This is a genomic window from Pseudoalteromonas sp. 1181_04 (assembly GCF_052850545.1).
In genome coordinates, this window is the sequence record NZ_VXCS01000010.1 from 1 (window position 1) to 57,671 (window position 57,671).

Here is a 57,671-nt window from a genome sequence, read left to right on the forward strand (position 1 = left end):
CATCATAACGTTATGATATAACAAATAAAAACAATGTAACTTTTAATTTTTATGTAACATAAAGTCACTTTTTAAGTAACAAAACCTACCTAATATTATGCTCTCATTACTACAGACATTCTTGACCAAATCGTATCAATGGAACTTAAAAATGAAAATTAATAAAATTGCGACTGCAATTGGTTTAACACTGGCGTTGTCAGCGGGTGCTAATGCAGGTGTGTTACCTGATAACCAAATGAAAAGTGATTGGTATAGCGCTGCACAGGCTAAATTAACCTCTAAAGAAACGATGGCTAATGCAACACCAGCCACTAAAGCAAAGAACGTAATTCTATTTGTTGGTGATGGCATGGGTATATCAACCCTCACCGCAGCACGTATCCTTGCAGGCCAAAAACAAGGCGCTTTAGGAGAAGAGGGCTTTTTGAGCTTTGAAGAATTTCCGTATTCGGCACAAATAAAAACGTATAACGTCGATGCGCAAACACCGGATTCAGCAGGCACCATGACGGCTATTATCTCAGGTGTTAAAACGGATGTTGGTGTTATTGGTGTTAACGAAGACATTGAACGTGGCAAATGTGCAACTGTAGCAGGTAATGAATTAATTACAGCTACAGAGCTTGCAGAAATTAAAGGCCTAGCCACAGGTATTATTTCTACTGCACGGATCACCCACGCAACGCCAGCTGCAACGTATGCAAAATCAGCTGATCGTAATTGGGAAGACATTTCCGACATGCCTGCAGATGCAGTCACTGCAGGTTGTGAAGATATTGCGTCGCAATTAGTTAATTTCGAAAAAAATCTTGAAGCGCGCTTTGCGGGTGTTGATGTTGATGGTCTAGAAGTGGTGATGGGTGGCGGCCGTCGTCATTTCTTACCAAAAGATGCTGCATTTAACTCTAATGATGCTATGAGTGCAGTCGAAGGTGATCGTACTGATGAACGTGATTTAACAGCGCAATGGCAGCAAATGTATAGCGATGGTAAATACATTACTGATCAGGCCGGCTTTGACGCAATAAATGGCGATACCAAACGCGTATTTGGATTATTTAATGAATCGCATATGCAATATGAAGCGGATCGCAGTAATGATATTGCAGGTGAGCCTTCATTAACGCAAATGACGACTAAAGCGATTGATATATTAAAGAATAATGAAAAAGGGTTTTTCCTAACGGTTGAATCGGGTCGTATCGATCACGCCCACCATGCCGGTAATGCTTACAACGCATTAAATGACACAATTGAATTTGCCAATGCGGTAAAAGCAGCAGTAGAAAATACCGATCCGAATGAAACACTTATTTTAGTCACTGCGGATCACAGCCATGTATTTACCATTGCTGGCTATCCAAAACGCGGTAACCCAATTTTGGGTCAAGTTGTAGCAGTAGGTCGCGATACTCCAACCCTTGCAGCTGACGGTATGCCTTATACCACAGTCGGTTACGCAAATGGCTTGGGCTTTAGAGATTTAGGTGATGAAACAGATGCAGACGCTTCATATTTAGCCGCAGCCGTTGCTGGGCGTGTTGAATTAAGTGGTGTTGATACCTTAACACCGGGCTTTCATCAAGAAGCAGCAGTCCCACTTAGCTCGGAAACTCATGCAGGTGAGGATATTTCATTGCATGCTAAGGGCCCTGGGGCACAGTTGGCACAAGGCGTTGTGGAGCAAAATGTTATTTTCCACATTATCAGTCAAGCGCTCGAACTAATAGAAGAATAATGGTGATTACAATGAAAAAACTTAACTTAATATCTCTTGCTGTGGTTGTTGCGTTAGCGGGTTGCTCTGATGATGACGATAAAATTGAGTCAATGACGGTTAAAAATACGCTTGCAGTTGGCTCTGAGCAATGTATCAATGGTGGCATTGAGACCCTAACAGGTGACGACAGCAATCAAAATGGTGAGCTGGATGCAGATGAAGTAACTACAACCACTGTAGTGTGTAACGATGCTGAAACTTCATTGAATCCACAACAGTTAGCGCCGCTTACTACCAATACTTGGTATAAAGAAGCACACACTAAATTAGCTAGTAGCCAAGATAATATTGCTAATATTGTTAAAGAGTCTGGCAAAGCGAAAAACGTCATTTTGTTTGTTGGCGACGGTATGGGGATTTCAACAGTAACAGCTGCGCGTATTTTAGCGGGTCAGTTACAGGGCAAAATGGGTGAAGAACATCAGTTAAGCTTTGAAACACTACCGTTTTCAGGGTTTGCTAAAACTTATAATGTTGATGCACAAACACCTGATTCTGCCGGTACGATGACAGCAATGGCATCAGGCGTAAAAACTGATGTCGGTGTTATTGGTATTGATGAAGCAGTGGTTAATGGTAATTGTTTGTCAGGTAAAGGCCATGAATTAGTAACGTCATTAGAGCTTGCGGAAATTGCAGGTAAATCAACGGGACTTATTTCAACGGCACGTATTACCCATGCCACACCAGCTGCAACGTATGCAAAAGCGGCAAACCGCAATTGGGAAGATGTTTCAGATATGCCTGAGTCGGAAGCGGCTAATTGTGAAGATATTGCATCGCAACTGGTTAACTTTGAAAAGAACTTAGAAGCGCGTTTTGCTGGGATCAATGTTGATGGTCTTGAAGTGGTAATGGGTGGCGGTCGTCGTCATTTCTTACCAAAAGACGCAGCATATAATTCAGCTGATGCAGTAAGCTCGGTAGAAGGCGATCGTACTGATGGCCGTGATTTAACTGCTGAATGGCAAGCTCAGTATCCAAATGGTCAATACGTAATGGATCAAGCAGGTTTTAATGCGATTGATGTGACTAACACTAAACAAATTTTTGGCTTGTTTAATGAATCTCACATGCAATACGAAGCTGACCGTGGCAATGATATTGCAGGTGAACCATCGTTATCAGAGATGACAGCAAAAGCACTGGATGTATTGGATAATAACGAGAAAGGCTTTTTCTTAACGGTTGAAGCTGGACGAATTGACCATGCACACCATGCGGGCAATGCCTATAACGCTTTAAACGATACCATTGAGTTATCAAAAGCGGTGCAAGTGGCGCTTGATAAAACCAGCATTGAAGATACGCTGATTATTGTCACTGCCGATCACAGCCATGTATTTACTATCGCAGGCTACCCAAAACGCGGTAATCCAATTTTAGGTAAAGTGGTTGCCGTGGGTGAAACCGAGCCAACACTTGCTGCCGATAATATGCCATACACCACCGTAGGTTATGCTAATGGTGGCGGCTTTAGAGATTTAGGTCAGGAAACGGATGCTGAAGTAGGTTACGACTTTGCCCCAGTAACCGGCCGTGTTGATTTAACCGATGTGGATACGCAAAGTCCAGGTTTCCACCAAGAAGCACTTGTGCCACTGTCATCTGAAACTCATGCGGGTGAAGATGTTGGTGTTTATGCAATTGGCCCTGGTGCGCATTTAGTAACAGGTACTAACGAGCAGAGCTTTATTTTTCACGTGATGGATTATGCAGCTGACTTAGTAAAACAAGCGGATGCTAAAGTTACAAATTAAGTAATTGTCATGTAATACGCTTTACTAAAGAGCAACTCAAAACTGAGTTGCTCTTTGTCATTAATCTGCAAAATAAACACATTACAGTGACCCACGGTATTAAATCGAAAAGAGAATCCAGTGAAAAAAATTATCCTATCTTTAGCGTTAATAAGTCCATTGGCCAGTGCCACGCAGTGCGCGTTGGACAGTCAATATGTGCAAGCAAGCTATCAGGTTAGTAAGCAAGTTGCGGGCAAAGCTGTGGCTGAATCTCAACAGTTTACATTATGGCGAACACCCCATCAGGTTGCAGAGCAAGGCCTTGAATTAGTTGAAGTGTGGCAACAGTTGAGTAATCAGCAAATTCGGCCAATTCGTTACTTTCAAACACCGCAGCGTGGTATTGAATATCAACCTTCAGAGGTGCAAGGTCAGCAAGATTGGAGTACTAAATATCAATTAGTTAGTGATGATTTTATTGCCAAGATGACTTTAACCGATGAGCAAGGTGATGGCTGCGAGAAAATACAGCATTATCAATTAGTGCAAGGTGATACTACGATTGAGCTTGCATGGTTGGTAAATCAAAAGCTGGTAAGCGCAATGAGTATTGGTAAACCGCAACTTACTCAAACATTAACGTTGGGCACTGTGGACTTTAAAAAAGCTCCGATACAGCAGCAATTTGCCCTATGGGATGCTTATCAAACGACTGACTATGCGGATATCGGTGATAACGAAGGCGACCCATTTTTAGCCAAAATGATTAACTTAGGATTTATCGAGCATGGTGCGTCTGGCTTTTATGATGCTAATGGTAAAGCGCTTGGTGGTGGGCACAGCCACTAAAAAGAGCCAAGTGTTAAACGGCCAAGTTCCAGTTTCAAGATTAATAGCCAGATGGAAAGGTTTGTGTACCATCAACCGATATTCCCGAGGTGGGCCGCTTTAGTGTGATCACCGATCCACAAGGCGCAGTGTTTTCAATTATGACCTCCGCTATGAATGATGTGAAATGTAACTAGTTATGCTTAATTTAATTAACTAAAAAAGCACTTAGGTGCTTTTTTTATTTTTGTTTGCCCCAAGCTCTCAGTTATAGAGTGTATATAGAATGGGAGTAAAAGTATGACAAAGCATGTGGTAATTACAGGCGCTAATCGTGGCATCGGCCTTAATTTATGTCAGCAATATTTAGCAAAGGGTTACCAGGTTACGGCCGTGGTGCGTACTCCAAGCGATGAACTTAAAGAATTAGATGTGACAGTGATCAGCAATATCGATGTTGCCAATGCAGCAGATATCGAAACACTTGAAAACCAGTTACATGGGCATAAGATAGATCTGCTTATTAACAATGCCGGTATTTTCCATAATGAAAGTATGGCAGAGATGGATTTTGATACCATTAATCAACAGATAGCCATCAATGCTGTAGCACCAATTCGAGTTACCCATGCGTTAATACATTGCTTAGGTATTGACGCTAAAGTTGCCATGATCAGCAGTCGCTTAGGGTCGATTGCTGATAATGACTCAGGTGGTTATATTGGTTATCGTATGTCAAAGGCTGCACTTAACGCGGCATCAGTCAGTTTAGCTCATGAGCTAAAAAGCAAAAAAATTGCGGTTGGTTTATTTCATCCGGGCTTTGTGCAAACACAAATGGTTAATTATGCCGGAGACATTTCGCCTGAATTATCTGCAGAGCTTTTAGCACAACGTATTGATGAACTAAACCTAAGCAATAGTGGTGGTTTTTGGCATTCAAATGGTGAAACCCTACCTTGGTAAATAATATTTAATGTAGGTTATCTTTAATAGCTAAACAGGCTGTAAATCAGCAGTCAGTTTAGCTAAATTTAATTAATTTTTGCTATAATGCTGTCATATTAACGATTTTAGTATTTGAGAGCAGCACATGGAATTAGAGCAAGATAGTAGTTTAACACTTCCGTTATTTCTTTTTGATGAGACCTTAAATGAGCGAGATTTATCGACCCCTGATCTCTCAATAAGCGTACTTTTAGATGACGACTTACTGACCCAGCTTTGTCAAAATCCAGCACTGGATAGCAGCATTGCTATTACTATTTCAGATTATATTGTAGAAGCCCATAACCCGGCGTTTGCAGACTTAGCAAGCAATGCACATCAAGCACAGCTAACTTTAACGCGTGGACCATTATTGAGCGCAGTACTCGATACCCAATCAGAGCAAACATTTGTGTCCCCACAAATGGATATGATGCCGACGTTTGACTTGGGCGATGAGGACGAATAATTCGATGAGAAAGTCTTTTTTGTTGAGTGCACTAATTGTTGTGCTCAGTGGCTGCGCTTATTTAGGTGCCGCTCATTACAATGAGCTATTCGGGCCAGAGCAAACACAGCAGCGTATGGTTGAACATAACTCAGGTAGCGGTGCTGAGTTTTTACAGCATGTACAACCTGTGCTCGAGAGTCGTTGTGTGGTTTGTCATGGCTGCTATGATGCACCATGCCAACTGAAACTTTCATCTCCAGAAGGAATTGACCGCGGCCTAAGTAAGGAACGTGTTTACAATGGTACTCGTTTATTAGCATCGACTCCCAGCCGCTTACTTTTTGATGCAACGAATACTAGCCAGTGGCGTGATAAAGACTTTACCCCAGTATTGAATGAACGAGCGCAAACAGAGCAAGCAAATCTTGCCGGTAGCGTGTTGTACAACAGTTTAGTGTTAAAAATGAGCTCACCGCTACCAAATGATGAGATCTTAGGTGATGAGTTTGATTTTTCTTTAGATCGCTCGCAAAGCTGCGCCACTATAGGAGAATTTGACAGCCTTGCCAACAGCCAACCTCATTCCGGGATGCCATATGGATTACCTGGTATTTCGCGTACTGAATTTAAGCACCTTGAAAAGTGGCTTAAAGAGGGCGGTAAAATGGCGCATATTAAACCGCCAAGCAAAGCTGCTTTAGCTCAAGCACAACGCTGGGAGAGCTTTTTAAATCAAGACGATTTAAAGTATCAATTAACAGCACGTTATGTGTTTGAACATTGGTATTTAGCACATATTTATTTTGTTCAAGATGATGAAAAAAGCTTTTTTAAATTGGTGCGTTCGAGTACCCCACCAGGGCAGGACATTGAGTTAATAAATACCCGCCGCCCTTACGATGACCCTAAAGTGGAGCGGGTGTATTATCGCTTAATGCATGATCGTTCGACTATTTTGGCAAAAACGCATTTACCACTGGCACTGAATGACAGTAAATTAGCGCGCTTGTACAGCCAGTTTATTGCGCCAGATTATCACGTTGACAGCATGCCAAGTTACTTGCCAGAAATAGCATCCAACCCATTTAAAGTGTTTGCCGCCATGCCGGTTAAATCTAAATATCAATTTATGTTAGATGAAGCTGAATTAATCATTATGGGCTTTATTAAAGGGCCTGTTTGTCGTGGTCAAATAGCGTTAAATGTTATTAATGATCATTTTTGGGTGGCATTTGCTGATCCAGCTAAAGCGGCAACGCCAGAAGTGGGTGAAATGCTGCTACAACATGAAGATGCCTTGGCATTGCCAGCGGCTGAAGAAAGCAACGCTTTACCTATTTCTAGCTGGGTCAAATATGCCAAACGTCAGAATACTTACCTTAAAGCCAAGGCAACGTTGGCAAATAGCATGTTCAAAAATGGTGAAAATCTAACCACCGACCTATTATGGCGTGGTGACGAGGTGAATGATAATGCTGCTCTGACTATTTTCCGCCATTTTGATAGTGCGACTGTGGTTAAAGGTTTTATTGGCCAAGAGCCAAAAACCATGTGGGTATTAGATTACGCACTGTTTGAGCGGATACATTATTTATTAGTTGCCGGGTTTGATGTCTACGGTAATGTTGGCCATCAGTTGATCACTCGTTTATACATGGATTTTTTGCGTCTAGAAGGCGAGCAAAACTTTTTAGCACTGTTACCTAAGCCTCAGCGTAAAGAGTTAAAAGCAAACTGGTATCGTAAAGCACCACCGAGTTTAACTAATTTCTTTGAAAGTGGTGATGAGTTTAGTCAGCCAACTGGTATTGACTACAAAACACAGGATCAACAACACGAGTTATATGGCTTAATTAAACAAACGCTAAAACCGGTGTTAAGTCCGCGCTTTGATTACACACAAGTACCAGAGCCGTTACAGCAGTTAAATAATATGCCTGCAAAAGCAATTAATTTACTGCCGCAAATCTCGTTTATATTAGTGAAAGACGGTGCTGCAGAGCATCAAGCGTATACCATGATCCATCACAATGCCCATTATAATATTTCTAGTTTATTGAACGAGGAAGGGCAGCGCGCTTATGCAGAAGATACCGTCACCATTGTGCCTGGTTTCATTGGTGATTACCCTGAAACAATTTGGTATTTGAATAATCCACAACAACTTGCATCATTTGCCGAGCAACTACCATTGATGCAAATAGAAGCCGATTACAGAGCATTAAAGAGTCAGTTTGCAATTCGCCGAACACATCCGCAATTTTGGCAATACAGTGATATTTTGCACAAAGTTGCCAAACAATACCGTGGTGTTGAATACGGTTTGTTTGATTATAATCGTTTAGAAAATCGGTAATTATTAAACCAAAACTGATAAACCCCGCATTTAAGCGGGGTTTATTTTTTTAATAATATCATTGCGTAAAGTGTCACTTTATCCCCTTTGGTCTACACTTATTAAAAAATAATAGGGCCTATTATGATTCAAATTATTGCTAATATTCGGTCGCGCTATCGTTGGGCGTTATTAGCGATAGCGATTCTCTCGAGCGCGAGTGCTTTGCTTATTCAGTTTATGTTTTTTGTGCAAAAAGACGATGCTCATATTATCAATGTTGCAGGTAAGCAGCGGATGTTGTCACAAAAAATCGCTTGGCATAGTAATGCCATGGTTACTGAGATTGGTAGCAATATTAAATTACATCGTAATGTATTAGCTAAAGCGAGCGCAGAGTTTAGAGCAGGGCATGAATTTTTAGTGCAACAGCATTCTAATGGCGATTATTTATATTTAGACGACGAGTTGGTTGCTTATTATTTTTCGTCACCGATTAATCTTGCGCAAACGTCGCTAGCGTATTTGGCTAAAGTGCAGCAACTGTTAAATGATCCTAGTGTAAGCAAAGTAGAAAAGCGATTTACAGTTGCAGAGGTTGAACGCTTGCTCAAGGAGCTTGATGGTGCAGTCTCGCTATTTGAACAACAAGCAAAGTTCAAAACCCGAGTGCTGTCCAACCTAGAGCTGGCTTTTTGGCTATTAACTTTAGTGTTGCTATTCATTGAGCTGAAATTTATATTTCAGCCTATGGAGCTGCAAATTATCGCTGCGATTAATAAATACCAACAACAAAAGTTGCGAGCAGAGCAGATAAGCACTTATAAAGAGCGCTTTATCGCACGGGCAAGTCATGAATTTAGAACACCGCTACAAGGGCTGATAGACTCGATTGAGCAACTTCAGCTATCAGAATCTCAGCAAGCATTGCAAAAACAAGCAAAATATTGTGCCAGCAGGATTGTAAGTATGCTGGATGAGTTACATGAACTACAGCAGTTTAATACTGGGCAATGGCAGTTAAAATTTATCAAGCGTAATTTAATAACCACGCTTGAGTCGGCTATTACACCTTTTCAGTTTGCCTGTGATAACAAACAGTTAAAGTTTGAAGTAAAACTCAGTCCTGAGTTAGATCGCTATACAGAGTTTGATCATTTACGATTGCAGCAAATCATTACCGAGCTACTTAGTAATGCCATTAAATTTACTAGCACTGGGCAGGTTTCAATATCCGTTAGTTACCAAGATGGTCATATTAAAATAGTGGTCGCTGATAGCGGCGTTGGTTTTGCTCAATGCTATCCATATTTAAATCATCATAGTATAGAACAGAGCAATGACTTTCAGGGCTTACAAACCGGTTTGGCACGTGTGCAACATATTGTCAGTGCTATGCAAGGCGGCGTTGAGTTTAAAGATGTCATACCGCATGGTGCACAGATTAAGATCCGTTTGCCATTATCTAAAGCTGCACTACTAACGAATCAAGGCAACTTACCCGCACAACTGCATTGCTTAATTGTGGAAGACAATTTATTAAACGCAACAATTTTATCACGAATTTTAACCGAGCTTAATTACACCGTTGAAGTGGCTGAAAACGGTTTAATAGCAACACAAAAAATTGCTGAAAGTGAGTTTAATGTGATTTTTATGGATTTGAACATGCCGGTTATGGATGGCTTTCAAGCGATAGATATCATTCGCAAAGAATTAAATTCAACGGTTCCGATCATTGTGATCACCGCCAACACTGCGCCAAGTGATTTAGAGCGAACTTATGAACTTGGCTCTAATGTACATGTTTATAAACCATTTTCGGTTGCGGATATTAAAAAAGCCCTCATGAATGTATTTAACGAGGGCTGATAATTTTTAGTGGCTGATTTTAATATCGCCTACACCGACTTCAACGTTAATGCGGTATTGGCCGCCACCGTTATATTTACTAGTTGAGGTGACCAGCTTACGGCTATGTTTAGCATCATTTTTCATGCCTGCTATTTTGGTGTCGCCAACACCACTATCTAGGGTGATCGTTTGATAGTCAGCTAACGCGCTGCTGATCCGTACTGCGCCCACACCGACATCGATGCTGGCAGTATTAGCAAAATTATTTACTTCAATATCGCCAACACCTAGCTCTAAATCTATCGCCATGGTTGTTGGTATACTTACCAGCCAGCTTTGTTGCACATCGTCATTATCAATCGAGAGGCTCAGCTTATCGCTACTTTGTTGATGTTTTAAAGTGATATCTTCAAGTGCAACATCATCACTAAACCAATTATCATTTTTCGCTTTTAGCTCAATCGACACGGTTACTTGGTTGCCTTGATGGGTGCTAAGTTCAAGGCTGCCAACGGGCACGTTGATCGCCAATGCCTGCTTGGCAGTGACATCAAAGATCTGTTCAATTTTTTGCTCAGCATGAGCAGCTAAACTACTGGTTAATAAGATTACGGCTAAACTAGAGATACTAAGTGTATTCATTATTTTTACTCGTTGTTAATGGCTTTATAGATTAGACGTTAGCAGATTTAAAAAGGTTTAAACCGCGTGAATTTTATTCTATAGCCATGCTAATAAAAGTCATGTATTTTCAAACTAATTAATTTAAGAGCTAAAAAGGATCGCTGTGCAGTCAATTAAACTCAATAATGTGACGGCTAACCTTGGTACCAATGAACGCGAAAGTTTTCTCGTAAGTAAGCTAACTTGGCAGGTTGAGAGCGCTCAGCATTGGGTGCTACTTGGCGGTAACGGAGCAGGAAAATCAGCCATAACAGCAGTATTACTCGATCAAGCTAATATTGTCAGTGGTACACGACGTTGTGATTTTAAGCGTACAGAAATAGTCTCTTCAGATCTGCAAAAGCAATTGATTACCGCTGAGTTATTAGCTGATCAAGACGACATCACCGATGGTAAAACCAGCCCTAAATTGGTGTCAGAGCTGATTTATCAGCAATCAGGCCCATATTTTGATCAACAGCTATGTCAGCAGTTAATTACAGGGTTTGCTTTTGAGGCATTGCTTAAGCAACGTTTGCGCGCACTCTCAACCGGGGAAACACGTAAACTAATGTTAATTAAAGCACTGAGTAATCGCCCCGAACTGATTGTGCTTGATGAACCGTTTGATGGTTTGGATGTACAAAGCGTTGAGCTATTACGTAGCGTATTAATCGAACTAAGTGCCAGCATGACCATGGTCTTTGTGGTTAATCGGTTAGATGAAATCCCCGTATTTATTACGCATTATGGTTATGTGAAAAATGGCGAATTACAACAGCAACTAGCAACTCCTGACCTTAAGCAGCGCGATGATTTATTTAAATTATTACACCTACAACAAACTGATTTAACGATTCCTAGCAAAGACGTGGCACACAGTGCCCCAGAGTTTAATGAGCCTGAGTTAGTACGATTGCAAAATGCTATGGTCAGTTACAGTGGTAAGGTTATTTTTAGCCACTTAAATTGGACAATCAAAGCACGACAGCATTGGCAGCTCAGTGGTAAAAATGGCTCTGGCAAAACCTGCCTACTTAATTTAATCACTGGCGATAATCCGCAGTGTTATAACAATGATATTAAAGTGTTTGGCTATCAACGCGGCAGTGGTGAGAGTATTTGGCAAATTAAGCAGCATATTGGCTATATTTCGAATGCTTTGCATATGGAATATCGGGTTAGTATTTCGGCGCTTAATACCATAGTGTCAGGCTTTTACGACAGCATTGGCTTGTATCAAAAGCCAACTCAAATTCAGCTTGATATCGCCATACAATGGTTAGCATTATTAGGTTTGAGTGAGTTAAAAAACACGCCATTTACACAACTGTCTTTTGGTGACCAACGCATGCTATTGATTGCCCGCGCTATGGTAAAACACCCCACATTACTGATTTTAGACGAGCCATGTTTGGGGCTTGATGAAGCCAATCGGCAGCGTGTTTTACTATTAATCGAAAAAATATGCGCTGCAGGCAGTAGCACAGTAATTTATGTAAACCACCATGCGAAAGATAAAATTACCGGGATAGAGCACTATTTAGATATGGCAGATTTTAGGTAAGGAAAAGGTTCTAGGTTTTAGGGGCCAGGCGCTAGGAAAAACCAGAGCAGCTCGGCGTTAAATTTATCGCCGTAGGTTGGGTTGAGTGCAACGAAACCCAACAGCCATTCTTGCAAAGTAACTCTAAACCCCCTATGAAGCGCTGAATTCTGCATCTAGAGGTGGTTTGGGTATATGGATAGCAAACAGTTACATAATTTGTTATTAATGAGTAATGTAAATAAGAGAACGCGCCTTTTGTATAAAAGAGGAACGTGCTCTTTGATTAAATTTTTATATGACAAGGATAGCTCAATGGAAGTAGCAGCTCAGGTTACATTTATCAAAATTGATAGACCATCTCATGCATTCATGCATTCATGCATTCAGGTATTTTGGTGATAATTGCTGGCCAAGAATATAATATTCACCTGATTTAGATGCTAGTAGTAGAATAATTTTGTGGAAGAACGTCACAAAACTGCTTGTTGTAAGTGTTATGTGTTACTACAAACTAAGGAGTATGAATGAGCTTCAAATCTTGGTTAAGCTATTCTGACTTTTCTAAAAAAGCGTGCTCTAAGTTGCACTACACTTTAGATCATGAGTCGAGTGAATTTCTAAATTCAATTAATGACACTTGTAATGACAGGATTAAAACCTTGAAATCTGGTTCTGTGGTATGGCGTGCACAAACTGGATGCGATAAGGAAAAGGCTACTGATAGTGCAGAACAAGAGTTCCATGTTGATAAGCGTATTCCTTATTCATTCAAGCGAATGAAACCCTTGAGCAATAGCCCCTCAGAGGGGAGAGCGAACTTAAAAGGGAACCCTTGTTTATATGTAGCAGCAGATGCAGAAACTGCGGTACACGAAGTGAGGCCTTGGCCTGGATTACCCGTAACAATCGCTAAATTGCATTTGACAAAGGATATGAAGTTGATAGATTTTTCGGAGACTGCTGAGGCCGAGCAGTACCCATATTTTTACATCGACGAACCTTCTATTGAGCAGAAAATTGACGCTGTGTGGGCTGCGATGGATATTGCTTTTTCTTGGCCTGTAACGGAATCTGATTCCAAATCAGAATATGCGCCGACGCAAATAATATCAGAGTTTATTAAATCGAAAGGGTATGACGGGATTATTTATAAAAGCTCTTTAACTAAAGGGCATAATTATGTCCTTTTTAATTTAAATGATGCGGCAGTTGTTCAGTGTGACTTGTTTGTCGTATCTAAGGTTAAATATGACTTCGAGAGGTTGGATGAAAGCTCATCTTTGACAGCGGAGCGTGGCAACACATAACACATATGAGCCTTAACTCTGGCAATAGTGTTCTTTTTGACTGTTTTTATATAGTGATGGTCAATTCTAAATCAATAAACAAATTCGTTTACTTCCTCTAAAGTGCAGGCCTCTTAACCTTATTGTGAATAATTCACTAATTTTTTTGCACAAAGAGTAATGAATGAGCAGTAAATGAGGGGGGAGCAAAATAGCTACTCGGTTATGGTTGAACCATCAATAACAATAAATTAAAAACGAGTGATTCTACAGCTCGCCTCCATTAAAAATGGGGGAATTACCGTTTGTCTGTTAAAAACACCGATCTATAGGGAAATTATTTTTGTATAATAGCGCCTCTAAAATAAGCCATATCAGTCTTCGGGATATTATATAAAATATAGACCCCCAGTTCACTTAGCGCACAGTGAATATGTTATATACAAAGGATAGAGTACGTAACCATGGCACGAAAAAGAAAAACACTTCCCAAGAATTTTGATGAGCTGATCAAAAAAGAAAATCTCTCGACTCTTATCACTATTTTTGACAAATGCGAGCTGGATGCTTACAGCGGCTACGGTAAGGTATCGGCACTAGGGTTTAGTCATTGTCCCGATGAGTTGTCAAAGTGGCTTGTTGATAATGGCGCGGATTTGCATTATTTAAATACTTATGGCAATACGCCGCTACACCTTAGAGCAGGCGCTATACACTCGAACTTGGACGTTCTTATTCAAATGGGAGCGGACGTAAACTTTCAAAGTAAAGCGGGCAATACGCCACTGCATAGCGCAGTAACCTTTCATAACGTCCACAATGCGGCAGTATTGCTTGCGGCCGGTGCGGATATTAACGTTAAAAATGAGTATGACTTAACACCATTAGAATACAGCTTGCAGCGCTGCGGCAATTTGGATATTCCCAGTATGGTTGATATGACAGAGCTATTCGTTCGTTATGGCGTAGAAATTACGCCTAAAATGCAAGAATTGGTGACCGCTATTGGCGATAAGTTCGAGTTTATGCGAGAAGACTTTAATAAAGATAGTGTAGATGAGTACAGTCACGCCTTAAATAATTTGTATCGTTTATATGGAGTAACGCCTGTGGCAACGCGTTTGCTTCACGACGGACAGTCAGCTATTGAGTTAGTTGGCGATACTTGGGAGCAAACATACGATAACCTTTGGGATTATTTAGTCCCGCCTAAAGGCGCAGCATTAACCGTACAAGGTGAAGTTATTCGTATCGCAGGGCGAGTGACTGATGAGCTGTATGGTAATGGTGGTGTTAATTGGGATCGCGCATACCGGCAAATGTGCAATGCTTACCTTAAGCATATTGCTTCACACAATTCATTGGAAGAAAAAGAAATTGCTGCATTAAGTAATCTAGTTTCCGATATTGAGATGTTAATGGATGAGACCACTCAGCTGCAACAATATGCTGTTAAGTGGATTTCAAAAAACACTCATCCAATTAAATTAGAAACCCCCAGCTATAAACGTTAAAGTATTTATTACTGAGGCCATCTGCTATGTGCTTTTTATGTGCTCAAATGCCGTTTTAAATGCTCTATGCAAGGTATTTTAATTACTTGTGTCATCAGTTATTGATGAGACTCCATCTGTATTATTTAAATAGGAAAATTAAGTGAACGAAGAACAATTACTCGAAATTATTACTAATCCGATCCCCGATAACTATTTTCCAGTCCAGTTTCTTGAAGAATGCAAAGCGTTTAAAGAGTTGGACTATATTTCACCGGTTGTACTAAAAGAGGAAGTAGTGTCTCGATGTAAAACGATTATTTCACCGCAATGGCATTCTTGGATTGAAGCCTATTTCCAGCTTGTTTCGAGCGGCAAGTTTCCGTTTTTATGGCCTTTTAGACAGGATATGATTGGTTTTAACTTCAGAGAAGAGTTGGACGACTTTGAACGTGACGATGAGTTATTTTCATTAGGCTCTGACCCAGTTGGTGATTGGTTTGTGATGACCAACAGTAGCGGATCACAAGTGTTTTTATCAGATCATCATATTTATGATTTATATGACGGTTGGAAAAACCCCAATCATCTAGTGGCTTGGGCGTTACGCTCTGCATTGGCTGATGAACATGGGTTGGCTGTTGCAGATATTATGAGTGCTTGGGAACAACGAAATGATAAAGTTGAACTCGATGCTCTCAAACGGATCATATCGGATCTTAACTAAACCGAACATGTCGTCGGTTGAATATGGGGGAAACGCTTTATTCTGACGTTACCCCATACATCTTTAACGTTATGGTTTTTAACTATTCTTATGTACAGGAGTAGCCAGTACGTTAGGCAAATAAACTCAAAAAAGAGTAAGTTAATGTCCAAATGGCAGTTATTTAAAAGCGGTATATGAGAAGAGATTAAGACCCCATTTCAATATCAGAATGTTTTTTATTTAATGAGTAAAGTCAATCGCTTGAGTATCGCATAGGCTTGTTAGCAAAGAGTTTAATTGCAACTGATAATCTACACTGGGGCATGGTGCTGTAGCACAGCCAGTATCACATGAGGCTGATTGTGAACATTTAAATGGCAAACGACAGGCAAATGTCAGTAATTCGAAAAATACGAATTTTCGGTCATTCATATTTTGAAATTAATTATGATAGTAGCGATCAAAGTAGAAAATCCCCAAACGATTGAATCAAAATAGCAACTCGGCTATGGTTGAGAAATAAATAAAAATAAAATTGCGTTATTCTACAAGTTCGTTAACTACTTGAAATAGGGTTATCCTGAATGAAAACTAGTGTCGAAAATACAGAACAGCTGGCTACTGTAAATCAGAAAGTAGTTAAGGACGGGGAGGTTTTACCTTCAGTTCATTTAAAAGATGGGAGTCGGGTTCAGACAGGAACCGTGGCAACAATGTTATATAACATTAATCTTTATAATGCTGGCGAGCGAGAGCTAGTAGAGAAAGAGCTAGAACTTGCTGTGCCAACGCTTGTGAAAGTCGGCCTATTTGATCTTTTTCCCATTGAGGACTGGATTGCTGGCACTAATCCTGGCCGGCGTTTCGTCGGTGAATGTGCAAGAAACTATTTATCTCGATTAGGTAGCTAATAAGTGATTATTTGACACTGACTGCGTGACGTGGGCATGAAGATAATTACAATGAAAAATTTCGAACTGTTTATTAAAAGCTTCGCGTTAAGAGCCTATGAGCAATAAATTACGAAAATATAAAATGTCAGGATTTTTGCGGGCATCGGTATTACCAGACTACGACATCGATCCTAATGGGTATGCTGCATATAAAAATGCACAACTCATATTAGACTCATTCTGTGAGTTAAAAGATGAATCTGTATTTCTACCTTTTGGGGTATTTAGTCGAGTTTACAATTTTTTGGGCCAAGAACTAACGCTTGATCACGATTCGGATGCAGGCGATGTAACGTTTATCCCAAAAACTGATGTGCAATTAGAGGGCTTACTATCACTACTGATAACCGAACATGGCTACGAAGTCAGCCCTTAACAAGTTTAGGCTGTATATTTGAAATTTAAGTTTGCATGCCTGTTTGCTTTAATATTCAGCAGTAATGCGGTTTTGCATGCTGATGAATTAGATTTTTCTCAGTATAAAGGAAAAAGCTATGAAGTAGTTAAACGTGAGTTTTTAAACAGTGGTTGGCAGCTAGTGCCAAACCAAGAAGGTGAAACTTCCATCAGCGAACAATATCCTGAAGTGACATGTGGCTTAGGTAGTATGGCTATTTGTTCTGTTGGTTTCACAAGTAAGCAAAACTCGGTTGCTTTCATAGTCGTAAAATCGCAAAGTGAATTAATTATTTCTGGTGAATATTGAGTTAGCCACTAATACATATGAGCTCAGCTATGGTTGATACATCAATGGCAATAAATTTAAAACGAGCAATTTTACAGGCTTGTTATATTTAGGGAAAATTAGGGAGAGGTTATGGATACTCAAGCAATTAAAAAAGAAAGCGAAACTATTGTTTCAAGTTTTGATGGGGAAATTTGTGATTGGCTTCCTGTCTATGATATCTCACAGATGAGATCAGATAGTGAGATCATAAATAGAGCACTGATTATGAATGCAATGATCAATATTGCATTCAACGCCCCAATTGACTTCATAAAAAACTATATCGATGAAAACCAACTAGCTGAACACTTGTCAGACGTTGAGAAAACTATTCTTACACAATCCCAAGAAAACATAAGTGAGCAAGATAAAATCAATTTACATTGGTATCTTGAGTCACTCTGGGCGTTGATTTGGGTTATGAATAAATTCGATGACCTCAGTTTTCCATACCCAATACCGGACGATATGATCGACTACTGCCCGGATCTACAGCAAGAAGAAGGCCCAGAAAAGTTTACGAAAGATATTAAAATCCGCTCGTTTGAAGAAATATATAAAATGAGAGATGTATATTATCGAGCTATGTGGAGTTGTAGGCATTACCAACTTAATAATGACCCCCATGATAATTTTAATATGAGCATAATCATGGAGCGCCGTCGAGCGCTAAGCTGGTGTCTTGATAAACAATTAGATTGGGATGATGTCCCTCAAGACACATAAAAAATATAGCAGGGTGATCACCCGAGGTCAGCTAATTGGCGGGTGATGGCGCTATTGGAGATAAATATGAGATACATTGATGTCGAGTGGATACATGACCTTGAAGATGAGCCGTTTCGTCTCGTATCCGAAATTGGTGATGATAATTTTGAACTCCGCAAGCTTGAGTTTTGTCGTAATGGAAAGCTTGGATTTGCTTCAGGTGAAACCCACACCGAAAATACGATGCTCGGTATTGTTGAAGTGCCGCAACTAGAGGAGATAAACTCCGATGTTGAATTTCAGGGAATAAGTATCTCAAAACAAGAATTTGAGCAGCTATGGCAGAAATATGTACCATAGCTGCTTGAGGCATCAATAATATGCAAGAATATAAAGTGTCTCATAAACAGGGAAGCTCAAAGAAGCATATCGAGTTTTTTTCACCGCCAGAGTCTGCTGATTTTAGAGCTGCATGTGAATCTGCTTTTTCTAAGCATAGCTTCACTATCGAATTTGATGGAAATTATTTATGTGTAACACATTCAGATAAATCGTCACGGTTGTCAGATATAAGTATTGAGTCTGATGAGTGGGGAGTTATTTGGGGTGAGGCATCTCAATGGGGATCGGATGAAGAGAACCATAGTGCAATAGAATTATTTGAAAAAATACTTGCAGAAAGTGGTGAGTTTATTGCTAAATAAATGCCATAACAGCGTTTTAAGTAAGAGTTTTTTTGCAAAAGCTTGTCAAAAATTATAGCCGCTTTTGCATTGATACCTATAACCGCTTGGCTATTACTAGCCAAGCAGGTGAGTTGTCTTTTCGTGAGTAATTACAGGCGAGTTACTGTAAAACCTTGATCTTTAAACTGCTTTAATAAACCGTGTTGTTCTGGCAAATGCAGGGCGCCTACGGCGATAAATAGTTTTTCTTTACCGATGCGAGGTGTGAGCTCTTTTATCCAGTTATTGTTACGTTCAATCAGCATAACTTGTTCGCTGATCTCACCGTAGTTGCTGTCGTCAAAGCTTTCATTGTAGTACTTAGTTAAGGTGGCCATATCGCCATTTTTCCATGCATTAACTAAGGTTATAAAGTAGGTTTCAACATCGGCAAGCTGTTCAAACGTTTCTTCAATCATTTCGTTACTTAACAACGATAGATTATTAAACATCTCCATTTGATATTCGAGCGTTTCTAATTCGCCAACCGGTATATTGTTCGCTTTTGTATAGGCAAGCACTTGTTTATCAATGCCATATTGATCAGAAAAACCAATATTTTGAAATTCCATTTGCAGCATAGTAACCATTACGGCCCATGGGGCTAGGTTATTAAACATCGCTATATCAATTGATTTGTTGCTGAAGTATTGCTGAAGCTTTTTATAGTTTTGCTCAGATAATTCGCTTTGTAGAGTATTACCGTTTTTTAGCATCATAAATGGCATAGAGCGGCGCTGCATTTCCATCGGGCTGATTGCACTAACATCGACTTCAACAATTACTTGATCGCTGGCATCAAGCGCGTCGGTTACTTTTTTAGGTAGCCCTTTCATAGTGGCATCACCGACATGCACAGTGCCAAACAAATATGATTTAACGCCATTTTTTTCTATTTGCCACAACCCAGGTTCACTGTGGCTAGCAAAACTAAGACACAGTAAAAGGGATAAAATAAAGTAACTGCTAATACGCTGAGTGAGGTTCATAATTGTCCTTATTGGTTGGGTATATATCCATATTAAACCAATACGCTTAATTGGGTAACGTTAAAATTAATGCTAAGCGAGAGTTTGGCTTGTTTTTTGCGCTGATGGTAAAGTTGTTGAGATTACATAAACTGCTAACTATCGCTAGCCCCAAGCCGTGGCGTTGGTTATTCGTTCGTGAGCTATCAAGCTGGTAAAGGGGATCAAAAATAGCCTCAAGTTGTTGTTCACTTAAAGGCTTAGCTAAAGCGTTGCATAGTGTGATTGTGGTGTGATATTTAGTTTGTTTGACCTGTAAGTTGATAGGTTGGGTGCTAAGCCCATAAAACAATGCGTTATCGAGCAAGTTAGATAAAATGGTATGCAGGCAAAATCGGTCAGCAGTGATCATCAGCTCAGTTGCAACATCTAGCTGTAAGCGCTGCTCAATATCGGCATGTTTAAACTGCAGTTCATTGCTTAATTGCGTAATAAAGTCACTTAAATTAACGCTTTCTAAATTGAGCTCTACAGCGCTACTACCAGCGCGTTGTAATAGCAGTAAGTTATTGACGATGGTTTTCATACGCTGTGATATAGCCAAAATGTCGCTGGTATATGTGGCGCTAATACGCTCATCATCAGGGTAACGCAGTGCCACTTCCGACAAGCTGATCAGCTCAGAAATTGGTGTTTTTAATTCATGTGCGATGTCGCTGGTTAGGCGCTTTTCATTTTGATAGAGCTGTTGATTGGTGGTAATAAATTTATTCAGCTCATTACGAATTGGCTCAATTTCCTCGACCTGAAAGTCGCTTTTGATAGTTTGTGAGGCGCCAGTGATATCGAGTAATTTTATTTGTTCATTTAAGTTGTTCAGTGGAAAGAGGCCACGATTAACGATTCGAGTGACTAAATAACGCACTCCAAAAACTGCGATAATACAGGTCAGAATAAAAACCACATCAATGATCAGCAATACTTTATTTAATGATGAAATAGGAGCGGCGATAGTTAAAACCATGGTCTTAAAATGACCGCTGCCGCGCGCTGCTTCATTTTCTTGCTGGGCAATGAAGTGGCTGATCATGGCGCGACCCTCTTCACCGTTAGGCAGAGTGTAATCAATAATTTTAAATTCGTTAATGGGGATCGCTAAATTGGGTAAATCAATATTTTGATATAGTTGCAATGAATCTGATTTTTCAAACGTCTGTTGTTCGTGCCATAGCTGATAAAATTCGCTGGCATTGGCCTGCTCATATTCAGACATAAACTCGCCAGCAAAATCAAATTCTAGTTTGCCATTATGATCTTTCACTAAGGTTTTTAAATAATTAGATTTATTAGTTAAAGATTGATTAAATTGATTTTCAACCCAAGAATCAACACTCAAATCGACGGTTAAAAAAATAGTAACCAGAATAATCGATAGTACGGCACTAATATTATTGACGAGTTTACGCTTGATAGAGTGACGTTTAGTTTTTGGCAGCTCAGTTTTGAGAGGCGACATAACCAAATCCACGTTTATTTTTAATTGGTAGTTCGCCGCCGAGCAGCCGTACTTTTTTGCGGATCGCTGAAATATGCGCTTCTAGCGCATTTTTTGACAGCATGTCAAATTGGCCGACCACGGCTTCGCTGATCATCTCAAGGCCTAATACCCGTTCTTTGGCACTAAATAAGCACTCAATGATTTTATATTCGTTGCGAGTAAGGTTTATAGGCTGCTGCTGATAATGCAGTGTTTTTAAGCTCAAATCTAACACGCATTCACCTACACAGAGTGTGTTTTGCTGGTTTTGTAATTGGCCTCGCCGAGACAGCGCCAGTACTCTGGCATGTAGTTCTTCAAACGAAAACGGTTTCGTTAGATAATCATCAGCACCTTTCATTAAGCCGTTTATTTTGTCTTGTGCTTCAGAGCGAGCAGATAAAATTAATACCCGAGTTTGACTCGAGCTGCTACGCAGTGCCTTGAGAATACTCATGCCATCAACACTTGGTAGCATTAAGTCGAGAATGATTAAATCATAGTCGCCACACAGTGCCATGCTTAAACCGTGTGAACCATCACCGGTACCGTCCACGGTAAAACCGAGATTATTAAGGCCTACATCTAGGCTGCGTCTAAGCGGTTCAGAATCTTCGATTACGAGTATCTTCATGATCTTAACTTAATTAAATAACATGTTCGCCTTGCTACTTTAGCAAGGCTTATAGATTAATGATACCAACTCTTTTGATAGGCTAAATTACCTAAATTGGCATGTGCCAGTGCTTTTTTCACCAATTGTGGGTCGTTGCTGGTGGGCACTAACTTGTCTTGTGTGTATATGTAGGTGGTTGCTGGTTTTTGTGGTTGTAAAATTACAACCTTATTACCTTGACCACTATTACCGGTTATGTAGGCAAAGTTTTTATCGTATTGCATCATTGCGCGTTGTTTATTATCTGCGATTGGCTGCGTAAGATCGCGACCTATCATTGGATGTTCACCACTGGCTCCAATCAATGATAATAATGTCGTCGGAATATCAAGTTGGCTAGCCAACTGATGATCACGCTTGGCATTGATACCTTTACCAAAAATAACCGCAGGAATACGAAAGTGATCAATCGGTACTAAACTTGCTCCCGATACGCGCGAGTCATGATCAGCAATCACTATAAAGACGGTATCGTCCCAGTAACTTGATTGCTTTGCTTTTTCGATAAAGGTGCCTAGCGCATAATCGGCATATTTTGCTGCATTATTGCGAGTTTGTTTTTCATTATCGTAAAGTGCAATTTTATTATCAGGGAACTCATACGGGCTATGGTTAGAGCTGGAAAATACTAAGCTAAAAAATGGCTGCCCTTGCTGCTGTAACTTGGTGAGCTCTATATCTGCTTGGTTGTATAAGTCTTCATCCGATGCCCCCCATGAGCCATTAAAATCAATATTGGCAAAGTCATTACTATCTACAATCTGTTGAAAACCATTACCCAAAAAGAAGCTTTGCATATTATCAAAGTGGCTTTCACCACCGTAAATAAACTGGGTTTGGTAATCTTGTTTGCTTAAAAAGTCAGCAATGGTAAAAAAATCACGTTGCGATTTATCAAGCTTTACTACTGCGCGAGAAGGGGTCGGGGTAAATCCAGTAATAACCGCTTCTATACCACGAACTGAGCGTGTGCCCGTGGCGTATAGATTATCAAACCCCCAACCTCGCTGAGAAAGTTTATCTATATTAGGGGTTAAAGGTAAGCCGCCTAAAGTACCCACATAACGTGCTCCTAAACTTTCTTGCAAAATGATAACTAAGTTTTTGGGCTTCCCTTGATACGCCGCTTGATGAAAGGTTTTGGTTGGTGCGCTGGCATCGTTAAAAACAGCTTGCTCATTTTGCATACTCGCGCGTACTAAGGCTAATAATTCCTCTTCTGGCATGGAGCCATAAAAGTCTTGGCTTGATTTTTCATTACTGAGTTGTTTAATTGCAAAGGCTAAGCTATACAACGAGTTAAGACTAAGATCATTAAGTAAATGATCAGTTGAGAATGCCACCATTGCAGGGTTTAACGGTCGATGACCTAGTGAGTTACGTGCACCTAGAACGGTTAAGCACAGTAAGCTAATCACCAATAAGGAGTGTTTTATGATTGGCAACTGACAGTGGCTACGCCATTGGCTGGTAAAAACTTTTGTAGCCAGTTTTACCCCAACGATCAAGAATAATAAAGTGGTGAATACCTCTATTTTATACCCCGCAAAAATCATGCGAGAGACTTCTTTTGGGTATATTAAGTATTCAATAAATAAGCGGTTTGGACGCAAATCATATTCACTAATAAAGGTCGCAGTGATCACTTCAAAGAAGATCAGCAACGCGGTCATTAGCAATAAATAGTATTTAATGATGCCACGAATAAGCTGCTGTTTAGAGACTAATGTGCTGATAATTATCAACAACAATGCCGGCATTAAAATATAACTTAAGGTAGCCGTATCAACGCGCAAGCCGCCAACAAAAATATTTAGCCAAGCATGAGAGCTAAATACTCGCTCACCTTGCCATACACTTAAGCTAAAACGAGCCAGGGTTAACATAGTTAGCGATAAACTAAAAAATGTTAGCAATACCCAATATGGACCGAGTCTATTTTGTAGTTGCGCAAGACTAAATTTATCAGTTATGCCCATAAAATAGCCCACCAAACCAGTGTGCTAATCATCATTGCTATAAATACACTGGCAGAGGCAATATCTTTAGCCAGCCCAGAGAGTTCATGATGTTCTGTACCAATACGATCAACCACCACTTCAATCGCGGTATTGACTAACTCGGCGAATAGTACAAACAGCAAGCTGGCAATTAAAATAAGTTTATCGCTGGTGGGAATATTCGCCAGCCACGCAAACACTCCAAGTAATAAAAATAGCGCGAGTTCTTGCTGAAATGCAGCTTCAAATCGCGTCATCCATTTTAAGCCATTGAAAGTATGGCGTAAGGTAAATAAAAGGCGTAGTCGTCCTTGGCGTTTGAGTACCGTTTTCGAATTATTCATTATTGTTTTTCACTTTTTTATTAATTGCTTTACAGTTACTTACTAAATCTAAAGACTGTTCATAGGCTTTACTTTTGATGCCTATTAGAGTGATTAATGTATGGAATATATTGTCGTGAGAAGCAGCTTGTTGTTGATCAACACTCTTTAAGCAACTTTCTGTAATACGTTGGTTGCCTTTGGCAGCCCACATATACATAGGGACATGGGTTTGGCCACTAGGAGCAAAGCTATACGGAAAGCCATGTAAGTAGGCGCCATTTTCGCCGAGCGACTCACCGTGATCTGAAATATATACAAAGGTTTTATCAATATTGTCAGGTAAGTTATTTAGTTCGGTTAACATTAATGAATTTACGTAGTCGCTATACGCTATGGTGTTGTCATAAGTATTAACTAACTGCTCAGTGCTACAGTTTTGTATATCACTGCGGTCGCAGGTTGGTGTGAATTGCTTAAATTGATCTGGGTAGCGCTGAAAGTAAGTGGGTCCATGAGAGCCCATCATATGCAATACAATGACCGTATTAGCTTGGCTTAAATTAGCTAGTTTACGTTTAAGTGGTGCTAGTAACGCTTCGTCATAGCAATGCTGTTGTTCACAAAGTGCAGAGTTATCTACCTTGATGGTAATGTTGGTAACGCGATTACAGACATTTTTACAGCCACTGTTATTATCAACCCACAACACATCAGCGCCAGCGCTTTGGGCAATGTCGAGAATATTTTGCTGGTTATCAGCTTCGTTACGTGAGAACTCAGCTTGGTTTTGTTGTGAGAACATACAAGGGACCGATACCGCTGTTGCGGTTCCACAGGATGCTACATTGTTCAGGTACGTTACTTTGAAAGGTCGAGTGAAACGGTTGGTATCGCGTGTATAGCCTTGGTAAGCAAAGTTTTCAGCACGTGCTGTTTCACCTACCACGATAACGGTTACTTGAGTGTGTTGTGATGCACTTAGTACTGGTGCTGGGTCTAAAATTTGAAATGGTTCGTCAGAGACCAGCCATTGATCGCGAATATATTTATAGCCACTGCTTAAATATTGGAATGGAATTAACTCTTTCTTTAATAATTGATTGTTACGTCCGGTAGCGGCATAGTCGGCATAAAAACTCAATACAATTACGGCGATTAAGGCAAAGCAGCCCAGTAGCAGTTTACAACGACTCACCAGCTCTTTGCTAACCAGACTAAAGCGAACCTTGGTTTTGATTAAAACCAATAGCGGCAGTAAGGCGAACAAACAAAAGAATATAATAAATTGCAAGTTAAGATAGCTTGCCGCTTCATGACCGTCAGTTTCAAAGGTGTTTTGAATCATAGAATAGTCAAATACCACTCCATAATTTAAAGTGCCGTAAAGAACGGCGCACGAGCTTAACAATAATATGTAATTAATTGGTTTGAGTAGCCAGCGACTAGATAAGAATGAAAAGAAAATAATTAATAAGCACAGCAACAGTAACGGCACTGAGAGTAAAAATAACCACGAAAAAGAGGGCAATGTGGTGATTGCGTTAAATGCACCATGCATAAAAGGGATATTGATGATTAAGCAGTAATAACATGCTAATGCGATGATAAAAGTATTGGCGCTACAGGTAATGTAGAAGCGCTTTTTAAAACCTGTGCTGAGAAATTGGCTTACCAACATAAATTGAGAACTCAATAATAATAATTTAATACCTGCATGGTAGAGTCCAAGACTTAAGAAACACTTAAGGGTAACTAGTCATTTCCTGAATGAGGTGATTTAAAAAAGAATGATTTATTGTGATTTCGTCAAAAATTAATCAAACCAGTAATTGGTTATAACGAGGTATGAAATATCAATAGCTTCATATATTAGGAAAATTAATCTATTTAGGCTTATATATTGGATTTTTATGCCTTTAAAATTGATTGGTGAGTGTTTTTTTAGATTGATTTTAAGGTTGACTTAGCACTCCCATCGCGGTACTAATATAAAAAGACAGCGGGGGAGTTGCAATTCCTTCGTAAATTAACAAATTTTGGTATTTATTACATGCTTACAAACGCACTAAACCTAGTCCTTATTAACGTCGTGGTGATTATTATTACCGCGGGGGCTACTTAGTGCTTTAAAAATACGTAAAGCATTATAAAAGCCCCCCGCACTTAACCAGTCGGGGGGCTTTTTAGTTTCAGGGTTTAGCAATAGTTAAGTATAGATATGTCACTGAGGAATGAGGATTATTTAATGACAGGCGCAGAGTTAACAATTGATTTATTAGCCAAACACGGCGTAAAAGAAGTATTTGGTTACCCTGGTGGGGCAATCATGCCAATTTACGATGCGCTGTATGGTGCGCCGGTTAAACATTATCTCACTCGTCATGAGCAAGGTGCGGGTTTTGCTGCTGTTGGTTTTGCTCGTAGCACGGGTAAACTTGGGGTGTGTTTTGCGACTTCAGGCCCTGGGGCTACTAACTTAATCACCGCGCTTGCTGATGCGATGATGGACTCAGTACCATTACTTGCGATCACAGGCCAAGTACCAACTGCTGCCATTGGCTCTGATGCGTTTCAAGAGATTGATGTATTAGGTATGTCATTATCCTGCACTAAGCACAGTTATATGGTTGAACGTCCTGAAGATTTAGCCGAAATACTGCAAGAAGCCATGCATTTAGCGCAATCAGGTCGTCAAGGCCCTGTGTTAGTAGATATACCAAAAGATATTCAAATGGCGCAAGTGCCTTTTCATCCTTGGCTTGCGGCTGATGATTACTTACCGATGTTAGATTTAAAGCAAGTGGCTATTGCTAACCAACTATTAAGCGAAGCCAAACGGCCTGTTGCCTATGTTGGCGGCGGTGTACAGGCGGCTGATGCGCAAGTGCAGCTAATGCAATTTTTAGAAAAAACCCAAATGCCTGCGGTTTCAACGCTAAAAGCATTAGGCAGTGTATTACCTGATTACGAATATAACTTAGGTATGTTAGGTATGCATGGCGGCCAAGCTGCAAATTTAGCGGTACAAGAGTGTGATGTACTCGTATGTATCGGTGCGCGCTTTGATGACCGTGTAACAGGCAATTTAGGCAAGTTTGCGGCTAAAGCAAAAGTGATCCATTTAGATATAGATGCTGCTGAAATTGGTAAGCGTAAACCAGTTAAAGCATCATTAGTTGCTGATTTAAAAACCTCATTGCCGCAATTAGAGTGCTTTGTAACAGAACAAGCATGGCGTGATCATGCCAAAGAGATGATGATTGAACATGCATGGCGTTATGACTATCCGGGCGAAAAAGTATATGCCCCGTATTTATTAAGCCAACTAAGCCAGCGGATGCCAAGTACAGGCGTTGTGTGTTGTGATGTTGGTCAGCACCAAATGTGGGTGGCACAACATATGAAGTTTAGTCATCCAAGCAACCATTTAAGTAGTGGTGGCGCAGGCACTATGGGCTTTGGTTTACCTGCGGCCATTGGTGCGCAAGTCGCTCGACCAAATGATTTTGTGATCACTGTTTCTGGTGATGGTTCAATCATGATGAACATTCAAGAGTTAGCCACTATTCGTCGTAACAATTTACCGGTAAAAATATTAATTTTGGATAACCAACGTTTAGGTATGGTTCGTCAATGGCAAGAGTTATTTTTTGAAGGGCGTTATTCTGAAACTGATTTATCAGATAACCCTGATTTTGTGCAATTGGCTGCCGTATTTGGTATTGCTGGGCAAACGATCACCCACGCTAACCAAGTTGATGATGCAATTACAGCATTAGTAAATAGTAAAGGTCCTTATATAGTACATGCCTGTATTGACGATAAAGAAAATGTTTGGCCGCTAGTACCGCCGGGTGCCGCGAATGACGAAATGATGACGGAGAGTGGAAAATGAAACACAGTTTAACAGTCGCTTTAAAAAATCAAAGTATCGCCGTTGAGCGCTTTTTGCGTGTAGTTCGTCATCGTGGTTTTGATTTAACCCATTTTCAATTGAATATGGATGATGGTCATTACCATGTGGCTATGACGGTCGACAGTGATAAGCCAATTCACTTATTAACCACGCAGCTCAATAAGCTGGTGGACGTTAAGCAAGTAACACTAGAAAATTTACAACAGCAAGCAATGTAGTTTGCTGTAAAAACTAAATCAACAGGGCTATTGGGTCTTTTCCCCTTAGCAATAAAAATTTAAGAATGAGGATGTCAGTTACATATTATAAGTAACTGCAAACACTGAGGTAACTATGGCTAAATTAAGAAGTGCAACAACAACTGAAGGTCGAAAGCGCGCAGGTGCTCGTGCATTATGGCGTGCAACAGGAATGACAGATAGCGATTTTGGCAAACCGATTATTGCGGTTGTAAACTCATTCACGCAATTTGTACCGGGTCATGTGCACCTTAACCAACTCAGTGAGCTTATGGCAGAAACCATTACTCAAGCGGGTGGTGTGCCAAAAGAATTTAATACTATCGCCATTGATGATGGTATTGCCATGGGCCACGGCGGTATGTTGTATTCATTACCATCGCGCGACTTAATTGCTGACTCAGTTGAATACATGGTAAATGGTCACTGCGCCGATGCAATGATCTGTATTTCTAACTGCGACAAAATCACCCCAGGAATGATGCTGGCGGCACTTCGTTTAGACATTCCAGTAATCTTTGTGTCTGGTGGCCCAATGGAAGCCGGTAAAACTAAGCTTGCCAATATTGATATCAAACTAGATTTAGTTGATGCCATGGTAAAAGGTGCTGATGAATCAGTAAGTGATGCTGACTCAGAGCAAGTAGAGCGCTCAGCATGTCCTACCTGTGGCTCGTGTTCGGGCATGTTTACCGCCAACTCAATGAACTGTTTATTAGAAGCAATTGGCCTCGCACTACCTGGTAACGGCACTACACTTGCGACTCATAAAGATCGTAAACAACTGTATGTTGAAGCCGGTGCACGAATTGTTGATTTATGCCGTGAGTATTACCAAAAAGATAATAAAGAAGTCTTGCCGCGTGCTATCGCTAATAAAACCGCGTTTATGAATGCCATGGTGGTTGATATTGCTATGGGTGGCTCGTCAAATACCGTATTGCATTTACTTGCCGCCGCGCAAGAAGCCGGTGTTGATTTTGATATGTCGCACATTGATGCGTTATCTCGTAAAACACCTTTCTTATGTAAAGTCGCGCCTGCAACCGCGCAATACCATATTGAAGATGTGCATCGTGCAGGTGGCATGATGGCAATAATTCGCGAGCTTGGCAAAGCGGGCTTAGTGGATCTGTCGGTAAACCATGTTGCTGGTATGACTATGGCAGAGCTAGTTAAAAAATGGGATGCCACTGATCCAAACAACGAAGCCGCACAAAAGTTTTATCGAGCGGGACCTGCAGGTATTCGCACCACCAAAGCAATGAGCCAAGAATGTCGTTGGGATGAAGGCGATAATGACCGTGAACATGGTTGTATCCGTAGCGTTGAACATGCGTTTCGTCAAGATGGTGGCTTAGCCGTACTATCGGGTAATTTAGCTGTTGATGGTTGTATTGTGAAAAGCGCGGGTGTGGTTGATGAAATGCTACACTTTGAAGGCACCGCCGTGGTGTATGAATCACAAGATGATTCAGTTGGAGGCATTTTAAATGACGAAGTAAAAGCCGGTGACGTAGTCGTTATTCGCTACGAAGGACCGAAAGGCGGACCTGGCATGCAGGAAATGCTTTATCCAACCAGTTACTTAAAATCAAAAGGTTTGGCTGAGCAGTGCGCACTTATAACCGATGGTCGCTTCTCGGGCGGTACGTCAGGTTTATCAATTGGCCACGTTTCACCAGAAGCGGCCAGTGGTGGTGCCATTGCTTATGTTGAAAACGGCGATAAAATTATTATCGATATCGCTACCCGCGAAATCACGTTAGCGTTAACAGATGAAGAACTTGAAGCGCGTAAGCAAAAGCAACTTGCTCGTGGTAAACAAGCTTACAAACCACTCGATCGTGAACGTTATGTATCATCTGCGCTAAAAGCGTATGCGCTACTTGCAACCAGTGCTGATAAAGGCGCGGTGCGTGATTTAGCCAAACTGGAGGAGCTTAGTTAATTATGGTTTCTCAAGAGCTCGATTATTTTCGCGCTATTATCCAGGCTAATATGGAACCACTGGCAAAAGTTACTGAGGTTAGCGAAATGGCTGAACTCAGTGCTCGTCTTGGTAATCAAGTATGGCTAAAGCGCGAAGATCAGCAGCCAGTTTATTCGTTTAAACTGCGTGGTGCATACAACAAACTGGCTAAACTGCCAGCCGGTTCAGTGGTGATCACTGCCTCAGCTGGAAATCATGCTCAAGGGGTGGCGCTCAGTGCGTCACACTTAGGGCATCAAGCAACGATTGTAATGCCAGTGACGACCCCTGAAATCAAAGTCAATGCGGTACGTGCGCTTGGTGGCGAAGTGGTTTTACATGGCCATCATTTTGATGCTGCCAAAGCTTATGCACTAGAACTTACTGAGCAGCGCGACGGCATATTTGTTCCTCCATTTGATGATCCTGATGTAATTGTAGGGCAAGGCACGGTTGCACGTGAATTAATGCAGCAGCTTAATCAACTTGATGCGGTATTTATTCCAGTTGGTGGTGGTGGCTTACTTGCTGGTATGGCCGTGTATATAAAGTCATTGCGCCCAGATATAAAAGTAATCGGTGTGGAAGCTGATGAAAGTGCCTGTTTACAAGCGGCACTTGCAGCAGGCAAACCCGTCGAGCTTGAACGGGTTGGCAGTTTTGCCGATGGTGTTGCGGTAAAAATTATTGGTACCGAAACCTTTCGTTTGGCGCAAAAGTTTTGTGATGAAGTAGTCACTGTAACCGGTGATGAAATATGTGCGGCGATGCAAGATATTTTTGTTTCAACCCGTGCGATTGCTGAGCCATCAGGTGCGCTGGCAACGGCTGGGCTGAAAAAATGGTGTCAGCAAACAGGCCAAAAAGGGCTGCATTTAGCAGCTGTGTTATCTGGCGCAAACTTAAACTTTGACCGCTTACGTTATGTGGCTGAGCGTACTGCGCTGGGAGAGAAAAACGAAGCGTTGTTAGCAGTAACCATCAATGAAGAAAAAGGCAGCTTTAAACAGTTTTGCGCCTCATTAGGTGGTCGCGCAATTACTGAATTTAACTACCGTTACGCAGGCCCTGGTGAAGCGCAAATATTTGTTGGTGTTGCACTGCGCCAAGGTCAGCAAGAGTTAGATGAACTGACAGCTGATTTAACCACCAATGGCTATCAATTTTGTGATTTATCAGATAACGAACTGGCTAAATTACATGTTCGTTATATGGTTGGTGGTAAAGCACCTGAGCAGATGCATGAGCGGTTATTACGCTTTGAGTTTCCTGAATATCCAGGCGCACTAGCGCGCTTTTTAGATACCTTAGGTAGCAATTGGAATATTACTTTGTTTCATTATCGTAATCATGGTGGTTCGATGGGTAATGTATTAGCAGGGTTTGCGATTGAGCCTAGTCAGTATGAGGTATTTAACGAGCATTTAAATCGCTTAGGTTACAGTGTGCAAGATGAAACACTGAATCCGTGTTTTACCCAATTTTTAACTACTCAACGTCCCATCGATAGGGTGCAAGCGGTTAATAATTAAATATATACCCAAACCACCAGAAGATACGAATTCTGTAGCTTGAAGTGGTTTTAGTATAAGCAAGCACCTCAATTGAGGTGCTTTTTTGTCTCTTTGCAAACTCAATGTCTTGGGTTTATAGTTATAGCAATATTAGCCAACTAATTAGATTACGATTTGTCATTAAAAGGACTGAAATTTCAGCTTTATGCTACTTTGCTTATACTCAGCGGGCAAAGTGTTGCGGCAGCGGATGTGACTTTACAACTAAAGTGGACGCATCAATTTCAATTTTCTGGTTACTATATGGCTCAGCAACAAGGCTTTTACAAAGCGGCAGGGCTAAACGTCACTATTTTACCGGCAGATCCTGAGAACCCAGATACCTTTAGTAAAGTGTTGGCTGGCCAAGCTCACTTCGGGGTCGGGCACTCAGGTATTTTACAGCAACGGATCGCAGGTAAACCCTTGGTGGCAATGGCTGCTATTTTACAATTTTCTCCTTATTGTTGGATGGTAAAAAAAAGCTCCGATATTTTTCATCCTCGGGATTTTGTCAATAAGCGTCTTAGCAGTATCAGCCGCAAAGAAAATGCCGAATTATTGGTAATGCTCGAACGCAGTGGTATCCAAACAAATAATTTACCTTCTTATGAAAGTGGTAACAGCATTACGGATTGGTTAGCTGGGAGTATTGATGCGATGCAAGTGTACGTGACTAATGAGCCGTATATAATGCGTGAGCAAGGCATCGACTATAGACTTATTTGCCCGCAGAAGTATGGAATTAATGTTTATAGCGATATTCTTTACACCACAGAAAATATGCTCGAACAACATCCGCAAACAGTTGAAGCATTTTATCAGGCCAGCTTAAAGGGCTGGCGCTATGCAATGATGCATATGGATGAAACAATTGCATTAACTCAACACCAATACGCACCTGATAAAAGCTTTTCTCAGCTTGCCTATGAAGCTGAAGTATTGAGTGATTATATTTTACCACCTGGCACTAATTTAGGATCTATGTCGATAGCGAAGTGGCGGTTGATTGCTGATCTATACGGGATTGAGCAAGATGCCTTTAATCAGGCGCAAGATGGCTTTATTTACCAGTATGTTGAACCTGAAAAAATTAAAATGTCGTGGATGCTTATTACAGCAATTATAATTAGTTTGTTATCGATACCACTTTATTTACGCTTGATGTTCAGAAAAAGCGTATAATGCATAAATGAAATGACCATCGCTAAAATCACATGAGCCTTGCTGAGCAGTTTACAGCCCTAGATAACTTATTACATAGTACTCGCCACTATTGGCAATGCACTGCATTCGATTTTGATCAGCTGCCATGGCCTGAATTAGAACAACCATTAACGCTGTTGAGCGATCAACAAGTTGCTGAACTCGATAGCAATCAAGATGCCTTGTATCAATTTTTTAGCCCGTATATTCCCGTAGTCAATAACTTAGCTACATTGTGTGACTTACCTCAAGCCTCCACTACGCGTTGCGAATATCCGTTTTGGATCAGCAATGGTATTAAAGGGCGCAAGTTTGCACAGCTGCAAGATTTTGTCTGTGCGCTTGGCCAAGAATCACAATTACCTGTATTAGAATGGTGTGCAGGGAAAGGCCATTTAGGACGTATGCTGGCATTTAACCGTGCGCCGAGTGTGCACAGCATCGAACTGCAACAACATTTATGTGAACAAGGTCAGCAAAGTGCTCTGCAACAAGGGTTAGCCATGCACTTTAGCCAAGCAGATGTACTTAAAGATGATGTAACTGAGTATTTTCAACAAGCACAACATGCCGTAGCGCTGCATGCTTGCGGAGCGTTACATCAGACGTTTATGAGTAACGCGGCTAGCGCGCAAACGCAAAAAATCAGTCTATCGCCGTGTTGCTATCACTTATTCACCCCGAATGATTATCAAGCTATGAGCGATGCCGGTAAGCGTAGTCAACTGCAGTTAACGCATCGTGATTTAAAATTAGCATTACAAGAGACGGTGACAGCGCCTTCTCGGGTAGATAAAGTTCGTAAAACTGAAGTGCAATGGCGATTGGGTTTTGATGCTTTACGCAAAAGTCTCACCAGCGAACAAAACTACGTCAGTGTGCCCTCAGTTAACAAAGCTATTTTTTCAGATTCATTTAAAGCTTTTTGTGCATGGGCCGCGGAGAAAAAGGCGCTAGATATACCGCAAGGTATTGATTATGAATCCTTTTTAAAAAAAGGCGAAATGCGCAAAAAAGTCACTGAACGTATCGAACTGGTCCGTCATGTGTTTAGAAGAGCAATTGAGGTTTGGCTTGTGCTCGATCGTGCTTTATATTTGCAACAACAAGGTTATCAAGTCAGTGTGCAGACGTTTTGCGAAAAACAATTAACGCCACGTAATATCTTGATCCAAGCTACCGTCAAAGACAGAAAAGAGATGTAATGAGAAAATTAAAAAACTTATTTGAAAACAATAAACGCTGGGCTGAACGAACGTGTAAAGATGATCCAGAATTTTTTAAAATTCTATCCATGCAGCAAAACCCAGAATACCTGTGGATTGGTTGTTCGGACTCTCGCGTACCGGCTAATGAAATCGTTGATCTAATGCCTGGTGAGCTATTTGTTCATCGTAATGTGGCGAATGTGGTGGTGCATACCGATCATAACTGCTTATCAGTGATGCAGTACGCCGTTGAAGTGTTAAAAGTTAAACATATCATGGTTGTTGGTCACTATGGCTGTGGTGGTGTTCAGGCAGTACTCAAAGATGCTAAGTTTGGTTTAATTGATAACTGGCTTCGTCACGTCGGTGATGTAAAAGAAAAATACACCTCAAAGATCAATGCACTCGCAGAAAAAGATCGTCTCAATAGCTTGATTGAATTGAATGTGATTGAGCAAGTACGCAATGTATGCCGTACTAATATCGTCCAAGAAGCATGGCAGCGTGGTCAGGAGTTAACTATTCATGGTTGGGTTTATGGTCTAGCAAACGGTCACTTACACGACTTAGAGTCAGTAGTTACTTGTGCCGATGAAGTTGATGTTAACTATAAAAGTGCTGGGCTTAAAGTGTTTGAACGTTACGTAGTAGAATAAGCACGTAACCTAAGCACTGCGTCTTATCTGGGCGCGGGCTAACTTCAGTAATTGTAATCTTAGTTTAAAGGCTAAGTCGATGTGTTTTTTGTGTGATGAAAACACCCTCTATACTTTCGGTGTTTTTCGCTTGCGATATTGCCGTGGTGTTTCAAAAGTAAAATTATGAAAGGCATGACAAAAGTGAGCATGATCATAATAGCCACATTGCAAGGCTATATCTGTTATCGGTGTTTGGCTGTCAGCTAGAAGCGTGCGTGCGGCTTTTAGTCGGTAAAATTGCTGTAATTGAGCTGGACTAACCCCGGCTTCTTTTTTCAAGCGACGCTCAAGAGTACGACGTGTCAAGCCAAGTTGCTTGCCTACACAGCTGGTGGAATTATTGAGTTGAATAAGCTGCTTGATCACTTTAATTGTATTGCTTGTTACGAGTTGATTGCTAATTGCTTGGCTGAGTAACCACTGCTCGAGTAAATACAGTTGGCTGGTTAGTGGACTGCTTTGCATTTGTTCAACACATGCTATTAAACTGTGATACCAGCTTGGGGTAAAATCTTCCCCGAGTAGATAATTTCCTTCAGCTAATTCGTGTAGCGTTATACCTAATAAGTGATAAGCACCAGTAGGCGCAAAACGAATACTAACTAAATAATCCTGATTGCTGAAAGTTATTGCCTGCGTTTGACGATTAAATGCGAAGGTAATAACGGGTGTCGCGTTGCTAAAATCAATTGTTAGGCTTGCGCCAGCATCAGGGTAGAGCTTTTCTGTAAATAACTGTGTTGTTTGTGTAGTGGTTGAACCTATTTTCCAATAACACTGCACCCAATCAGCTAAGCGTTGATCGGGTGCGAATTTTTGAAAGCTCAAATGGGGCAATGGATCATTTACTAATAAAATGGCCATGGTGTTAACCTGACTTATACCGTCGCAATAGCGATTTCTTCTTCGCGTAAAGTCAGTACTTCATAGCCGTCAGCGGTGACGACTATGGTGTGCTCCCACTGCGCAGAAAGCTTTTTATCACGAGTAACCACAGTCCAGCCATCCGGTTTAGTTTTTACTTTTGCCGCCCCTTGGTTGATCATCGGCTCAATGGTAAAGGTCATGCCTTCTTTAAGTTCAATGCCGGTATTGCGTTTACCATAATGTAAAACTTGCGGCTCTTCGTGCATTTTCTCACCAATACCATGTCCGCAGTATTCACGTACAACGCTATAGCCATTAGTATGGGCAAAATTAGCGATAGCGTTGCCAATATCGCCTAACCTCACTCCCGGTTTTACGAGCTTGATGCCTTGCCACATTGCTTGATAAGTTTTTTCGACTAAGCGCTTGGCCAGCGGTGACACTTCACCAAGCATATACATTTTACTTGAATCGGCAATAAAGCCATTTTTCTCAAGGGTAATATCTAAATTGACGATATCGCCTGATTTTAACGCGCGTTTAGGGTCTGGAAAACCATGACAGACTACTTCATTTACTGAGCTGTTTAACACATAAGGATAATCGTACTGGCCTTTGCTGGCAGGACGCGCAGCAAGCTCATCAACAATATAGCGCTCTACTAAATCATTGATCTCCATGGTGGTGATGCCGATTTTGACCTGTTTATCTAAATAGGCAAATACCTTTGCCAGTAGGCGACCAGACTCACGCATTAGCTCTATTTGTGCGGGAGTTTTAATAATTATTTCACTCATGCAAAGATTCTCCTGCTGTTACATCGGCTTGTGCAAGTTGCTGTTTGATTATTTCGGCGTAGGTCATGGTTGGATTAAGCTCAGCTAGCATGCCTATCTTTATCCAGTATTCAGATTGAGAGTTTATAGAACGTACCATAGTGGTACTGGCTTTGCGGATCTCTTCGTGCAGTTGGTCGCTGATTTTTACGATACCCATAACAGTGCCTATATATAAAACGTATACGTATCGTATATAGATGTTGATCTGTATGCAAGGCGTAAAACAAATCAAGCAGCCGAAGCTGCCTGAAGTAATAACTAAAACGGTATTATTCTGGTTGCTCGCTTTGCTTATTGCTACTGAGTTGTTGCTCAAGTAGTGCAACTTTCGCTTCTAATGCAACGAGCTTTTCGCGGGTGCGAATTAGTACTTGGCTTTGTACATCAAATTCTTCACGGCTGACAAAGTCCATCTCAGCAAGCTTATTTTGAATAGCTTGTTTGGTTTTCGCTTCAAACGTATCGGCAAGGTTTTTAACGCCTTGCGGCATGTTACTGGAAATCTGTTTGGCAATTTCTTCAAGTTTTGCTGGGTTGATCATGTCTGTCCCTTACTGTCGCGTAAATGATAATGGCTAATGTTACCTTATTGGCTAGGCGTATTGTAGTGATTACGTTAAAATTGCCCGTCTTTAATGCAATCTCTTTGGTCGATATGAAACTCAATCCTAAACAAGATGAAGCGGTAAAATATATTAGTGGTCCATGCCTAGTGCTGGCGGGGGCGGGATCAGGAAAAACTCGTGTAATTACTAATAAAATCGCTTACTTAGTACAAAAATGTGAGTATCAAGCACGTAATATTGCCGCGGTGACCTTTACTAATAAAGCGGCGAAAGAGATGCGCGAGCGAGTTTTTCAAACGTTAGGTAAAAAAGAGTCAAAAGGCTTGTGGGTATCTACCTTTCATACCTTAGGCCTTGAGATCATTAAAAAAGAACTAACAACGCTGGGTTTTAAACCTGGCTTTTCATTATTTGATGATCAAGATACTGGGCAATTAATTGCTGACTTAACTGAAGAAGAGCTAAAAAAAGACAAAGATTTACTCAATCTATTAAAAATGCAAATAGGCAGCTGGAAGAACGAGCTTATTTTACCAGAGCAAGCGATTCGCGAAGCGCGAGAGCCACAAAAAGCGCTATTTGCGCAATTGTATGCGCGTTATCAAACCCAGTTACGCGCCTATAATGCTTTGGATTTTGATGACTTGATCATGATCCCCACCTTATTACTGATCAATAATGCAACCTCGCGTGAGCGTTGGCAACAACGTTTCCGTTACCTGCTGGTGGATGAATATCAAGATACCAATACCAGTCAATATCAATTAGTTAAGTTGCTTGTGGGTGAGCGTGCGCGTTTTACCGTGGTAGGCGATGACGACCAATCAATCTATTCATGGCGCGGTGCACGACCACAAAACTTAGTGTTATTAAGCAAAGACTTTCCAGGTTTACGACTCATTAAGCTTGAGCAAAACTATCGCAGTGTGAAGCGTATTTTAAAAGCTGCTAATATCTTGATTGCCAATAACCCTCATGAATTTGATAAAAAACTGTTTAGTGAGTTAGAAAATGGCGAGCCGATCAAAGTGATTGGCTGTCGTGATGAAGAGCATGAATCAGAGCGGGTCGTCGCCGAGATCATCTCGCATAAATTTATGAAGCGCACCAGTTATAAAGATTACGCTATTTTATACCGTGGTAATCACCAAGCGCGTGGCTTTGAAAAGTCGTTAATGAGTAACCGAATACCTTACAAGATCAGTGGCGGAATGTCGTTTTTCTCACGCTCTGAGATCAAAGATATAATGGCGTACTTGCGCTTATTGGTGAATCAAGATGACGATAATGCGTTTCTACGTATTGTGAATACTCCGCGCCGTGAAATAGGCACAGTTACGCTGGAAAAGTTGGGTACCTTAGCCAATGAAAAACATGCCAGTTTATTTGCCACCTGTTTTGATAACGACTTAGGTTATCGCTTAAAAGGTCGTGGTTTAAACTCGTTGGCCGGATTTGCACGTTGGGTAGTTGAGCTGTCAGATAATGCGGTACGTGGTGATACCCTTGAAGCGGTAAAAGATTTAGTCAGACAAATAAATTACGAAGCTTATTTATACGAGTCATCACCGAGTGCGAAAGCCGCAGAAATGCGCATGAAGAATGTTTCTGAGTTGTACCGTTGGATCACAGATATGCTCACAGGTGATGCGGATAATCCGCCGTTGACGCTTGCTGAAGTGGTGAGTAAGTTAACGTTGCGTGACATGTTAGAACGTAACGAAGAAGAAGATGAAGCCGATGCGGTGCAATTACTCACGTTACATGCCTCTAAAGGCTTGGAGTATCCTTACGTATTTATGGTCGGCATGGAAGAGGGCTTATTACCGCATCAAGTAAGTATTGATGAAGAAAACGTTGATGAAGAGCGTCGCTTAGCCTATGTGGGGATCACTCGTGCTCAGCAAGAGCTGACCATGACCTATGCAAAAATTCGTCGTCAATTTGGCGAAACATCACAAACCGAGTTGAGCCGCTTTATACAAGAGCTACCGCAAGATGATTTAGCATTTGAAAATAAAAAAGCGCCAAATACGCAAGCCGAACGAATGGAAAAGGGCCAAGCCAGAGTCGCTAATTTACGTGCCATGCTGAAAAAGCCTGAGTAGTTCATCTAAACTGCGGATAATAAACTGGTTATCCGCGACGCATATCGTTAATTTAAAATTTGCTCGTTCGAAGAGTCAGCTGGGAGTGTTGCTGTGGAACTAATTGCATGCTGCCTACCAATAAATAGCGATAAACCATGAGTGTCGAGTAAGGCTCTATAATTTAATATTGAAGGGCCTTTCGCGATTACTTTTATTTGTTTTATCTTAGTTATTGCTAGTACACCTTGTAGTTGTAAATCAAAGCTTTGTTGTTGTAACACTCGCTTACTAAAGGTAGAGCTAAGTAATAAATAATCGAAATTAAGATCGCAAAGTAAATTAAGTTCGCAGCGATCTTTAGCAAAATCATTTAAGCCAATCGAATAGCCTTGTTCACTTAGCATTTTTAAATTACTAATTTGCACCGCTGAAGCGTAACGGATCTCTTGTTCGTTAAATAATAAACAAATTTGTTTTGTTATGCTGTGCTTTTGCATTGTTAAGCATAACGCCTGAAATTCATTTTTCTCCAGTAATAAACCCGAGCAAGGGAATAACACCATTTGCAGTTGTGCCGTTTTGATCTGCTGGCACGCCTTGGTTAATAACTGTAATTCCACTTCCAGCTGTTGTGCTTTATCAGCGGCAAACTTCTTTAATATTTCAAAACTGGTGCTGCCAAGTACTGGGTGTTCGCCAAATGCCTCAAGCAATGATTCTGATTGATGCTGTTCATCAAGTGTAATAATTTCAGAGCAGCGAAAATGCATTGGTAAAGAGTCTAAGTGATGACTGGTTTCCAACTCATATGGGCTTGTGCCGGCACTAAGCAGTGGATGGTAAAACTCAAACCGGCTGCGACCAGCATTTTTTGCATAATACATGGCAGCATCAGCATCACGAATAATTTCATCCGTGTGCTTGTAGTTTGTTTTTGAGTAGGTAATACCGACACTGGCACCACTTTGTACACAAATACCTTTCATACAAAATGGTTTTTTCATCAGTTCAATTAATCGCTTAGCAACATCTTCGGCTTGTTGGCGATCGGTTAAGTGCGTTAATAAAATTACAAACTCATCGCCACCTAAGCGCGCAAGTAAATCGTGCTCCCGAATACATTGTGAAAAAGACTCACTGACGCTAATTAAAAACTGATCACCGGCTTGATGACCAAGTTGATCGTTAATATCCTTAAACTTGTCTAAATCAATAAACAGCACAGCAAACTGTTGTTCAGGGTAACGTTGATAATGCTGTAGAGTTTTTTCTAATTGGGTTAAAAACAGACTGCGATTAGGCAAGCCAGTAAGTGGATCGTGGTGGGCATCATGATAAAGCTGTTGCTCTATTTTTTTGCGCTCTTCAATTTGCATTTGTAAATGCATATTGGTTTGGAGGATCTCTTTGGTTTTTTCAGCAACTCGAAACTCTAATTGTTGATGGCTTTGTTTTAAGGCTTGAGCAGCTAAATGTGCTTGTAATACAGTCGCTATTTGATGCGATACAAAGGTAATTAATTCAAAGTCGTCTTGATTAAAAATATGCTTATGATTGTAGGCTTGGCAAGTTATTAAGCCAATCACACCTTGCGCTGTTTTTAATGGCGCACCTAACCAGCTAGTTGCTGAGTTTGAGTCAGAGACTTGCCCTGGTCTTTCTACTTCACCGGATTTGAGCAGTTTTTGTGCTCGGGTACAATCAATGAGTTGAGTTTGTTCGGTACGTAACACTAATTCGCTATAACCTTTGGCGAAAGGGCGCGGTTGAGTGTTATCTCTATATTCATCCACACAGTACGGAAAGTTTAACCAACCCGTTTCGCGATCATACAATGCAATGTATAAATTCTCAGCGTAAGTTATTGATTTTATTATTTCATGTACTTGTTGATATACTTCATCAATATGCTTTGTTTGCGTCGCTAGCTCTGAAATTTTAAACAGAATATGTTGCCGTGCGAGGGTTTTTTTATGTTGTTCTACTTCGAGGTTAAGTGCTTCATTACTTTGCGTTAATGCGCGAGTTCTTATTTTTACTTCAGACTCTAATAGTTCGCGTTTTTTTACCCGCTCGATAGCCGTTGATAAGTAGAGCGACATTACTTCTAATAGCTCGATTTGTTGCTCAGAGTAGTTTTGTTGTTTATCGTAACTTTGTGCGACAAGCACCCCAATAATGCTTTGTTCTCGGTATACCGGCACGCCTACCCAATGTTCTGCTGGTGTGCCAAGTAATTTAAATAACCCCTTGTTGGCAGCAGCCTGCATTTCATCACCTTGGAAGTAGGTGGTTTTACCTTGTTTAAAAACATACCCAGTGACACCTTGGATAAAATTATTATCTTGATTAAGTGGCACAGAGATACCATCTTTTTCATCAGCAAAGTAAGAGAGTTCAAGGGTGTTACTAAATTGATTTAACAGCACCACGTAAAAACTTTTACTTGGCATATAATCTTGCAAAATATCATGAATAGCAGGGTAAAGTAGCGTTAATTCGGCAACAGAACTAGCTTGCTCTGATAATTGGATCAGGGCATTTTGTAAGTGGTGGGATTGCTTATACTTTTGGACTAGAGCTTTTAAACGATTATTTTTATGCTCCAGCTTATGTAGTAAAGCTGTTATATCTTCCAGTGACATTAAACCGATTTTTATTATTGTATATTTATTGGACTTATATTTTCACTTTTTTGGTTAATCGTCAAGCGGCCAATAGTATTAGAAAATGATAATAATAAGTAGTGATAAAGGTGTGGGGATATTTATTTTTATAATGAAAAAGGCTGATAAAAATCAGCCTTAATAAAAAAACAGTACAGAATTAAGTATTATTTTTTGCTCATAAAATCAATAGCTGCGCTTATTTCATCATCTGAGCAATCCATGCATGTACCGCGTGGTGGCATTGCATTAAAACCATTAATTGCATGACTTAGAAGCGTGTCAGCGCCTTTCGCTAAGCGTGGAGCCCAGTCATCTGCTGATTTTGGTGCACCAAGTGCGCCAGTACCATGACATGCAAAGCACGCACCTTGGTAAACTTGTTCACCGGTACGAGGACCTGTTGGCACTTCAGCAACTGCTGCTTTATCGCCTTCAAAGTAAACGGCACCTATAGGCGCGATACGTTTTTTGATCGCATCTTCAGTCATAGAGTTATCATATGGCTGTGCGTATGCGGTGGTTGCTAGCAATAATAATGCTGCTGATAGTTTTTTCATTTTGCCTTGCTCACTTCGATTTGAACGTGATCAATCACGATAGATGACGGAATTTAGAACGATTATAACGCTAAGCCGCAATTTATAAAACGCTACGATGTATTTTTCTTATGAAAAAACACTATTTTTTTGCGCCAGCGCAACAAAGCAGCTACTTTAGAATGACTGATTTGCGGTTTTTTTAGCACCTAATTAGCTCATTTTCAAAAGCGCAGCGACTAGTTTTTCAATACCTGCATCAGCATCTAAAATTGATTGCGCTAACATGTAAGCTGGAGTGCTTACGAGTTTATGTTGCTCATCAATTACAATATCATCTACTGCACAATTAATGTGTTGAGCGCCTAAACTTTGTAGTGCGTTGGCAGTATCAACATCATTACCAATAGTGGTTTTTACGCCAGCACTGTAGATCAATGGGATCATTGCTGGAGCAATGCACATATATCCTGCTGGTTTTTTGGCATTCGCAAATGCTTTAGCAGCACGGAGCATTTCAGGGTTTAATTGTGCTTGCGCACCATTGATCGCAAAATCACACAGGTTTTTAGCCGCGCCAAATCCACCAGGCACAATCAAAGCATCAAAGTCATTAGCATCTAACAGTGTTAACGCTTTGATATCGCCACGGGCAATGCGTGCCGCTTCGACTAATACGTTCCGGTTAGGGGTCATTTGTTCCCCATTCAGGTGATTGATCGTGTGCAATTGCTCAATATCAGGGGCAAAACACTGGTAGCTTGCTCCGGCTTTGGCAATATGTAATAACGTTAATACGGCTTCGTTGATTTCTGCACCGTCATAAACTCCACAACCTGCTAAAATTACAGCTATTTTTTTCATATACTATGCCCTTATTTATTATTCATAAAGTCAGTTTAGCATGACTTTTGCTGACTGTTATGGCCTTATTAAGATCATTTTGTGATCATCAATAATGATGAGTTAAAGATTATTTTTATTTGATCAATCCACTCGAGGCAGAGCAAAAACGCGCTATATGCTTTTTTTTAAGTTGGCTAATAGGAAAAAATTATAAAGGATCGCTATGATCTTTGATCCATTGTGATAGAATGCTCGTCCGGTTATTTATAAGGAATGAATTAACCGTTTTTTAGTTGTAAAAAGCCACAATCAAGCAAAGCAATAAAATGTTTTTCCACATTGTGATAAAAATAATAAAAAAAGAACCTCGTATTATCTTTTTAAAACAAAACATACACTTAACTTGTTTCTAAGTAGTTTTAAATTACTTTGGAGGAATAGCTTGTGGGTGTTATCTACATAGTTATCCACAACTTACTCTTATTTAACGGTTTAAACAAAGCTTAATTCACAGTCGTTTTATGCGTGCCCTTATGGCATGCTTACAGATATTTCGTTTTCTCTCATTTAGGATCCAATTACATCATGGCTCAGATCCCTGAAAATCCACTTATTTTAGTCGATGGCTCTTCCTACTTATTCCGTGCATATCATTCACCACCGCATTTAACTAACTCAAAAGGTGAAGCAACAGGCGCTATTTATGGCGTTGTTAACATGATGAAAAGCCTGATCAAACAGTATGATCCAAGCCATATGGTGGTGGTTTTTGATGCTAAAGGTAAAACTTTCCGTAATGATATGTACAGTGAGTACAAAGCCAACCGCCCGCCAATGCCCGATGATTTGCGCACGCAAATAGCGCCACTGCACGATATTATTAGGGCGATGGGTTTTCCGCTTATTAGTATTGAGGGTGTTGAAGCGGATGACGTGATTGGTACATTTGCCCGTATTGCTTCAGAGCAGCAGCGCCATGTATTGATCTCAACCGGTGATAAAGACATGGCTCAGTTAGTGAATGAGCATGTCACTTTGATCAATACCATGACCGACAGTATTTCTGATCCAGACACTGTGGTTGAAAAATTTGGCGTTGGTCCTGAACTGATCATCGATTACTTAGCTTTGATGGGCGATAAAGTAGATAACATCCCAGGTGTCGATGGATGCGGCCCTAAAACGGCGGTTAAGTGGTTACAAAAATACGGATCATTACAAGGTGTGCTTGATCATGCTGATGAGATCAAAGGTAAGATCGGCGAAAAGCTTGCCGCCGCAGTCGATCATTTACCGCTAAGTTATGAACTGGCTACCATTAAATGCGATGTTGAAGTTGAATCAGACTTAGATACCTTTAAATTGCAAGAGCCAAATCGCGATGAACTGATTGCCTTGTATGGCGAGTGTGAGTTCCGTCGCTGGTTAGCTGAGTTATTAGATAATCCAAAAGATGCAGACACTCACTTGGCTGTCCCCAGTGAAGCGAATGAATTACCGCAAGTGGCTGATGCTCACTATGAAACAATCCTGACAACAGAGCAATTAGATACTTTAGTCGAGCAATTAAATGCCGCTGAACTATTTGCCTTTGATACTGAAACAACCAGCCTTGATTACATGCAAGCTAAACTTGTCGGGATGAGTTTTGCTGTTAAAGCTGGCGAAGCCGTGTATTTACCGGTTGCCCATGATTATCCTGGCGCGCCCGAACAGTTAAGTTTAGAGACGGTGATGGCGAAGATCGGGCCAATTTTAGCTGATGAAAACAAAGCAAAAGTTGGTCAAAATTTAAAATATGATAAGAGTGTATTGGCTAATGCCGGTTTTGAGCTAAAGGGTATTAAATTCGATACTATGCTTGAATCTTACGTATTTAATAGTGTTGGTACTCGCCATGATATGGACTCGTTGGCGCTAAAATATTTAGGCCATAAAAATATCAGTTTTGAAGACATTGCTGGTAAAGGTAAAAAGCAGCTGACATTTAATCAAATCGAACTTGATAAAGCGGCACCTTATGCCGCAGAAGATGCGGATATTACGCTTCGTTTACACCAAGTATTATGGCCGAAACTTGCAGCCGATGAAAAGCTTAAATCGGTATTTGAAGATATAGAGATGCCGCTTGTCAGCGTTATTTCAGATATTGAGCGTACCGGTGTTGCGATTGATAGCAAAATGCTTGCCGCGCACAGCCAGCGTTTGGGTGAGCGTTTAATTGAGCTGGAAAAAGAAGCGCATGAGATTGCTGGTGAACCATTTAACTTAAGCTCACCAAAGCAATTACAAGTATTGTTGTTTGAAAAACTTGAACTGCCAGTTATTAAAAAAACGCCAAAAGGCGCACCTTCTACAGCTGAAGAAGTACTACAAGAGTTGGCTCACGATTACCCGCTGCCTAAAGTTATTATTGAGCACCGAGGTTTATCTAAGCTTAAATCAACCTACACTGATAAATTACCACTGATAGTGAATGAGCAAACGAAGCGTGTGCATACTTCTTATCATCAAGCGGTAACGGCAACTGGCCGATTAAGTTCAAGCGATCCTAATCTGCAAAATATTCCTATTCGTTCAGAAGAAGGACGCCGTATTCGTGAGGCTTTTATTGCTGCAGATGGCTATAAAATAGTGGCTGCCGATTACAGCCAAATCGAACTACGTATCATGGCGCACTTATCGCAAGATAAAGGCTTGTTAAATGCGTTTGCCAATGGTCTTGATGTACACAGTGCAACTGCTGCGGAAGTGTTTGGTGTTGAGTTAGAAGATGTAACCACGGATATGCGCCGTAAAGCTAAAGCGGTTAACTTTGGTTTAATTTATGGGATGTCGGCATTTGGTTTGGCACGTCAACTTGATGTTCCGCGCCATGAAGCGCAACATTACATTGATAAGTATTTTGAACGTTTCCCTGGTGTGCTTGAGTACATGGAATCAACCCGTGAGAAAGCTGCTGAAAATGGCTATGTTGAAACTATTTTTGGTCGTCGCTTACATTTACCAGAGATCAACGCCCGTAATGGCGCGCGCCGTAAAGGAGCCGAACGTGCTGCGATTAATGCACCAATGCAAGGCACCGCTGCTGATATCATCAAAAAAGCCATGCTAACAGTCAACAAATGGGTGTATGAACAAGCACCGAATACGGTTAAATTACTGATGCAAGTACACGATGAATTGGTATTTGAAATCAAAACTGAGTGTGTTGAGCAATACACCGCAGAAATTTGCCGGTTAATGTCTGATGCTGCGAAATTAGATGTGCCATTAGTGGTTGAAGCTGATAGCGGAGATAATTGGCAACAAGCCCATTAATCACTGAGCTTTTTAAATCATATAAGCGCGGCTGCATTGAGTGAAGCCGCGCTTTTTTATGTCTGTGAATAGGGTAGTCAGTTTTTTTTAAAAGGTGGCCATTCGGCTACTTTCTTAACGCTATAGTAGGTCACTCATTTAATGCAATGGATATAACACTAAAAACCGTCGCTTTTGATTTGTGGTTAAATGCTCATCAAGTAGCTGGGTAATTTTTTGCTCTGCTTGTTGTGGCTCATAGTGTTGCTTTAACTGTTTAATTTGTTGTGTGAGTTGCTCACTCAATGTTTGCCATTGCCGGCGCTGTTGCTCTAGAGCGATTAACCTTGTTGCCGCAGCATCGCCAAATTCCGCTGCTAGTTGATTGTAGTCTTGTTGTTGCAGGGCATCTTTTAGCTCAGTGTTTAAAGCTTTTAGATCGTTACTAGGTTTAAGTGCCTGGGTAATACGCTCAGGTTGCTCGCCCTCTAAATTAGATAACAATTGTTGCTTTAATTCATCACTAATATGGTTGTTCTGATTAATTTCAAGCTTGGCAATTGTATAGTGCTGCCACTCATTATCATCGTTAAATAAAAGAGTGATTTCAGCTGCATTGAAGTAGCGTTGTTGAAAAGCGATCATTGCAATTAATTGTTCGCTTAGCGGCAAATGAGCGAGTTGTTGCTGCAGCTCTGCCAGCGCTATTTTAAAGCTGAGGTAGCGATTAAAGAGCTCACTATTGATTTCGCATGCAGCTAACTTTTCGCACTGTTCTAGAGCCTGCGAAGCACTAAACTCACCGGACTCTTGGCTAGCTAAAATAACGTGTTCAAAAATGCTATCGATTGCCATCGGTTGATCGATATGTGGTGGCGTTGCACTTGTAAGCTTATCGTCGCTGAGTAAAAAAATCATAGCTGTGCTAGTGATAGATATCACTAACACTAAAATGAGCAACTGCTTCATTGTTTATAAGCCTAATTTTTTCAAGCGATTAGCATGTTGACGGTAGACTGTCAGTGGATCGGTTGTAAATAAATGATGAAAGCCAATCAGTTGATTCACTTCATCAAGGTGATTCATGCGGTAATTATCTTTTAATACATAACCTAAATGGCTACTACAACGAGAGACTAAGCCATCGTCATCGCCTGGGATCAGTATTGCAGTGATCGCCAGTGCTGCATCTGATGGGTCAAATATATTTGTTAAAGTTCGAGTGCCACTCCAAGAAAAGTAATATACGCCATTACTGGCATACATAGGTCCTTGCTGGCATTGCTCAGCAGGTAGGCCTTCTGGATATTTTTGATTAAAGGCCAGCGCGCCCTCAGTGGTTAAGCTCTCCAGTGCACCAAGCGCATCTTGTGGTAACTGACTATTGTCAGAGAGTAATGCGATTAACCCGCCAAATGCATCAAAGGCTGTTTTAGCTATACCTTCTAGCTTAGATCCAGGAGTCAGTCCTTGGCGCACCACATCAGCAACAGGGCTACCAAAATTAACACCGCCAACACTGGTCGCTGAGGCAACTAAGTCGGGGCGTAGTGAGGCAACATAGCGAATACTTTGCGCACCTTGACTATGACCAATGAGATTTACTTTTGTTGTACCAGTTAGCGCAATAATCTGTTCAACTTGCTGTAGTAACTGCTCGCCTCGTTGTTCAGAGCTATTCAGCGAGGATACGGCCGTGACGAAAACCTGTGCGCCATCACGACTGAGGCTTGCTGGTACCCGATAAAAATAATCGACACCTAATACATCGTCAAAACCCATCAAACCATGTGCTAATACAATTGGGTATTTAGTTTGGGTATAGCCTGCATTAGCGCTATTACTGAAGATAAACAGCAGGCAGCATAAGTATAGAGTGGTTATTTTTTTCATGATCAGTGCTCTTTTATTGTGTGTGTTTGATCACGCTTTGAACTGCTGTTTACAGACAAAGTGTGTGGATTTTTTATTCTAATTAGTTAATAGAGCAAATTTTGAGCTGAAATTCAATGTTAATATTAAGTTAAATTAACATGCAATTTGTAGTATTAGTTATATGTTTATCAATTCGACTAGTTAGTACCTGTATTTAGTTTATTTATCATGGTTAGTTTGGTAAAGTCCGCGTCGTCCTCATCCTGTAGGACATCCTGTTGATGATGCACTCGAAAGGGTGCTCGTATTGATAGCTTCTCCCCAGTTTGCTATACCGGCCCAGCATTAATTTGTTGGGTCGTTTTTTTGTCTCTGTTATTTATTATGCTATTGATTGCACTTCATAGAACAAGTGATACCATTGAATCTCATTTTCATTTTGAAAGGAATGCGTGATGGTTAAATCAATTGCGATATTAGGTCTTTCGTTATCAAGCCTATTAGTCTCTGGTGTTGCCTGTGCTGACTGGCAGGTTAACAATGATCAAAGCAAAGTAAGTTTTGTGTCTATTAAGTCAAATAGTATTGCTGAAGTGCATCACTTCAAAAATGTGTCAGGTAGTTTAGCTGAAAATGGCTCTTTATCAGTCGATATTGATCTGAGCTCAGTTGAAACGATGATCCCTATTCGTAATGAACGCATGACCAAGTTGTTATTTGAAACAGCGAAGTTTCCAACCGCAACCATAACAGCTAATTTAAGCAAGCAATTAAAAGCGCTTAAGCCTGGCCAACATGTATTTAAAGGTATTAGTGCTGAACTTGATTTTCATGGTGCTAAGAAAGAGATTACAGTGGATGTTATCGCCAACTTGTCATCGCAAGGGGATATCAGCGTTTCATCAATGAGCCCAATTATCATTAATGGCGCAGACTTTGCTGTCATTGATGGCATTATGCAATTGCAAAAGTTAGCAGGTTTACCATCGATAGCAACGGCAGTACCGGTTAGTTTTTCATTAACGATGAACAAGCTTAAATAATGCACTCTTTGAATGAGCTTGCCACTGCACTTGAGCAGCCAAGCAAGCCATTTTCTCAATGGCAGCCGCAGCATTGTGGCGAGCTGCCAATTATCATCAATCAGCAAGGTGAGTGGTTATACGGTGGCAGTAAAATTACTCGTATCGCTATGGTTAAGCTGTTTGCCTCAGTTCTTTGCAAAGAGCAGGATACTTTTTACTTAAAAACACCAATCGAAAAAATAGCTATTACTGTCCATGATGCTCCCTTTATAATCGTTAATTGGCGCTTTGAAATGACAGAGCAAGGGCAAGTGTTATGTTGTGTGGATAATTTACAGCGAACTTGGCTAGTAACCTGCGAACAACCTTTAGTAGTACAAGATTATCAGGGCAATGATGTGCCGTATTTACAGTTACCGTATGGCTGTAGTGCTCGAGTATCAAGAAGTGTGTTTTATCAGTGGGCAGAAATAGCACAAGCTGATAAGCAAGGCTATTTCATTCAATCTGCGGGTCAGCGTTTTTACTTAAACGTGTGATTAAGCATCTGATTCAGGCGTTTGTTCAATATCAGTAGGTGGTATTGCAACAATTGGCCCTAGGAACCATTCATCTAATTTCTTAGCAACTTCAGGTAATCCTGTGCCTTTTAAAGATGAAAACGCATGAACGGTAATATCACCTTCTAAGCTGCTTAACTCACGACGAACTTGCAGCACCTGTGCTTTACGTGCACCTTGCTTTAGTTTGTCGGCTTTAGTTAACAGTGCCAATACTGGAATTTCACTACCAATTGCCCAATTAATTAAATCGCGGTCTAAATCTTTAAGAGGATGACGAATATCCATTAAGATCACGATACCTTTTAAACTTTGACGTTTTTGCAGGTACTCACCTAATGACTTTTGCCATTTCTTTTTCATTTCGATCGGTACCTTAGCAAAACCATAGCCAGGTAAATCGATTAGGCGCATATCATCAACATCGGCTAATTCAAATGTGTTGATCAGTTGCGTACGACCAGGGGTTTTACTAGTACGTGCCAGCTTTTGGTCAGTTAATGCATTAAGAGCACTAGACTTACCGGCGTTGGAGCGGCCAGCAAAGGCAACTTCAATTCCCGTATCAGCAGGCAATTTAGTGATATCTGGAGCGCTGGTAACGAACGACGCAGTGTTATATTTGATACGAGATTTGAGCACAGGCTCTCCTAGAAACTTAATTAAGTATTACAGCGAGTAAACTTTACTTAATTAAAGTTCACTTAAGGTGCGCATTTTATACTATTACTACACTATTAAAAAGCGGATTTAGACTAAGATAGCAGCCTAAAATCAACTAAAATGATACGGCCAAAGCTTAATCTAGGTCAAAACCCTATAATTTATAAGTTTAATATGAGTAGAAAACGTGCCAGAGAATTTATTATCGTGTAGAATATGTAAATCACAACATCCATATTGTAGATGATACAGGGTCGGAAACAGAGAATTCACCATGAAAAAAATAGCACTATCTTTAACTATATTGCTTGGTGCGTTGTCAGCAAGCAACGCAACAGCATTTGATGGCGATGTAAACGCAGGTAAAGAAAAATCAGCAACGTGTGCGGCTTGTCACGGCCCAGACGGTAACGCGCCGGTTAATATCTACCCAAAACTTGCAGGCCAACACGCGGATTATATTTATAAGCAACTTACTGAATTGAAGTTAGGTATGACTTCAGGTGGTAAAGAGGGTCGTATGGATCCAGTCATGAGCGCGATGGCAATGCCATTGAACGATCAAGACATGAAAGATTTGGCTGCTTATTTTTCGTCACTTAACATGTCAGAGGGTGCAACACCTAAAGATATCGTTGACGTTGGCGCCATGCTTTATAAAGCAGGTGACGCAGAACGTGGTATTCCAGCATGCGCAGCATGTCATGGCCCACGTGGTAATGGCTCATCATTAGCTAAGTTTCCAAAAATTTCTTTTCAACATCCAGAATACATCAAGTCACAACTTGAGAAATTCCGTGATGGTGTGCGTCATAATGATTTAAATGGCATGATGCAAGATATTGCCACCAAGCTAACAGACAAAGATATCGAAGTGCTTTCTAAGTACTTAGGTGGACTACACTAAAGTAGTATAGATTAGTTTTATTATTAATCCTAAAATCTATAGTGGTTACAAAAAGCAGCGTAAGCTGCTTTTTTTGTATTTGTGTTTTGTCGATATTACCTCTTTCCTTGTAAGACATTGACCATGCCTTGCTGTAAGCTAAATCCTATTTTTATTTTTGTTTTTATCATAACTTATTGTAATTTAATGTTTTGGTTATGTTGCAATTTGTATTGCGTAAGAAAAATTATATAAATTAGTTGTAACAAAATTATTAATGCGTAAATTAACCCTTGTCGCTGAAACAATAAGAACAAAATGGACTAAACTACACGGAAAGTAGTGTGACGTGATTATCGGGGATAAGACATCGGTTGATGTCACCGAAGGAATATTAAAAAAGAGTCAATGAAGACCGAGAATAATAAAATCTCACGGAAGTTTAAAATAAAAACAAAATGGAATGCTACACGGAAGGTAAAAATAATAACAACATGGAACAACAAAAATAATAACAATAATAAAGACTAAAAAGTCGAAGGGAGAAGTGTCCAGTTAAATGGCGCTCAGATTAGCAGGCGGTAGAGATGTTTTCTCTACCGCCTTTTTATTTGTCCTGTTACAATAGCCATCGTTTATACTTAAATGTATAGAAAGTGCGCAAGTAGTCGAGTTACCCAACCTCAATCCGCACAAACCGAATTCTTCTGGCAAGGCCAGCATCGCAACGCCAAAATGCGCGTTGCTCAAAACCTCTTAAGTGAGATGATCAAGATATGAGTAGAACTAAAAAGTCACGTAAAATCCCGTCTAACGGTCCTGTTCGTTTAAGCAAAGATAAGCTTAAAGAAATGCGTGCATTGAAAGAACAACGCGTTAAAAAGACCAAAGGTGCAAAGCCAGGTTCACGTAATTCGATAGACGCTTTACAGCCTGAGAGTAATAGTAATCAGCAACATAAAGACAAACGTGTTGGTAGTAAAAAACCAATCCCTTTAATTGCCGTTGCAGCTGAACCAGTTATTGAGCTTAAACGTAACTTGAAGCCACAAGTTGAACTGAAAAAAGTAGTTCAGCCTGAGCTTTCACCAGAGCAAGAATTAGAAGCGCTAGAAAATGACGAGCGCTTATTGAAGCTGGTTGAGTTACATGAAAGTGGCCAGTTATTAACAGGTAAAGATGCAAAATACTTCAACAGCCGTATTGCACGTCATCAAGTGTTATGTGAATTGCTTGGTATTGAAGACGAAGCTGATGATTTTGATGATGAAGAGTTTAGCGAAGAAGCTAATAGTGACTTTGATCATTACTTGTCGAATGATTTAGCCAATGAATGGTTAGATGACGAGGACGATAAATAATGAACATAATGATCTTGGCTCTGTGTGTTGGCGCTGTGATCATTGCGGGGCTGGCATTTTATGCTGGCCAATTACTGTATAAACTCAGTGCGCAAAAAAAACTGATCGCGAAAGAGCAGGTAAAGCAGCAAGCTAAGTTAGCTAAGTCGCGCTTAGAGCGTAATGCCAAGCTCGCAGACAGCATTCATTTAATCGCCCGTGCTATGCACCAAGAGCAATGTGAGTTCTCAGAAGGGTGTTTGCGTATTTGGGTGCTAATGTCGCAATACAGCTTTGAGGATGACGAAGACCTTCCAGGGCGTTATCCAGGCATATTTGCGATGTATGAAGTGGTAAAAGAAATGCCAACTCATGACGCTCGTAAAAAATATTCGAAAAAAGAAATATTTAAACAAGACAGCGCTCGCTGGCGTGCTGAAGAAACTCATGCAGAGCAAATTAAAGCTGACTGTGAGAAAATCATTGAAGAGTTTAAAGCAGCCCCTGGTAGCGAAAACGTGGTGTTTAACTAATTTTACAGTATCAATAAAAAAGCAGACCTCGGTCTGCTTTTTTTATGCTTGTGCACTCAGATTAAATTACCCGAGAGAACCGAGTCGCGTTAATCTGTTTTTGTAAATGAGCATCAAAACACATACAAATGATACGAATAAACAAATTGCCGCGTGCTGTGACGGTTATTAAGTCTGCATCGATAGTCACCATGCCATCTGCTATTAGTGGCTCAAGAGCTTGCAGTGAGCTGGCAAAGTAATCTTTAAAGTCGAGTTGATAGGTATTAGCAATACTTTGCATATTCAGTTCAAAGTGGCAAATAAGCTGTTTGATCACATCAGCGCGAATAACGTCATCATTATCAAGTTTCATACCTTTGCTGATTGCACTGCCAAGCTGATTATCAATCGCGTGATAGTAATGCTTTAACTCTTTTTGATTTTGCAAAATAGCAGTGCCAATTTGTGAAATTGATGACACCCCTAAACCCAGTAAATCACAGTCACCATGAGTGGTGTAGCCTTGAAAATTACGATGTAATTGCTGACTATTTTGTGCAATAGCTAACTCATTACTGGTTTTTGCAAAGTGATCCATACCAATAAACTGATAACCTGCGTTACTCATTTGTTCTAAGGTATTCTTAAACATGGTGAGCTTATCGTGAGCGCTAGGTAAATCTGCATCCTTAATTTTTCGCTGAGCGGCAAAGCGATCCGGTAAGTGCGCGTAATTAAATACCGATACACGATCAGGACTAAGGGCAATTAATTGCTCAATAGTCTCTTTAAAGCTCTCAGGGGTTTGCAGTGGTAAGCCATAAATCATATCTGCATTAATTGATTTGAAGCCGAGTTCACGGGCTTCACCAATCAAACTTTTTACTGCATCAGCACTTTGTGGACGGTTAACGGCAAGCTGTACATCATCATTAAAGTCTTGAATGCCAAATGATACACGGTTAAAGCCAAGGCTACGCAAGTGGCTGAGCATGTCAGTTGCCAGTGAGCGAGGGTCTATTTCAATACCACGCTCTGCATCGGGAGCAAACTTAAAGTGCAGCTCAAGTAGCGCGATTAAACGGCTCATTTGGCTGGTTGTTAAAAAAGTGGGCGTGCCACCGCCTAAATGCAGTTGCTGTACTTGATAGCTATCAAATAGCAGCGCTTGAGCGATGATTTCTTTTTCAAGATAATCTAGGTATAAGTCAGCTTTTGATTGATGGCGGGTTATTACTTTGTTACAGCCACAGTAATAGCAAAGCTGACTGCAAAACGGAATGTGGATATATAAAGATAAGCTGCGACTGTTTGATGAGTTAATTGCACTGATCAAGTCTTGTTGTTGATAGCCATCATTAAACGACAATGCTGTGGGGTAGGAGGTGTATCTTGGTCCAGACACATTGTACTTATTTATTAAGCTTTGATCCCATTTGGGTAAATTAATCATCACGCGCACCTTTTATATCATTTTCGTTAGTATAAAAAGGATGCGTCGAGGGAATATTGATCTACAACAAAAAAGAGTGCCGGAGCACTCTTTTGCTTATCAATATTGGCTTACTTAAGCTTAAACTGATTAACTGTTTTATTTAGTAAGCTGGCAAGCTCGTTAAGGTCCCTGGCTTCATCAGCAAGCTCAAGGGCATGATCTGCAGTGCTGTTCACTAAGTGATTAATTGCCGCTAAACTATTATTTATATCTTCGGCAACCACCGTTTGTTGCTCGGTTGAGGTGGCAATGTGATGACTTTGATCTTGTACTTTAGTCACTGAGTCAGCAATGTTTTGCAATGCATCTAGTACTTCTTGAGTTTGCGTAACCGAGCTTTGCGCGCGCTCTTGTCCTTGTTGCATCATAGTTGAAGCTTGCTGTGCAATTTGCTGTAAGCGTGAGATCATGTTGCGAATATCATCAGTTGACTCTTGTGTGCGACTGGCCAACGAGCGAACTTCATCGGCTACGACCGCAAAGCCACGGCCTTGCTCACCAGCACGGGCGGCTTCAATTGCAGCGTTCAGCGCCAGCAAATTGGTTTGCTCTGCAATGGAATTGATCACATCAACTACGGCGCCGATGTTACCACTTTCTTGCTCTAGGCCTGCGACCACTTTAGCAGCTTCGCCAATATGCTCAGCTAAGGCGGTCATCACGCTTTGTGCATTTTGCGAGCGAGTGGCGCCATCTGCGGTGATCTGTTGGACTTCCTCAGCTGCATTGTTGGTGTGTTGTGCATTACGCGAGATCTCCATAACCGTGGTCGCCATTTCGGTTACTGCAGCGCTAACACTATCAACCTGCTGTTTTTCTTGTTGAATTTCGTCATTAGTTTGTTGCGAAACCGATTTTAATTGTGCCGCCGCATCGGTAAGTTGTTCAGCCTGTGCTGCGGTATTAAGCATCATAACGTGCAACTTATCAATAAAGGTATTCATATGATGAGCTAACTGGCCAACTTCATCTTTGCTATCAATAGTAATTTTTTGGGTTAAATCGCCATCCCCAGAAGCAATATCGCGCATAATATGGGTTAAGGTGATGATCGGTTGTGAGATCATCTGTGTGGCCCACAAAATCATTGCGATGATGATTAATAAAATAATAACGACCGAGCTGGTGGTGGTCATGACCGCGTCATTTACTGGCTCATCAATCATAGTGTGTGGCACTAAAATACCCACGTACCAGTTTAGATAAGGATGCTCTAATTGTAAGCGGTTATAAACCACAAAGTACTCTTGCCCTTGCAAGGTTACTTTGGCATCACCAGCGACGTTATTTTTCATTTGCTGGTTGAGCGCACTGAAGCCTTGCGTGTCGCTAAATTGTTTTTCAAGTACTTCTAAGCCTTCTTTACCGTTAGGGCCTTCATCGGTGATTGAAAGTTTATGGTTGGTACGTTTTGAGAAATGCACCACTTTTTGGTCGCCATCGAGTAAAAAGCCAAAACCTTGACCGTTAAAACGAATATCTTCGACCATTTTATTGATTTTATTCAGTTGTAAATCTACGCCACCAAAACCAATTAGTTCGCGTTGCTTATTATAAACAGGCTGTTGCACAACCGCAGAGGCATTACCTGTGGTTAAATCAACTGAAATGGGCCCGACATATAAACGGTTAATTTTTAATGCATCTTGCCACCAACCACGTTTATAAGCGTAATACGGCTGGCCATTATAGTGGGTAGTACGTTCATGCTCTTTAAAATATTCACCGGTTTTGGCGGAGGCAAAAAATGCCGAGAGAATATTTTCATCATTGCCACTAATGCGTATAAAGTCTTGATTTACTTCGTCGTAGCCTAGCGCACCTTGGAGTGTTTGGTCGCGTTTATCCCATGCGTCAAACCAGTTAACGAGATGAGGATTATTCACAAAAGTTTCTACAACTTTGCCATATTGAGCAAAATAGCTCTGCATTGACAGCTGTTCACTTTGTAAGTAGCTGTATGCTTCGCGTTCAATACTTTGACGAGACAAGGCGGCTATATGGTTCACAAAGTAAGCCGAGGCAATAAGTAACAGCACACTGATAGTGCCACCAATTAATAACAGGATTTTTTTTCGTAATGATAGATTTCGTAACATAAGTGCACACATTCTTATTATTTAGTAGAGTAAGCACTCTTATCTAATCATATCTTTATCTTAATCGCTATTGTGTGCGATGAGAGAAGTGAACAAATTTCTATTTAATTGTAAGAGGAATGTTGCGTGGCGGGTACAAATAAAGACCAATTAATAGTATTGGGCGCAGGTTGGTTGGGTCGGCCATTGTGCTTACAACAGCTTGCAAAAGGCTGGGATGTTCAAGGCACTCATCGTAGCGCTGAGCATCAACATGCTTTTCAGCGCCAGTTAGTATTTGCAGATCAGCAATTAGTTCATCAACTAGATTTATATAATGCGTGGTGGGTGTGTGCTATACCACCACGTAGTCGCCACGCTGATAGCCATTATTTAGCCACGTTAAAATTAGCCATTGAACTGGCAGGC

The 57,671-nt window shown here is 40.7% G+C and carries 51 protein-coding genes and 1 pseudogene (1 of these 52 running past the window's edge); 33 read left to right on the forward strand and 19 right to left on the reverse strand.

Features of this window, described 5'->3' with window-relative positions; translation table 11 throughout:
• Positions 1-151: 151 nt before the first annotated feature.
• The 8 genes and pseudogenes from FW757_RS09655 to FW757_RS09690 all read left to right on the forward strand — a co-directional run bounded on the left by FW757_RS09655 (position 152) and on the right by FW757_RS09690 (position 9,998).
• Complete coding sequence (locus FW757_RS09655; RefSeq protein ID WP_145238328.1) at positions 152-1,741, forward strand: alkaline phosphatase; 1,590 nt, start codon at positions 152-154, stop codon at positions 1,739-1,741.
• 11 nt (positions 1,742-1,752) lie between these two features.
• Entirely contained in the window at positions 1,753-3,543 is a 1,791-nt protein-coding gene (locus tag FW757_RS09660; protein ID WP_446441171.1) for an alkaline phosphatase, read from the forward strand.
• A 120-nt stretch (positions 3,544-3,663) separates the two neighbouring features.
• Positions 3,664-4,374 (forward strand): hypothetical protein, encoded by a 711-nt coding sequence (locus FW757_RS09665; RefSeq protein ID WP_182740407.1) that lies wholly within the window; start codon positions 3,664-3,666, stop codon positions 4,372-4,374.
• A 53-nt stretch (positions 4,375-4,427) separates the two neighbouring features.
• Positions 4,428-4,550, forward strand: a pseudogene (locus FW757_RS09670) (VOC family protein); the annotation flags it as partial.
• 103 nt (positions 4,551-4,653) lie between these two features.
• Positions 4,654-5,319: an SDR family oxidoreductase gene (locus FW757_RS09675; protein ID WP_182717654.1), complete on the forward strand. Its 666-nt coding sequence runs from the start codon at positions 4,654-4,656 to the stop codon at positions 5,317-5,319.
• Between the two features lie 127 nt (positions 5,320-5,446).
• Positions 5,447-5,809: a hypothetical protein gene (locus tag FW757_RS09680; RefSeq protein WP_446441172.1), complete on the forward strand. Its 363-nt coding sequence runs from the start codon at positions 5,447-5,449 to the stop codon at positions 5,807-5,809.
• A 4-nt stretch (positions 5,810-5,813) separates the two neighbouring features.
• The gene (locus FW757_RS09685; protein ID WP_446441173.1) at positions 5,814-8,147 is read left to right on the forward strand and encodes a fatty acid cis/trans isomerase; all 2,334 of its coding nucleotides are present in this window, start codon (positions 5,814-5,816) and stop codon (positions 8,145-8,147) included.
• 123 nt (positions 8,148-8,270) lie between these two features.
• On the forward strand, positions 8,271-9,998 hold the full coding sequence (locus FW757_RS09690; protein ID WP_182740403.1) for a response regulator: 1,728 nt from the start codon (positions 8,271-8,273) through the stop codon (positions 9,996-9,998).
• Positions 9,999-10,004: 6 nt separating this feature from the next.
• On the opposite strand, the gene FW757_RS09695 is transcribed toward FW757_RS09690, so the two are convergent.
• A complete protein-coding gene (locus FW757_RS09695) occupies positions 10,005-10,622 on the reverse strand; it encodes a hypothetical protein (RefSeq protein WP_182740402.1) in 618 nt (205 codons plus the stop codon).
• Between the two features lie 145 nt (positions 10,623-10,767).
• On the opposite strand from FW757_RS09695, the gene FW757_RS09700 reads away from it, so the two are divergent.
• The 10 genes from FW757_RS09700 to FW757_RS09745 all read left to right on the forward strand — a co-directional run bounded on the left by FW757_RS09700 (position 10,768) and on the right by FW757_RS09745 (position 18,772).
• On the forward strand, positions 10,768-12,210 hold the full coding sequence (locus FW757_RS09700) for an ATP-binding cassette domain-containing protein (RefSeq protein WP_446441174.1): 1,443 nt from the start codon (positions 10,768-10,770) through the stop codon (positions 12,208-12,210).
• A 506-nt stretch (positions 12,211-12,716) separates the two neighbouring features.
• Complete coding sequence (locus FW757_RS09705) at positions 12,717-13,499, forward strand: RES family NAD+ phosphorylase (protein ID WP_220493226.1); 783 nt, start codon at positions 12,717-12,719, stop codon at positions 13,497-13,499.
• A 443-nt stretch (positions 13,500-13,942) separates the two neighbouring features.
• Positions 13,943-14,992 (forward strand): ankyrin repeat domain-containing protein, encoded by a 1,050-nt coding sequence (locus FW757_RS09710; RefSeq protein WP_446441175.1) that lies wholly within the window; start codon positions 13,943-13,945, stop codon positions 14,990-14,992.
• Between the two features lie 142 nt (positions 14,993-15,134).
• The gene (locus tag FW757_RS09715; RefSeq protein ID WP_446441176.1) at positions 15,135-15,698 is read left to right on the forward strand and encodes a hypothetical protein; all 564 of its coding nucleotides are present in this window, start codon (positions 15,135-15,137) and stop codon (positions 15,696-15,698) included.
• Between the two features lie 566 nt (positions 15,699-16,264).
• The gene (locus FW757_RS09720; RefSeq protein ID WP_404699558.1) at positions 16,265-16,591 is read left to right on the forward strand and encodes a DUF7709 family protein; all 327 of its coding nucleotides are present in this window, start codon (positions 16,265-16,267) and stop codon (positions 16,589-16,591) included.
• A gap of 97 nt (positions 16,592-16,688) precedes the next feature.
• A complete protein-coding gene (locus tag FW757_RS09725) occupies positions 16,689-17,009 on the forward strand; it encodes a hypothetical protein (RefSeq protein WP_149982584.1) in 321 nt (106 codons plus the stop codon).
• Positions 17,010-17,027: 18 nt separating this feature from the next.
• On the forward strand, positions 17,028-17,339 hold the full coding sequence (locus FW757_RS09730; protein ID WP_182740400.1) for a hypothetical protein: 312 nt from the start codon (positions 17,028-17,030) through the stop codon (positions 17,337-17,339).
• Between the two features lie 111 nt (positions 17,340-17,450).
• Positions 17,451-18,086: a DUF4272 domain-containing protein gene (locus FW757_RS09735; protein WP_182717662.1), complete on the forward strand. Its 636-nt coding sequence runs from the start codon at positions 17,451-17,453 to the stop codon at positions 18,084-18,086.
• 66 nt (positions 18,087-18,152) lie between these two features.
• Positions 18,153-18,428, forward strand: a complete 276-nt coding sequence (locus FW757_RS09740) for a DUF6881 domain-containing protein (protein WP_182740399.1) — start codon at positions 18,153-18,155, stop codon at positions 18,426-18,428.
• Positions 18,429-18,463: 35 nt separating this feature from the next.
• Positions 18,464-18,772, forward strand: a complete 309-nt coding sequence (locus FW757_RS09745; protein WP_404687461.1) for a hypothetical protein — start codon at positions 18,464-18,466, stop codon at positions 18,770-18,772.
• 131 nt (positions 18,773-18,903) lie between these two features.
• Here FW757_RS09745 and FW757_RS09750 read toward each other — a convergent pair whose 3' ends face one another.
• Genes FW757_RS09750 through FW757_RS09775 form a run of 6 tightly spaced genes read right to left on the reverse strand, consistent with a single transcriptional unit; the run spans position 18,904 to position 25,978 of the window.
• Positions 18,904-19,782, reverse strand: a complete 879-nt coding sequence (locus tag FW757_RS09750; RefSeq protein WP_149982589.1) for a TraB/GumN family protein — start codon at positions 19,780-19,782, stop codon at positions 18,904-18,906.
• Between the two features lie 46 nt (positions 19,783-19,828).
• Positions 19,829-21,277 (reverse strand): sensor histidine kinase, encoded by a 1,449-nt coding sequence (locus tag FW757_RS09755; protein ID WP_446441177.1) that lies wholly within the window; start codon positions 21,275-21,277, stop codon positions 19,829-19,831.
• The gene (locus tag FW757_RS09760; protein WP_182717666.1) at positions 21,258-21,932 is read right to left on the reverse strand and encodes a response regulator transcription factor; all 675 of its coding nucleotides are present in this window, start codon (positions 21,930-21,932) and stop codon (positions 21,258-21,260) included. The genes FW757_RS09755 and FW757_RS09760 overlap by 20 nt, the downstream gene beginning before the upstream one ends.
• 56 nt (positions 21,933-21,988) lie before the next feature.
• Entirely contained in the window at positions 21,989-23,953 is a 1,965-nt protein-coding gene (locus tag FW757_RS09765; protein WP_446441178.1) for an LTA synthase family protein, read from the reverse strand.
• The gene (locus FW757_RS09770) at positions 23,944-24,318 is read right to left on the reverse strand and encodes a diacylglycerol kinase (protein ID WP_446441179.1); all 375 of its coding nucleotides are present in this window, start codon (positions 24,316-24,318) and stop codon (positions 23,944-23,946) included. Before FW757_RS09770 ends, FW757_RS09765 begins: the two co-directional genes overlap by 10 nt.
• Positions 24,311-25,978 carry a phosphoethanolamine transferase gene (locus tag FW757_RS09775; protein WP_182760682.1) on the reverse strand — a complete coding sequence of 556 codons (1,668 nt, stop codon included), beginning with the start codon at positions 25,976-25,978 and terminating at the stop codon, positions 24,311-24,313. The genes FW757_RS09770 and FW757_RS09775 overlap by 8 nt, the downstream gene beginning before the upstream one ends.
• A gap of 567 nt (positions 25,979-26,545) precedes the next feature.
• Between FW757_RS09775 and ilvG the strand changes: the two genes are divergently transcribed.
• The 7 genes from ilvG to can all read left to right on the forward strand — a co-directional run bounded on the left by ilvG (position 26,546) and on the right by can (position 35,050).
• Complete coding sequence (gene ilvG / locus FW757_RS09780) at positions 26,546-28,195, forward strand: acetolactate synthase 2 catalytic subunit (RefSeq protein WP_446441180.1); 1,650 nt, start codon at positions 26,546-26,548, stop codon at positions 28,193-28,195.
• On the forward strand, positions 28,192-28,434 hold the full coding sequence (ilvM, locus tag FW757_RS09785; RefSeq protein WP_145238377.1) for an acetolactate synthase 2 small subunit: 243 nt from the start codon (positions 28,192-28,194) through the stop codon (positions 28,432-28,434). Before ilvG ends, ilvM begins: the two co-directional genes overlap by 4 nt.
• Positions 28,435-28,549: 115 nt before the next feature.
• On the forward strand, positions 28,550-30,406 hold the full coding sequence (gene ilvD, locus FW757_RS09790) for a dihydroxy-acid dehydratase (protein WP_446441181.1): 1,857 nt from the start codon (positions 28,550-28,552) through the stop codon (positions 30,404-30,406).
• Between the two features lie 2 nt (positions 30,407-30,408).
• Positions 30,409-31,959 carry a threonine ammonia-lyase, biosynthetic gene (ilvA, locus tag FW757_RS09795; RefSeq protein ID WP_149982595.1) on the forward strand — a complete coding sequence of 517 codons (1,551 nt, stop codon included), beginning with the start codon at positions 30,409-30,411 and terminating at the stop codon, positions 31,957-31,959.
• Between the two features lie 156 nt (positions 31,960-32,115).
• On the forward strand, positions 32,116-33,165 hold the full coding sequence (locus tag FW757_RS09800; protein WP_182740394.1) for an ABC transporter substrate-binding protein: 1,050 nt from the start codon (positions 32,116-32,118) through the stop codon (positions 33,163-33,165).
• 32 nt (positions 33,166-33,197) lie between these two features.
• Positions 33,198-34,391, forward strand: a complete 1,194-nt coding sequence (locus FW757_RS09805; protein ID WP_182717673.1) for a methyltransferase — start codon at positions 33,198-33,200, stop codon at positions 34,389-34,391.
• The gene (gene can, locus FW757_RS09810) at positions 34,391-35,050 is read left to right on the forward strand and encodes a carbonate dehydratase (RefSeq protein ID WP_145238393.1); all 660 of its coding nucleotides are present in this window, start codon (positions 34,391-34,393) and stop codon (positions 35,048-35,050) included. The genes FW757_RS09805 and can overlap by 1 nt, the downstream gene beginning before the upstream one ends.
• A 108-nt stretch (positions 35,051-35,158) precedes the next feature.
• On the opposite strand, the gene FW757_RS09815 is transcribed toward can, so the two are convergent.
• From FW757_RS09815 to ubiK, 4 genes are all read right to left on the reverse strand, one after another.
• On the reverse strand, positions 35,159-35,956 hold the full coding sequence (locus FW757_RS09815; protein WP_182740393.1) for a helix-turn-helix domain-containing protein: 798 nt from the start codon (positions 35,954-35,956) through the stop codon (positions 35,159-35,161).
• A gap of 14 nt (positions 35,957-35,970) precedes the next feature.
• A complete protein-coding gene (map, locus tag FW757_RS09820; RefSeq protein WP_182740392.1) occupies positions 35,971-36,756 on the reverse strand; it encodes a type I methionyl aminopeptidase in 786 nt (261 codons plus the stop codon).
• The gene (locus FW757_RS09825; protein WP_149982600.1) at positions 36,749-36,955 is read right to left on the reverse strand and encodes a ParD-like family protein; all 207 of its coding nucleotides are present in this window, start codon (positions 36,953-36,955) and stop codon (positions 36,749-36,751) included. Before FW757_RS09825 ends, map begins: the two co-directional genes overlap by 8 nt.
• Positions 36,956-37,067: 112 nt before the next feature.
• Positions 37,068-37,340, reverse strand: coding sequence for a ubiquinone biosynthesis accessory factor UbiK (ubiK, locus tag FW757_RS09830; RefSeq protein WP_145238407.1), 273 nt, complete (start codon positions 37,338-37,340; stop codon positions 37,068-37,070).
• 113 nt (positions 37,341-37,453) lie between these two features.
• Between ubiK and rep the strand changes: the two genes are divergently transcribed.
• Positions 37,454-39,472, forward strand: a complete 2,019-nt coding sequence (rep, locus tag FW757_RS09835; RefSeq protein ID WP_145238754.1) for a DNA helicase Rep — start codon at positions 37,454-37,456, stop codon at positions 39,470-39,472.
• 47 nt (positions 39,473-39,519) lie between these two features.
• On the opposite strand, the gene FW757_RS09840 is transcribed toward rep, so the two are convergent.
• From FW757_RS09840 to elbB, 3 genes are all read right to left on the reverse strand, one after another.
• Positions 39,520-42,099, reverse strand: coding sequence for a diguanylate cyclase domain-containing protein (locus FW757_RS09840; protein ID WP_446441182.1), 2,580 nt, complete (start codon positions 42,097-42,099; stop codon positions 39,520-39,522).
• A 188-nt stretch (positions 42,100-42,287) separates the two neighbouring features.
• Positions 42,288-42,680, reverse strand: coding sequence for a c-type cytochrome (locus FW757_RS09845; RefSeq protein WP_149982602.1), 393 nt, complete (start codon positions 42,678-42,680; stop codon positions 42,288-42,290).
• A 192-nt stretch (positions 42,681-42,872) separates the two neighbouring features.
• On the reverse strand, positions 42,873-43,523 hold the full coding sequence (gene elbB, locus FW757_RS09850) for an isoprenoid biosynthesis glyoxalase ElbB (RefSeq protein WP_149982603.1): 651 nt from the start codon (positions 43,521-43,523) through the stop codon (positions 42,873-42,875).
• Between the two features lie 567 nt (positions 43,524-44,090).
• On the opposite strand from elbB, the gene polA reads away from it, so the two are divergent.
• Positions 44,091-46,826, forward strand: coding sequence for a DNA polymerase I (gene polA, locus FW757_RS09855; RefSeq protein WP_182717677.1), 2,736 nt, complete (start codon positions 44,091-44,093; stop codon positions 46,824-46,826).
• Between the two features lie 138 nt (positions 46,827-46,964).
• Here the strand turns inward: polA and FW757_RS09860 are convergent, their stop codons facing one another.
• Positions 46,965-47,774, reverse strand: coding sequence for a lipase secretion chaperone (locus FW757_RS09860; RefSeq protein WP_446441183.1), 810 nt, complete (start codon positions 47,772-47,774; stop codon positions 46,965-46,967).
• Positions 47,775-47,777: 3 nt separating this feature from the next.
• Entirely contained in the window at positions 47,778-48,698 is a 921-nt protein-coding gene (locus tag FW757_RS09865) for a lipase family alpha/beta hydrolase (RefSeq protein WP_182740281.1), read from the reverse strand.
• Between the two features lie 437 nt (positions 48,699-49,135).
• Between FW757_RS09865 and FW757_RS09870 the strand changes: the two genes are divergently transcribed.
• Both FW757_RS09870 and FW757_RS09875 read left to right on the forward strand, forming a co-directional pair.
• Entirely contained in the window at positions 49,136-49,723 is a 588-nt protein-coding gene (locus FW757_RS09870; protein WP_182717680.1) for a YceI family protein, read from the forward strand.
• Positions 49,723-50,244 carry a DUF1285 domain-containing protein gene (locus FW757_RS09875; RefSeq protein WP_145238431.1) on the forward strand — a complete coding sequence of 174 codons (522 nt, stop codon included), beginning with the start codon at positions 49,723-49,725 and terminating at the stop codon, positions 50,242-50,244. The genes FW757_RS09870 and FW757_RS09875 overlap by 1 nt, the downstream gene beginning before the upstream one ends.
• Here the strand turns inward: FW757_RS09875 and yihA are convergent, their stop codons facing one another.
• Entirely contained in the window at positions 50,245-50,907 is a 663-nt protein-coding gene (gene yihA / locus FW757_RS09880) for a ribosome biogenesis GTP-binding protein YihA/YsxC (RefSeq protein ID WP_182740283.1), read from the reverse strand.
• Between the two features lie 295 nt (positions 50,908-51,202).
• Here yihA and FW757_RS09885 point away from each other — a divergent pair, with 295 nt between their 5' ends.
• The 3 genes from FW757_RS09885 (at position 51,203) to FW757_RS09895 (ending at position 53,687) form a co-directional block, all read left to right on the forward strand.
• Positions 51,203-51,835: a c-type cytochrome gene (locus FW757_RS09885; RefSeq protein WP_149982610.1), complete on the forward strand. Its 633-nt coding sequence runs from the start codon at positions 51,203-51,205 to the stop codon at positions 51,833-51,835.
• 755 nt (positions 51,836-52,590) lie between these two features.
• Positions 52,591-53,175 (forward strand): Der GTPase-activating protein YihI, encoded by a 585-nt coding sequence (gene yihI / locus FW757_RS09890; RefSeq protein WP_145238440.1) that lies wholly within the window; start codon positions 52,591-52,593, stop codon positions 53,173-53,175.
• Positions 53,175-53,687, forward strand: a complete 513-nt coding sequence (locus tag FW757_RS09895) for a DUF2489 domain-containing protein (RefSeq protein WP_220491317.1) — start codon at positions 53,175-53,177, stop codon at positions 53,685-53,687. Before yihI ends, FW757_RS09895 begins: the two co-directional genes overlap by 1 nt.
• A 61-nt stretch (positions 53,688-53,748) precedes the next feature.
• Here the strand turns inward: FW757_RS09895 and hemN are convergent, their stop codons facing one another.
• Both hemN and FW757_RS09905 read right to left on the reverse strand, forming a co-directional pair.
• Positions 53,749-55,122 (reverse strand): oxygen-independent coproporphyrinogen III oxidase, encoded by a 1,374-nt coding sequence (gene hemN, locus FW757_RS09900; protein WP_182717683.1) that lies wholly within the window; start codon positions 55,120-55,122, stop codon positions 53,749-53,751.
• Positions 55,123-55,232: 110 nt separating this feature from the next.
• Positions 55,233-57,263: a methyl-accepting chemotaxis protein gene (locus FW757_RS09905; RefSeq protein ID WP_182740284.1), complete on the reverse strand. Its 2,031-nt coding sequence runs from the start codon at positions 57,261-57,263 to the stop codon at positions 55,233-55,235.
• Between the two features lie 126 nt (positions 57,264-57,389).
• Here FW757_RS09905 and FW757_RS09910 point away from each other — a divergent pair, with 126 nt between their 5' ends.
• Positions 57,390-57,671, forward strand: the 5' portion of a protein-coding gene (locus tag FW757_RS09910) for an NADP-binding protein (RefSeq protein WP_182740285.1). 492 nt of this gene lie beyond the right edge of the window; only the first 282 of its 774 coding nucleotides appear in the window; it begins with the start codon at positions 57,390-57,392; its stop codon lies off the right edge, out of view.

Excerpts from the sequence above, each read along its gene's own strand:
- FW757_RS09655 (WP_145238328.1), top strand. The coding sequence starts at position 152 with ATGAAAATTAATAAAATTGCGACTGCAATTGGTTTAACACTGGCGTTG.
- FW757_RS09660 (WP_446441171.1), top strand. The coding sequence starts at position 1,753 with ATGAAAAAACTTAACTTAATATCTCTTGCTGTGGTTGTTGCGTTAGCG.
- FW757_RS09675 (WP_182717654.1), top strand. The coding sequence starts at position 4,654 with ATGACAAAGCATGTGGTAATTACAGGCGCTAATCGTGGCATCGGCCTT.
- FW757_RS09680 (WP_446441172.1), top strand. The coding sequence starts at position 5,447 with ATGGAATTAGAGCAAGATAGTAGTTTAACACTTCCGTTATTTCTTTTT.
- FW757_RS09685 (WP_446441173.1), top strand. The coding sequence starts at position 5,814 with ATGAGAAAGTCTTTTTTGTTGAGTGCACTAATTGTTGTGCTCAGTGGC.
- FW757_RS09690 (WP_182740403.1), top strand. The coding sequence starts at position 8,271 with ATGATTCAAATTATTGCTAATATTCGGTCGCGCTATCGTTGGGCGTTA.
- FW757_RS09695 (WP_182740402.1), bottom strand. The coding sequence starts at position 10,622 with ATGAATACACTTAGTATCTCTAGTTTAGCCGTAATCTTATTAACCAGT.
- FW757_RS09705 (WP_220493226.1), top strand. The coding sequence starts at position 12,717 with ATGAGCTTCAAATCTTGGTTAAGCTATTCTGACTTTTCTAAAAAAGCG.
- FW757_RS09710 (WP_446441175.1), top strand. The coding sequence starts at position 13,943 with ATGGCACGAAAAAGAAAAACACTTCCCAAGAATTTTGATGAGCTGATC.
- FW757_RS09720 (WP_404699558.1), top strand. The coding sequence starts at position 16,265 with ATGAAAACTAGTGTCGAAAATACAGAACAGCTGGCTACTGTAAATCAG.
- FW757_RS09725 (WP_149982584.1), top strand. The coding sequence starts at position 16,689 with ATGAGCAATAAATTACGAAAATATAAAATGTCAGGATTTTTGCGGGCA.
- FW757_RS09735 (WP_182717662.1), top strand. The coding sequence starts at position 17,451 with ATGGATACTCAAGCAATTAAAAAAGAAAGCGAAACTATTGTTTCAAGT.
- FW757_RS09740 (WP_182740399.1), top strand. The coding sequence starts at position 18,153 with ATGAGATACATTGATGTCGAGTGGATACATGACCTTGAAGATGAGCCG.
- FW757_RS09750 (WP_149982589.1), bottom strand. The coding sequence starts at position 19,782 with ATGAACCTCACTCAGCGTATTAGCAGTTACTTTATTTTATCCCTTTTA.
- FW757_RS09755 (WP_446441177.1), bottom strand. The coding sequence starts at position 21,277 with ATGTCGCCTCTCAAAACTGAGCTGCCAAAAACTAAACGTCACTCTATC.
- FW757_RS09760 (WP_182717666.1), bottom strand. The coding sequence starts at position 21,932 with ATGAAGATACTCGTAATCGAAGATTCTGAACCGCTTAGACGCAGCCTA.
- FW757_RS09765 (WP_446441178.1), bottom strand. The coding sequence starts at position 23,953 with ATGGGCATAACTGATAAATTTAGTCTTGCGCAACTACAAAATAGACTC.
- FW757_RS09770 (WP_446441179.1), bottom strand. The coding sequence starts at position 24,318 with ATGAATAATTCGAAAACGGTACTCAAACGCCAAGGACGACTACGCCTT.
- FW757_RS09775 (WP_182760682.1), bottom strand. The coding sequence starts at position 25,978 with ATGTTGGTAAGCCAATTTCTCAGCACAGGTTTTAAAAAGCGCTTCTAC.
- ilvG (WP_446441180.1), top strand. The coding sequence starts at position 26,546 with ATGACAGGCGCAGAGTTAACAATTGATTTATTAGCCAAACACGGCGTA.
- ilvM (WP_145238377.1), top strand. The coding sequence starts at position 28,192 with ATGAAACACAGTTTAACAGTCGCTTTAAAAAATCAAAGTATCGCCGTT.
- ilvD (WP_446441181.1), top strand. The coding sequence starts at position 28,550 with ATGGCTAAATTAAGAAGTGCAACAACAACTGAAGGTCGAAAGCGCGCA.
- ilvA (WP_149982595.1), top strand. The coding sequence starts at position 30,409 with ATGGTTTCTCAAGAGCTCGATTATTTTCGCGCTATTATCCAGGCTAAT.
- FW757_RS09805 (WP_182717673.1), top strand. The coding sequence starts at position 33,198 with ATGAGCCTTGCTGAGCAGTTTACAGCCCTAGATAACTTATTACATAGT.
- can (WP_145238393.1), top strand. The coding sequence starts at position 34,391 with ATGAGAAAATTAAAAAACTTATTTGAAAACAATAAACGCTGGGCTGAA.
- FW757_RS09815 (WP_182740393.1), bottom strand. The coding sequence starts at position 35,956 with ATGGCCATTTTATTAGTAAATGATCCATTGCCCCATTTGAGCTTTCAA.
- map (WP_182740392.1), bottom strand. The coding sequence starts at position 36,756 with ATGAGTGAAATAATTATTAAAACTCCCGCACAAATAGAGCTAATGCGT.
- FW757_RS09825 (WP_149982600.1), bottom strand. The coding sequence starts at position 36,955 with ATGGGTATCGTAAAAATCAGCGACCAACTGCACGAAGAGATCCGCAAA.
- ubiK (WP_145238407.1), bottom strand. The coding sequence starts at position 37,340 with ATGATCAACCCAGCAAAACTTGAAGAAATTGCCAAACAGATTTCCAGT.
- rep (WP_145238754.1), top strand. The coding sequence starts at position 37,454 with ATGAAACTCAATCCTAAACAAGATGAAGCGGTAAAATATATTAGTGGT.
- FW757_RS09840 (WP_446441182.1), bottom strand. The coding sequence starts at position 42,099 with ATGTCACTGGAAGATATAACAGCTTTACTACATAAGCTGGAGCATAAA.
- FW757_RS09845 (WP_149982602.1), bottom strand. The coding sequence starts at position 42,680 with ATGAAAAAACTATCAGCAGCATTATTATTGCTAGCAACCACCGCATAC.
- elbB (WP_149982603.1), bottom strand. The coding sequence starts at position 43,523 with ATGAAAAAAATAGCTGTAATTTTAGCAGGTTGTGGAGTTTATGACGGT.
- polA (WP_182717677.1), top strand. The coding sequence starts at position 44,091 with ATGGCTCAGATCCCTGAAAATCCACTTATTTTAGTCGATGGCTCTTCC.
- FW757_RS09860 (WP_446441183.1), bottom strand. The coding sequence starts at position 47,774 with ATGAAGCAGTTGCTCATTTTAGTGTTAGTGATATCTATCACTAGCACA.
- FW757_RS09865 (WP_182740281.1), bottom strand. The coding sequence starts at position 48,698 with ATGAAAAAAATAACCACTCTATACTTATGCTGCCTGCTGTTTATCTTC.
- FW757_RS09870 (WP_182717680.1), top strand. The coding sequence starts at position 49,136 with ATGGTTAAATCAATTGCGATATTAGGTCTTTCGTTATCAAGCCTATTA.
- FW757_RS09875 (WP_145238431.1), top strand. The coding sequence starts at position 49,723 with ATGCACTCTTTGAATGAGCTTGCCACTGCACTTGAGCAGCCAAGCAAG.
- FW757_RS09885 (WP_149982610.1), top strand. The coding sequence starts at position 51,203 with ATGAAAAAAATAGCACTATCTTTAACTATATTGCTTGGTGCGTTGTCA.
- yihI (WP_145238440.1), top strand. The coding sequence starts at position 52,591 with ATGAGTAGAACTAAAAAGTCACGTAAAATCCCGTCTAACGGTCCTGTT.
- FW757_RS09895 (WP_220491317.1), top strand. The coding sequence starts at position 53,175 with ATGAACATAATGATCTTGGCTCTGTGTGTTGGCGCTGTGATCATTGCG.
- hemN (WP_182717683.1), bottom strand. The coding sequence starts at position 55,122 with ATGATTAATTTACCCAAATGGGATCAAAGCTTAATAAATAAGTACAAT.
- FW757_RS09905 (WP_182740284.1), bottom strand. The coding sequence starts at position 57,263 with ATGTTACGAAATCTATCATTACGAAAAAAAATCCTGTTATTAATTGGT.